Consider the following 42332-nt stretch of genomic DNA (forward strand, 5'->3'; position numbering starts at 1 on the left):
ACTTCGCTGGGGCGACGATCCTCGGGGATGGACAAGTGGCCCTCGTACTTGATCCTGGGGCTTTCTAATCGCACAAAATAACGGTTGTGACCTCTATAGTTTAGAAAAAGGGTGGATGTATTTATGGATATGGTGCGAGAAGTGGCAGAGTTGGTGAAAGTGATAGGGATCGAAGAGCAGGATTTTACGATTTTAGCCGCTCACCAAGAATTTTTCGAACGTCATGCTAGTGCAGTCAGCGATTATTTCTTTGAAAAAATGTCTCTATTACCCAATTTTTCTTTGCGCCTAAAAGGACGTATTGCAAATGAAGCGTTTAAGCAACAACAGGCGCAGTTTTTTATGGATATGGCAGGACCTAATTCTACGCAATCGCAGCAACTCGTGATTCAGATCGGGGAATTGTATCATCAGCTTGGGTTTACGCAGCAGTGGGCAATCTCTTCTCTACAAATTTTTGAAAACTATGTTTTAGAACACTTACAAGAGATTTCAGACCCGTTGTTTTATCCAGCCTTCGCTCGTCGCTTGCGCTTGCGAGAGTTACTACTTACAAGTACGTATTCAAATAAAATCCAAGAAATGGAGCGCGTAATTGCGGATAAAGTAGTCAATTCCACGGATGAGCTAAAAGGGATCTCTGATCAGTTGTCGACGACAACTGTTCGTATTGCTGAACGTTTGCAGGATATTTTAGCGGATTCCTTGCAGGTAAAAACAGATGCCGATGAGTCAGGAAAACTAGCCACTTATGTTCAAGAAATCGCAGATCAATCGAATCTGCTCGGGTTAAACGCAGCGATCGAAGCAGCACGTGCGGGCGAAGGGGGACGCGGTTTTTCTGTGGTTGCAGATGAGATGCGCAAGATGGCAGAGCAGAGTAAACAGTATGCAAAACAGATCCGGGAACAGTTAATTGGTGTCAACCATCGGATCGAGTCACTGAGCGCAGCGATTGAGGAGATCGCCGCAGTGACAGAAGAACACACGGCGAGCACGGAAGAATTTGCAGCCGCTTTTGTACAATTGAGAGAAGTGGCACATGAACTGGCACATGGTGATGGTTCAAGTAAATAATAGAAAAAGGGTGACTCTCGATGAAAGTGGTTATTTACCGCGTTGGGCAGAATCAATATGCGACACCAGTCGAAAGTATTCAATCAATCGAACGTATGCTTCCAATCCGTCCAGTCCCCGGAGCTGCTGCGCATGTTCTAGGCGTGGCAAATTTGCGAGGGAGTGTGATTGCCGTCAGCGATTTGCGTAAAGTGCTAAATGTCGAAGAACAAGCTTTTACGCCTGAGTCGCGTCTACTCATTTCAAATGGGAACGGATATGTCGTAGATGAGGCGCTTGATATAGCAGATTGTGCAGATGACGCTTGGGAACACGTGGGGGAACAAAAAGTATGGCAGCGCGGTGACCAGTTGATTGTCTGGGAGGATTTACAAGCATGAACAAGTTCCTTTCGACAGTCAGTGGGCGCATTCTTTCTATCACGATGGGCACTGCTACTGCTGTCACACTCTTTAGTATCATCGTAGGCTTTTTGGCGCATCAGGCAGGGAATGTGACCATCCAAGTGCTAGCTTTTGCTGTTGCGTTTATTATCATCTTGGGAAGTATATGGATTTATTGGTATTTGAATTATTTGTGTCGGCCACTCACTGACCTTCGTACAGATATTTTGCGTTTAGCTAAACGCGACTTCTCACAATCTGCTCGAAAGCAATCACAACACACGGATATTGCACAACTTGTGACAGACCTTTCGAACGCTCGTGGCAATGTTCGCGATACTCTCCACTCGGTGCATGAGGTGACAGGCAGTCTCGTGGAAGCTGCGCAAGCGTTGCGCGCAGCTTCTGTGACCACGGCTACGGCAGCAGAAAATAACTCTGTTTCTGTATCGACAATGGCAGAAACGACTTTGCGTCAAAAAGAGATGGCAGTTCAAGCCTCTGAAAACATGCAAGATGTACTTCGCTCTGTCGCGCAAATTACAGCAGAGACAGAAGCCATGCGCGAACTTTCTACACATATGGAGCAAAGGGCTAGACTGGGTGAAACACGCGTTCAGGATGCTCTTTCGCATATGACAGAAATCGCTTCAGTAGCTGAACAGACAGCTGTTCAAGTTGGAACGCTCGTACAAAGTACAGAGTCTGTTGCACGTAGTCTTTCTCTTATCGAAGAGATTGCTGGGCAGACAAATTTGCTTGCACTAAATGCAGCAATCGAAGCTGCGCGTGCTGGCGAACAAGGGCGTGGTTTTGCGGTAGTCGCTTCGGAAGTGCGCAAATTAGCGGAAGCTTCGCGTGCGGCGGCTACAGAAATTCGCGATGTGCTCCATACGATTTTGACCGAGGCAGGACAGACGGAGGCTCAGACAAAGACGATGAACGCCACGGTCAATGCGGGAGTACAGGCTGTTGAAGAGACGGGTCATGTATTTCTCGCGCTTACGCAAGATCTGCATGAAAGGGATCAAAGAGAGGCGCAAATTGTTGATGAGGTAAAGCAAATTGGGGGAAAGGCTGCTTTGACAGATGAGCAGGTACGTGCTGTCGTCGAGGCGAGTGCAAAGCAAACAGTTGCTGCAGAGGCTGTGGCGGCGGCGAGTGAAGAACAGCTTGCCTCTTTGCAAGAAGTATCTGCCAGTGTGGAATCGTTGACAAGTGTGGCAGAACAATTGTCAGCAAAAATCGCTTCGTTTACACTAGAATAAGTTGAATCGGCCACTTTTTAAGAGATTTTGATGCTTGGGTAGTTCACTTCACATTGACGATAGGATGGAGTGCCTTTTGTCACACAATGACGAATTCACCGTGCGTGTGCAACATGACAAATTACGAGTGCGGCAAGCGGACAAACAGTATCTGTTTGACCGCTCCGGCCGCTTTTTGTTGTATGCAACCGATGGTCAAGTCATACGCAGGGGGCTTGATCATCGCATGCTTAAAATCGATGTCCCGCGTTATGGCGGATTGCCTGCGCGTCGCTATACTGAGATGACGCGGGAGGCGAAAGCGCAGTTTCTCGAAACAGCGTATGTATTGGCAAAAACAGCCTTGCGTCAAGCGCAAGGAGCAGAGATTGAATACTTTCGAGCTATTTTTTCTACAATTTCCATCGAGCAATTGGAACAGGATGCGAAGGCGTTTTTACAGGTATATCTCCCCGTGAGCATTTTGCCGCCTGATCAGTATCATACGCTCGTTGTTCAGGTTACACATGGTTGTTCGTATAATCGTTGCTTATTTTGCGATTTTTATCGCGATCGTCCTTTTCACATAAAGTCACGGACAGAATTACAATCGCATCTAAAGCAATTACAGGAGTTTTTTGGCGAACGCATGCGAGATCGTACAGGTGTATTTTTGGGAGATGGCAATGCGCTGGTCATTCCAACAGAGCGTTTGGTTGAGATGATTCAGTTGATGAAAGAAAAATTAGGAAATCCTGTGACAGACACATTTAGTACGTTCATGGACACTTTTACTCTTGATCACAAGTCACAAGCCGAATTACAGAGGATACGTGAAATTGGGCTGGAAACGGTCTATATTGGATTTGAGACAGGGGCGGATCGCCTGCGTGCGTTTCTTGATAAACCTGGGACAGCTGATGAGGCTGTGCAAGCGGTGATCAAATTAAAAACGGCAGGGTTTCGCATAGGTCTCATTTTGCTGATCGGAGCTGGCGGGGACGAGTTTGTAAAAGAGCATCGGGAGCAGACAATCAAAGCGCTTGCGCGTATTCCCTTTACGGCAGGGGATGTTGTGTTTTTGTCGCCATTTTACATGCCTGAACACACGCCATATGAGCAAAAGATGGAACAAGCGAAGTTCCAGGCTCTCTCGGAAGTCGCTATGGAGCAGGAACTCCTTTTTTGGAAAGCGCAACTTTCTTTGTTGTACCCAGCGAAGATCACACTCTATTCGATTAAAGAGCATATTTACTAATTGTGTAAGCAACCCTCTGAAGCAGAACTTCAGAGGGTTTGAGTAAATTTGTCTCTGCTTATAGGTAAGGATTTTCATGTTTTGCTTTTAAGCGTTGCCAGCGGCGCTCTACTTCTTCTTCAAACTGATGCAAGAGTTCGTGGTTCTCTGGTTTTAGTAGATGTTTAGTTTTCCCCATTGTTGCTAGCCAATCACTTACAGGAATCCGTTTGTTCTTGTCCTCAGGATTATAAGTGATCGTCGTGATTCCATGTTCCACTTCATAGAGAGGGAAAAAGCAGCTATTAACAGCAGCACCAACAATTTCGTGTCCGGCATCGTCTGCTGCCTTCCAGTTAAGCGGGCAGGAGATGAGAATTTTACCATAGGCCATCCCTTCATGAGTTGCATACCACTGGGCTTTCGCAGCCTTTTTTATCAAATCCTGAGGATATGTTTCTACTCCAGTAAAAACATAGGGGATGTTCGTGGCTGCCATAATTTGCGGCGTGTCTTTGTGTTGAAAAGTTTTGCCGTGTTCATATTTTCCTACACCTGATGTCGAGGTCATATGACCAAGCGGTGTGGAATAGGACAATTGTGAACCCGTGTTCATATATCCTTCATTGTCATACTCAAGGATAATCATTTTATGGTCGCGCAGCGCCGTACCGATGGCAGATCCCATGCCGATATCCATTCCTCCATCGCCAGTTACCATGAGAAAAGTGACATCGTCATGAACTTTAATTTCACCTCTTCGTTTGCGCTCAAAAAACATTTCAACGATACCAGACAACGTGGCCGCACCATTTTGAAATAAGTTGTGAATGTAAGTTACGCGATGGGAAGAGAATGGATATCCAGTAGTGGTAACCATTGCACACCCTGTTTGGTATAATACGACTACATCCCCTTCTATTCCCTTAAGAAATGTATTAATACCAGGAAATATACCGCATCCAGGACATGCACCATGGCCCGGTGCCATGCGATTTGCTTTTGCGGTAAGTGCGCGTAGCGGTGGGGCTTTTACTTTTAATTGTCCACTTGCTGGATCTTTTGCAACTTCTATAAAGCCTGTCGTTTGATTTTTTGGCAATGATTGTGTGCGTTCTGCCGGGGCGAGATTGGGGTCACCTGGATTGACTCCGTAGTAGTCAAACTGGCGAACTGCTTTCCCTGCGAGTGCGTCTAAGCAAAGTTCAAAGAAATGGTCTGCATCGTCTGGATAAAAATCACGTCCGCCCAAACCATAAATGCGGGTGAGCACGGTTGCATTTGCATGAATTTCTTGTAGAGCTGATTTGATTTCATGTGTGATGTTTGCTCCGTGTCCGCCATATGCATCTGCACGTTCTCCGACGAGAACGATCTTCGCATTTTTGAGTGCTTCTTGAATCGCGCGTTTAGGGAATGGGCGTAGCAGAACAGGGGTGAGTACTCCGGCTTTGATCCCTTTTGCGCGCAAATGATCTACAGTATCTTTTGCAGTGTCGGCTGCAGAATTGAGTAGGACTACGACAACTTCTGCATCGTCCATAGAATATTTGTTTACCACATCGTAGTAACGTCCGCTCATTTGTGCAAATTCGGAAGCAATCGTTTGAAAGACGGCTTCGGCGCGATACATCGCTTCTGATTGCATGTAGCGGGTATTGATGAGGTCTGGATCATTCATATATGGGCCAATTGTGACGACATGTTCTAGATCTAACGCATCGATGGGAGGTTTTGGCATGTCACCGACAAATGCTTGTACGTCGGCGTTCTGCGTGAAATACTGTACCCGCCGTTTCTGATGTGATGTGAAAAACCCATCAGATGCAACAATTACAGGAAGCCTCACCTCTGCATGTTCAGCTAAGCGCAAGGCAATCAAGTTCAGATCATAGACAGCTTGTGGATCTTTTGCTAGTAAAATGGGCCAACCGATATTTAAACCATAATATAGATCAGAGTGATCGCCGCGAATGTCAAGGGGACCTGACACCGCACGAGTGACGAGATTTAACACCATTGGGAAACGCGTACCCGATTGAACGGGCATTTCTTCGAGCATATAGAGAAATCCTTGAGCCGATGTTGCGTTAAATACGCGTCCCCCCGCTGCTGCTGCCCCATAGCAGATGCCAGCTGAACCATGTTCTCCGTCTGCCGGGATCATCACGATGTGGTGCTCCCCGTTTGCTTTCATTTCATCAAGGTATTCTGCAATTTCTGTCGATGGAGTAATAGGAAAATAACCCATAACATGATAATCGATTTGAGCAGCAGCTTTGGCAGCCATTTCATTTCCTGAACGAAAATCGGTAGTTTGATCCACGCGTCGCTGTGCAGATCTATTTCGTGTTCGCACATCCTCTTCTTGCAGGGCCATGTTCATTCATCTCCTCGTAGTAGTGACTACAAATTAGGCGCCAATCGAGTGTTTCACTCGATTTTCATCCGCGTAACCATCTATTTCGCGCAATGCCTGGAGTGCATCTGTCGGGCAAGCGCTGATACAACGTAAACATCCTTTACAATACTGATAGTCAATTCCTTTTAAATATTGGAAAGCCCTACCACGCTCGTCTTGTCTCGATTCCCACACAAAGCACATGTCTGGACACACTTGATCGCATGCAGCACAATGAATACACGCGTCTTTCTCAAAAGCAGGTAGGAAACCAGAGCGTGAAGCACTGAGGTCACGACTGATCGAGTTGCCGGGATTGATGATTGCACCACCTAGTGGTTGTGTTTCGTAACCTAGTGTTGAGATCGGGTGTGCAAACGGCACGTGAATTTCCTTGTGTTGTGGCTCATAAGATACAGTGCGGCCTTCACGAAAGCCGCGGTCGAAAGTGCGTAGATTGGCTTCTGCTAAAGCGGGATACTTCTTTCCAAACGTTTCAGAGATGACTTTTTTGACTGCATTTTCGTCGAGAAAACTTATTGCGTGGCAGATTGCGCCAAGCATAGCAGTGTTGACACGTGTTTTTTCTTCTACTGAGATTTGCAGCGCGTCAATACATACGATCGTGCCAGACTTCATTTTGGTGATCTGGCGGATATCCTCTGGCGTTTTTGCGGTGTTGACGATCAAGGTACCATCTGGTTGTAGACCTGCGATACAGTTTTGCGTGCGCAAGAGAGATTCGTGAAAAACCGCCACGATATGAGGTTCTTCAATCGGCGAAGAAGATCGGATTTCTGTCTCTGGAGCTGCAAAGCGAATGAATGTTTTTACAGGGGTGCCTTTCTTCTCAGATCCATAAGAAGAAAAGTTAGATCCATTTAACCCCATTTGCAGTACGCCAGCTTCTGCAAGCATTTTCCCTGCCAAGTTTGCGCCGAGTCCGCCGATGGATTCCATACGGATCTCATAAAAGCCCGCTTCGTTCGTATGCGAGCGAAGATCACTCGTCATCTGTATTACCTCCTCATTCTGTCTGTTATCATTGTGACACGAGGAGGAAATTTGAGCATGTTCCTTGTGGGTAGTATTGACTAGTCAAAAGTAACTAGAAGTATATAGTAAGAATAAAACTTGAAATATTTTTAGATATGTGGTAGAGATGCATCTTTGCCAACGTATTCTGTGGAGACAATCCTATGATTTGTTGACCCTACTGCAGGCACTATATTCATACAGTATATCTACTGGTATATAACAGATGGTTTGTGTGAAAAATGCGCAGGGAACAAAAGGATCCCTGCGCATAAAATCCAATAGGGGGATGGGGTGCCCATAAATCCTAAGGAAGATTTGAGTACCCGTGTTTGGTTTTCCATAGGAAGTATTTCTCAAATAGACGTTTCCCTTCATCGTAGAGCGGATTGGGTAGAATCGCAGCAAATTCTCGCGGCTTCATCAGGTGATTGCTCACGATTATGACTTCTTTATGTCCGGCGTCCATTACACACAATCCTGGAATCTTAACAAATGGTCGGCTCTTGAGATCGATTTTATCGTTTACTAATTTGGCAATGTTTTCGCCCACTGTTTTTCCAGCCTCGTCGGCAGGGAATCCTGTTTTTGGGACGCCAATAGCGATGGGTGTAACAAATGGGGCAGGAACGTCAATTGCGATACCTGCGGCAAATATATTGCTGTATGTTTTGTGTTGGTACGTATCATGCACCGGTACATAGCCTTTTGCATTGCCGATGCCGGGTGAATTACGTATGACATCCTGTCCAAGAAAAGGTGGCATAATCATGGAAAATACGAACGGTAGGCGTCTGCCATCGGCAAGTATGATTTCATTTGGCGTCACTTCCACCAGTTCTGCATTTTCAATATAATGGATGTGTAAAGAATCCATAAACTTACGCAATAAGGAAGTTGCTCCTGCCATTCCGCCAATGCCAAAATGCCCGAGAAAAGGTTCTGGTGTTATCCACGTTAGCTCTACACGGTCGCGTACACCACGCTTGCGTAAGTTGTATTCAAAGTTAAACAAAAATTCATATGCTGCGCCTGTACACCCAGCTGCTGGCGCAGCTCCGATTACTACAGGGCCGGGATTTTCAACAAGGCGATCAAAATGCTCGCGAATGGCTAGTGCGTCATTTGGCGTGCATACGCATTGTGTATAGCCTGTTTTAGGGCCTAGACCGGGCAAGGAATAATCAAGAGCAGGACCTGTCGCGATGACGAGATAATCATAGAGAAAGTCGCCTGCTGTCGTTTCTACACGATTGTTTACTGCGTCAATTTTGGTTGCGGTTGCATGAACAAATTCAATTCCGTGAGATTCTAAAATGGGACGTAGCGGTAAGCTGATGTCTTCAATCTCCCGCTCGCGAAAAGGCACCCAGATTAAAGATGGTACAAATAAGAAATTCTCTCTGTTTGAAACGACGATCACACGATGACGATCGTCATGCAGTCTGCGCTTAATTTCAAGAGCGCTCGTCAGTCCAGCGAAGTTTCCGCCTATTACAAGAATGGTGGCCATACTCTTATCCCCTTTCACATCTACACCACGATTGTAAGATGTGAAAGGGGATAGGTAGAGTTTGGAATAGACTATTTGCCGTGGTCTATGCAGATCATTTTGTACAGTCCATTTGTAGGGGGGTATGGATTAAGAAGCGTGATTTACGAGAGTAGTTTGTTGGATAAAATCAATCAACTGCTGCGCGACAGCCTCGCCTTGCACGATGCATTCAGGGATTTCTATTCCCTCATAGCCAGCACCAGCAAGAAGGATTCCTGGAAAGCGTTCGGTTAGTAACTGGCGAATCGCGACCACGCGTTCGTGATGATCGGCTGTGTATTGGGGGATGGCATTGGGCCAACGCTTGATCAATACTCGACCGGGTGTTGCGTTGATTTGCATCAGGGTTCGCAAGTCTTCACGCACTCGATGAGTCATCTCAAAATCAGAACAGAGAGCCATCTCCTCCTGTCCGACTCCACCAAGAAAGCAGCGCAGGGCGATGGCACCGTCTTTTGTGCTGTGTGGCCATTTTGAGGACTGGAATGTGCATGCGGTGATGGCGTGAGGTTCCGTCTTTGGCACGATGAATCCGGCTCCTTTCAGGTTTGTGGTGTCAACCTGATCAGGTAAAAAGAGCAAGGTTACCGTAGCGACAGAGCTGTATAAAATGCAATTGAGTGCATGTTTGACTTCCTCGTCGGGCAGTAACTGTGCCGCAACGAATGGAGGGACTGTAAGGATCACGCCATCAGCTTCAAGAGTCGTACCGTTGGTAAGGTGAATGGTATAGGCTGAGGAGTTAGAATCAACAGAGGGATTCTCTGCGTTTTTGTTGATGCGAACGACGCGTACACCTAGGCGAATGTGTTCTTCACCAATTGCGAGCGCGAGCGCATCGATGAGTGTTTGCAACCCTTGGCGAAAGGTTAAAAATGTGCTTTTGGGCAGTGCAAAAAACGATTTTGCAGCTTCTTTTGCCTCAGGTAAAGGAGCTGAGATGAGCGTTTGTTCGAGAAAAGGGATGCCCATTAATGTTCCGGGAGGTAAAGGGAATAAGTGGTTATCTTGTGCGAGATAGGTTTGATTAGCCTCTGGTCCCATTCCGACAATGCGTTCAGAGAGTCCAAGCTTGTCACATAAACGAAGGATTGCCGCTCGATCAGCTAAGAAGGACTCAGGCCCACGTTCAACAATATTCCCATTGACCTTTGTGGATTTGATTTTACCACCGAGTCGTGGTTCGCGCTCTAGGATCGTCACTTCCAGGTTTTTTCGGTCGCTTGTCGACAGTAGGGTATAGGCAGCTGTAAGTCCAGTGATTCCACCGCCTATGACAAAAACGCGCTTTGTCCGATCTGTCATTACGTGCGCACTCCTTTACTTCGCCGTCTAGACCATCAGTGAACTGAGCGAGCCAAGCCCGTAGGAAACAATTCCAACGAGAATTCCGACAGCCATCATTTCAAAGCCACTCTGCCACCAAGGACGCATCGTGACGAGTGATTTGACTGCACCGACCACATAGTGAGCTGTGATGCTTACGACCGCAGCTGCAATAAACGCCGCTTGATGGGAGAGAAAAAACAACGGCACAAGCGGAATGAGTGCTCCGACAAGAGTAGAGAGGCCAGCAAACAGCATGGCATGCCATGGATTTTTCTTATGGTGGTCATGCACTTCTAAGTGCTCATTGAGCATCATTTGTTGGAAACGCTCGGGATTGCTTGCTAGGCGATCGACAATCCAGCGTGCCTCATCTTGCGAAAATCCATTTTCTATATACTCTTTGTGTAAAGTCCACTTATAATCCTCGAGATTTTGTGTAATTTGCTGGCGTTGATGAAGTAATTCACATTCCTTGACTTCGTTTTCGGAGCGAGCAGCAAGCCAGGCTCCGGCGCCCATAGAGAGTGTACTTGCTATTGCGCCAAACAAGCCAGAGACTAGAATCATGCGATGATTATCTGTGAACCCAGATACGCCAGCAATCATTCCAAAGATCGCAGCTAATCCATCATTGACTCCGTAAATTGCATCCCCCAACCAAAATCTTGCATTCATAGTCAATGGATACGTTGACGACGATAGGCTTGACGGGCTGATGCCCAAATATTACCCGTAACCCAAATTCCAAGCAGTAGAATTGGAATTCCATAGAGTAGATCTAGTTTTGCAGAGGTTGTAATTCCTTGATACACAACAGCAGTTCCATAGATACCGGCACTAAGTGCGAGCAACCAGATTACCCACAATTTCAATCCTTTGCCCATTGTTGTCATCTCCTCTTTGCTGTGATGTACACATTCTGTGTACATCACAGCGCTTGATTGTTTGTTACTTGCAGTGTTTTTTGACTATCCTGCCGTGCGAACGCCTCCTGCTGGTTTCGTGCTCGTTTGATCATAACAGGCTGGGATTGCGTTGGCGGTAGTCGTCACAGCGTGACCGCGAAACTCTTTTTTGCAGGATTCGGAAAGTGGGCAAGAAGCACAGGCATTTGTTTGTTCTAATCGTTTATACCAATCTCTCCAAATTGCTCGATGTACAGGAAGTGCACGTGGCAACTTGTTGAGCCCAGGGATAAAGGGCACGAGAATCAGTAATAGGAACAAGAAGGCCACCGTGTACGCGACGATTTCATCACCCGATGATGAAGTGGATCCTGGGGGTACTTGGTAGAGGAATGTGTATGGCGTCAACCACCATGGGCCAGGATACGCTTGTTCATCATGGTTAATTCCCCATTGTTCACCCTTCATATCGATCGTTTTGGCATATTGGTGAAGGGCAGCACCTTGTAAGAATAAGAGATCATTTTGGATATTCCAGCGATAGACACCGTTATTCGTTTCACGATCGAGTGCCCCTGAAAGAAGTCCGGAACGTGCTAGTGCGAGTTCGTCGTTCATCATCAGTTGCACGGGTCCGTAATTCCCTGGAGGTACGACGACTTGCCCATTTTGCACGGTGGCTTTGTTCAGAGCGTTTGAAAAGTTGTTATCCCACGCTTGTTGTTGTGTATACGAAGCGAGGTTGTAAGTTTGAAGAGCCGTTTGTAACGCTGAGTCATTGGAAGCTGTCGCGAGCATTGACAGCGGCGTAAGTACATCGTCTGTGGCAGTGTTTAAATGGTAAGGAGTACCCCACCACGTCTGTGGAGAAAATGGTCCGATCGATTGGATGTTTTGAGCAACGCCGTGCCATCCATTGTTATAAGGAGGGCCATAAGAAGCCATCTCCCCTTGTCCGTCGAGATCGCCCAAAGCAGTTTGCATGATCAAAATGGGCTTTTGATTTGCAATGTCTTGGTTGGTGATGGCGGGACGATAAGGGGCGCCAAAGATTGCCGCGACACCAACGACAAGTACACCGACAAGTCCTAGACTGACCACGCCTTCTTTGATCATATCGAAGTCTTTTTGAGGAAAGCGCAAGGTATTTCGTTCAAAGTATTTCATCACTTCACACCTTCTTTTTGCTGGACGTGCGCTGCTTGGTAAGGAGGTACGACCCCTTTTGCTCTTACAGCAATCAAGTGCCAAGCCACAAGAACGATCAAGACCAAGGGTAAAACGGCGATGTGCAGTCCATAAACTTGCCCATTGTTCAGTATGTTTAGAAATCCATCAAGACCAGCACCATTAAAAGCGTCTTTGCTCTGTACTTGATTCCATTGTGAGAAAAAGTCGCCACGCGATAAGTATCCTGTAAAAGCGGTTAAAACAGACACGCCAAATGATAGGGCGCCAATCACCCAGGTGAGTGCGCGTCCTTCGCGCCATGACCCCATGAAAAATTGACCGACAAGATGCATGGTCATAAAGAAGAAGAAGGCCTGAACACTCCAAAAGTGCACTGATCGCAGAAAGTCGCCGGCAGATGAATACTGATACCAAGTAGGTCCGTATGCTGCCATGATGACGCCGGAAAGTATGGTAAAAACAAGACTACTTAGTGTGAATACCCCAAAACTGTATACTAAGGAAGACACGTAAATAGGTTGTTCCGAAGGCAACAAGTTATCCCAAGTCAGTTTCTCGGTGACTGTCGTGCGCATGCTTTTTGTCCAGTTCATTTTTTCTCACCCTTATCATGATGCGGATATTTTGCTGCAACAAAAAGGATGAAGACGATAAGCCATAAGTAGCCGACGTAATAATTGGGCCACGCATTCGAATAATCTACCATCGTGTATCGCTCCTTTCAATTTCGATGGCTTCATGTTAATTTACATTCACTTTTAACGGCAGGGTCAAAACGACTAAAATGTCTAGTCAAAGAGGAGGGTAAAAAAAACAAAAGAAGACTAGTCATTTTGGACCATTTGATTAGTCTTTCTTTAGGTCGCGTAGATAAGTTCAGTTCGCTACGATAAAGGCGGGAAGTTGTGAGATGAGAGATGAAAAGGAAGGTCGAGAGCGATGGCGGCGATTCGTGTGGCGATTATTGCAAAACATCCGCTCGTGCGGCGTGGGATGCGGGATCTGATCAACGATCAGCCAAACATGCGCACAGTGAGCGTTGGAGAGACAGTCGAGGATGCGATTTTAATCGCCGAATTAGAATACCCGGACGTCGTCATTATCGATGGCGGTACACTCCGTGGAAAAGTAGCAGCCGCATACGTCAAATATGTCAAATCACGCTTGCCAGGTATCCGCGTATATTTTTTAGGTACGCAATCGGATAAGTCCTGTCTTGCCGCGCTTGAAAGTGCACAGATTGATGGGTACAGTGATTTTTTGGCACCTTTTTCAGACTTGTTGCAACTTATTCGTGCGCGTGTAGACGCATCGTCGCCTTTAGAAAATTTTTCTGATCGGCCCATGGATTTACTTCATGATGTCGTTTAATTTTTGCAGTGATATAAATCACAACATTTGTCCTTGTGATCGAACATAATTGGCACGAAATGTTCGACAACACAAGGGGGATCTAAATGGGAAAAATGTCGTTATATGACCGACTGGGTGGGCAAGAAGGAATCATAAAAGTAGTCGATCAATTTTATGATTATGTTTTGGCGGATGGACGTGTCAACCACTTTTTTCGCAAGACTGACATGAAACGTCAACGCTTACATCAAAGTTTGTTTATTAGTTTTGCTACGGGTGGGCCCAATCACTATACAGGGCAATCTATGCGCAAAGCACATGAAGGAATGAATTTGACAGATGAGCATTTTGATACCATTGTGGAGTTACTTGCACGAGCACTCCGCGATTTTCATGTAGCAGAGACAGAGATTGTTGAAGTGGCAAACACCATTGAACCTCTTCGTAAAGATATTGTAGGAGCATAAGGTAAGTAGAGAAAACAATGTGCAGGTGCATGCTTTTGTGCACCTGCCTTTTTGATGTGTCGGCATGAGGGAATCGCCAGCGTGCAAGTTCCAAACGGAAGTTGGCGGCATACCTCCCGTTAGCCAAGAGCTAAGTTCCAGTTTCCTGAAGTACAAAACTACGTTATAATGAATTCGATTATTTTGTAAAGTTATTCGATTCTGCATATACTATCAGAGGATGGGTAGCGGATGGGTATATTTGAATTGTTGCGGAATCCTCTTGTCATACGCAGATCAAAATGACCTCTTGAAGTGTAATGAAGTAATTCGCAAGGAACATCATCGCTTTGTATTTCTAGAAATTGATCATACTTTCTATTTTGTTAAAAGTTTTATTTTACTTGGAAAGCTGCATGATGCACGATTAGAAACGCTGCAAATTAGAGATTTGAGCAATGAGAAACCTATGGAAGCGGTTCCTATTGAAGAACTTTCAGACCGGGCAATGGATATTTTATCTGAGGAAGTGACATTAGTTCGCATAGGAAATGAATTAAGATATATCACTCGCGAAGATTTCCTTCTCTCCCTTATGTCAGATGCAGATCAAAGTAAAATGGGTTGGTTGCACAGTTTGTTCTCCTCCATTCCGAAAGGACTCATGGTCGTAAACCTAGAATATACAGTTGTAAATAGTAATGCGGAATCGATTCGGATGCTCTGTACAACCCCGCAACAGATGATTGGTCGACGCCTTGATGAACTACTTGGCTCTTCCCCCTTCCAACAAGTCCAACTCACTCAAATTCCTCTACTTAATCAATTGATTACCTTGCCAAACAATCAAGGAGCTGTTCTCGTCGATTTTGTTCCATTGATTGAAGGAGGCGTGATGACAGGGTTTGCACTTGTGCTTCAAGATCTCCCTACTGTGAATTCGATGGCGATGGAACTCGATTCGGTCAAGAACTTAAATGCGGATTTGGAGACGATTCTGTCGACGATTTATGATGAGATTATCGTTGTTGATCGAGAGGGGAGATTGCTTCGGGCAAGTGCTCACTATATTGAAACGCATTGGGAGAGAGCCCCTAAGGAATGGATTGGAGAACAGATTTTTCAAGTAAAATCAGCACGTGATTTAGTATGCCAAGTGATTCGTAAAGTACAGAAGACGGGGATAAAGGTATCCCTGATGCAAAAGGAAGGGGAAGCACCTTTACTCTCAGTTGGAAACCCTATCTTTACAAAAGATGGAAAACCGGATCGGATAGTCGTCGCTTCACGTGACTTGACGGAGATGGCGCGCTTGCAGCGTGAATTGGAGTTTACTCGCAAACAGAGTGAGAATTATCGCAAAAAGTATGAAGAACTGCAGGATCGTCTGCCGAGTGCACGGGGAGGCGGGATGGTTTTTGCTAGTCCTAGTATGTTTGAAGTCATGAAGGAAGTGGAAAGAATTTCCCAATTTTCAGCAACAGTCTTGCTCACTGGAGAATCAGGAGTTGGGAAAGAGGTTGTGGCGAACGCCATTCACAGTTTGAGTGCAAGACGTGATCATCCGTTAATCAAGATTAATTGTGCATCAATCCCTGAATCTTTACTTGAGAGTGAGTTGTTTGGCTACGTGAAAGGAGCTTTTTCGGGAGCAAGATCAGAAGGAAAATCAGGATTATTTATCAAGGCAGATAAAGGAACGCTATTTTTAGATGAGATTTCTGAACTTCCTTTGAATATTCAAAGCAAACTATTGCGGGCGATTCAAGAACGCGAAGTCTATCCTGTTGGGGCAACGACACCGGTAAAATTTGATGTTCAAATCATTTGCGCTGCGAACCGATCGTTAGAAGAACTTGTGGAAAAAGGGGAATTTCGAGCGGATTTATTTTATCGAATTAATGTTTTTCCGATCCACATCCCACCACTGCGTGAGCGTAAAGAGGATATTGCTGTTTTGGCGCATCACTTGTTACACGAATTTAACCAAATGTACAATCGCAATCTCAGATTTTCTCGCGCATCCATTGAATTGCTTGAAGCCTATGAATTTAAGAGGAAGAACTGATTTCGCGAGCTATGGCGACATACGGTTCGACCGTTAAGGCTGCAGAAGTGTTAGGAATCAGTCAATCTTCGGTGAGCCGGAAATATCAAAAATATCTCATGACAAAGTAGGGATTCATTGAATCGAAGAGAGGAGTTACTTACGAATGTTAGATTTTTCGTTGAGTCAAGAGCAACTAGAATTGCAAGCGATGGTACGCAAATTTACGAAGACAGAGATTCTTCCATTTATCCGTCAATGGGATGAAGAACATCATTTTGAGCGAAGTATTATTGACAAATTGGCGGCTCTTGGCCTTATGGGAGTGTGCATTCCTGAGCAATATGGTGGAGCGGGTATGGATTATAATGCACTTGCGATTGTTTGTGAAGAATTAGAATACGGGGATACTTCTTATCGTACGGCAGTTTCTGTTCATACCGGATTACATAGTCTTACAATTTTGCAATGGGGCACGGAAGAACAAAAGAAAAAGTTCCTTATTCCTCTTGCGCAGGGGAAAAAACTTGGTTCATTTGCTTTAACAGAACCGGAAGCGGGTTCTGATGTAGGTGCTTTGCGTACACGTGCCGTAAAAGATGGAGATTTCTACATCTTAAATGGCTCAAAAATGTGGATTTCAATGTGCAACTATGCAGACTATTTTCTTGTATTTGCAACGGTTGATCCAGAGAAAAAGCACAAAGGAATTACCGCATTTCTTGTGGATCGCACATTCCCTGGAGTGGAGACGAGACCGATTAGAGGAAAACTTGGGATTCATGCAGGGGACACGGGGGAAGTCATTTTAACTGACGTGCGTGTGCCTGTGTTTAATCGGTTGGGTGCAGAGGGAGAGGGTTTTAAAATTGCGATGGCTGCGTTAGATAATGGTCGATTTACGGTTGCCGCTGGCGCTGTGGGGCTTACACGGGCAGCCTTAGATGCATCGGTTGCGTATGCGAAAAGTCGTAAGACATTTGGTGTGTCGATTGCAAATCATCAGTTAGTCCAACAGATGATAGCTAAAATGGAAGCTGCATATCAGACTTCGCAATTACTCGTGTATCGATCTGGATGGTTGAAAAATAAAGGGTTGCGAAATACAAGAGAGACTTCACTGGCTAAGTGGATCGCGGCAGACGCGGCTTTTCAAAGCGCTGCAGATGCGATTCAAATTCACGGAGCTTATGGTTATTCTAATGAATATCCGGTAGAGCGCATGATGCGAAACGCGAAAGCGCTTGTCATCTATGAGGGAACGAGAGAAATTCATACACTTATGCAGGCAGAATACGTACTAGGTCTCAGACAGGATAAACCATTAAACCGGATGTTACCAGCTTGGGAAGGATGAGCGATGTATTGAGAGTAGTTGTTCTTGCATAATATATGCTTTATTACATAAGCAATTAAGCATACTCGGGGGTTCCGTTCCAGCTGGTTTAACGACACTTTCCATTTTCGCTCCTGCTCTTAGCAGTAATCTTTTCGCTACAACGATTGTAGGGGGGGATGTGGTTCCTTTTTATTAGTTTCGTCATTATGTTAGGGATACGCTTTACTGCGAATTCCTGATTTTATAGAAAAAGATCATCTGACGAGAGATGAACAAGAACGCATTGTGAAAGATTCAGTCGAATATTTTACAGAGTACGTAACAAAAGCAATTTTATTGAATCGGAAATCTTATTCTGAAGATTTCTCTGTTGTGGAATGGGAAGATGGAGGGGTATTTTTTCGTGATACGTTGGGTCGAGAATATATTGACTGTCTAGGTGGATATGGAGTGTATTTGCTTGGTCATCGTCACCCGAAAGTCAAGAATTCATTGTGGATGAGATCCAGACTGGAGTGGGGCGTACTGGAAAGTTATTTGCTGTGGATCACGTCGGGGTTACTCCGGATATTATGACGCTTGGCAAAGCGTTTGGCGGAGGTGTAGCACCCATTGCCACGATTGCTGCAATTCATACGACACTGGAGGAAGAGGTACCGCAAATTGTCGCAGCGAAGGGAGAGTGCTTTATAAAACATTTACTGGCAATCCAGTCTCGCCACTCTGATGTGCTTACCATGGTGCGAGGGCGGGGACGCTGAATAACTCGACTGTGATTCGGATTGAACCTCCGTATTTGATTAGTTATGAACAAATGGACCAAGTAGTAGATGCGTTAGAAAATGCGCTAAGAAAAGTAAAGCGCTAAAAGGATGCGATACATTGCTACTTGAACCGCAAAAAGAGACAATTCGTCTCTCTGCGCGAGGACGATTGTATAAATTTCTGGTTGATGCAATGCTTATCTTGATTGGCGTGAGTTGGGGCTATACGTTTCTAATCACGAAATATGTGATTATCGTATTGCCTGTCTTTTTATTTCTAGGTATGCGCTTTTTGCTCGCAGGGATGATCTTGGGCATTCCATTATGGATCAAGATGAGACGTTTATTTACAATCAATGATCTCAAGCAAGGATTTTTTGCTGGTATTTTACTTGCGTTTGCATATTCTCTTCAGACTTTCGGAATTTTGCATACGAATCCTGGGACAGCGGGGATGATTACAGAACTTACGACGGTGTTAATCCCTCTTTTGTATTTTCTACTCACGCGTCATCCGATTGGCTAGTACTTTTGTGCGATGTTGCTTATGCGAGTCATGTGTTGTTGGTAGATCGAAAGGTGAAACAAGTTCATGTTTTGTGGTTTGTTGTCATTCAATTGTTGACTACAGGGGTACTTTGTCTTGGGGCTGGTTTCGTTACAGAGTCGTTTCCCCACTCTCTGAGCCCTTTTTTATGGTTTGTGGCTATGTATTTGAGTTGATTTTCGGGACAATTCTTGCGTATCTAGTGCAAATTTTTGCTCAAAAATGGAGTAATCCAACACATGTAATGATTATTTTATCTGTCGAAGGACCTTCTGCATTTCTCTTTGCATGGCTATTTTGGGGAGGGTCGATGCAAGTTTTTAAAGTGTCTGGTGCCCTTTTCATTATCATTGCAGTGATGATTACAGAATGGTTTGGAGCATCCGAAAGAGTGGATTGAGTGAAGATCACGAAAAAGATATAGTCATGTCATATTATATAACATGACTATATCTTTTTTTTAAAAAACTCATGAAAATAGGCTTGAATTTTGAGTTAATGTGTTATATATAATAACATAACATGTGACTGGGGGAGATCGTGTGCAAACAGAGGAGGTCTTTGAACGATATGTCATATCTCGTCAGGCGTGTGAGGAGCGGACCGCATTGCTTGATCGGATTAAAGAACGAGTGGATCGAGCGGAGATTAAGATTATCGATGTACAACGTAGACACGATCATTTAATTGTCGTATGTCGCAAACGCACTTGGCGCTAATGAGGATTTACCGTGCGTGTTTTGTGAGTCCATGGTATCCTAGAAAAGATTACTTGTTTTTTAAATTCGATGGATTCCTGGAGGTCGTACGGTGGATTTAGAACTTCAAAGCAAGAAGACGGCATTGGTTATAATTGATCTGCAAAAAGGAATTGTCCAATTTCCAGGTGCCCCAAACGCAACCACTGAAGTGGTAGCCAATGCGGCAAAGCTGAGTCAGGCTTTTCGCAAACAAGGTGGATTTGTTGTTCTTGTGACGGTTGGTTCGCGCGATGGGGGAGATCTATTACATCCAATTGTAGATCAGCCGATGACTACTTCGGTGCAGCGATCTGCAGATTTTGCTGATTTGGTTCCGGAGTTGCATGTTCAACCTACAGATCATCTCGTGATAAAACACCAGTGGGGCGCTTTCTTTGGGACTGACCTTGATTTGCAGTTGCGCAGGCGCGGTATTGATACCCTCGTTTTGTGTGGAATTGCGACGAATATCGGAGTAGAGACGACAGCGCGGGAAGCATATCAGCATAACTATCAACAAATTTTTGTGTCAGATGCCATGACAGGGTTGACGGCCGCTGAACATGAGCACACCTTACAATATATTTTTCCGCGCATTGGAAGAATTCGTACAACAGAGCAAGTCTTAACTGCATTGGGCCTATAGTATTGGCGATTGCGAACATACAAACCATCGAGAAATTAGCAAATCGAGGGTGTTTGTATGTTTTTTGTTTTTAAAATCAATACGTTGACGTAAGGATTAGATATTGCTAAGATGTTTCGTGAGGTGAGAACGACGGACGAGAAAGAGTTATTTTCAGTAGAAGATGTAGCGAAAAAACTGGGCATTACAGCGAGAACATTACATTATTACGAAGAAGTGGGGCTTATTGTTCCAAGTTCCCGCACGGCAGGAGGTCATCGTTTATACGCACAGGATGTAGTAGAGAAATTGGCTTATATTTTGCGAATTAAAGACAGTTTGGGGTATTCGTTACAAGAGATTCGAAACGTACTAGCTGCACAAGAGACGCTTGATCGTTTGCGCGAGAGTTATCAGAGTGGCTCAGAAACAGAACGCCAACAGATTATCGATGAATCCATCGAATTGATGACGACGATTCTTCAGCATATTGATGAGAAATTAGAGAAGCTAAGTGAAATGAAAACAGGATTGTTAGAACGTCTAGATCGTGTGAAAAAATTGCGGCCTTAACGGTGTATGGGGAGTGTGGAGGTGTTTTTGTGCAGGAGGAAAGGAAGAAATGGTGGGTTTTATCCGTTACAAGTCTTGGCGCATTGCTGAGCGCTTTAAATTTCAGCACGTTGATTATTGCTCTGCCAGATTTGATTCGTTCTCTTCACGCCTCTCTGTTGCAGGCAATGTGGATTATGCTTTCTTATATGGTTGCACAAACAGTGATGGTGCTGATGGCGGGAAGTTTAGCGGATTTACTTGGTCGTAGGAAATTATATATTTCGGGGATGGCACTTTTTACACTGGTATCCTTTGTAGCAGGTTATGCACCTACTGCATCTTGGCTGATTGGATTGAGGATTTTGCAGGGGATTTCAGGTGCGATGGTCATGGCCAACAGTACAGCGATTGTTGCGGATGTTTTCCCAAAAGCAGAACTGGGTCGGGCGTTAGGGATCAATGTCATGGTTGTTGCAGTTGGTCAAATTATTGGTCCTGTACTGGGCGGATGGTTAACGACTGTATTTGGTTGGCCGTGGACTTTTTGGTTTAACGTTCCTTTTGGCATCGTCGCCGTTTTATGGGCGCTCTATGTGATGGGTCTGCGTGAAATAACCGAGCGCAAAGGTCGGAAAATTGACGGATGGGGTATTTTTACTTATGTATTTGCAGCGCTTGGTCTGTTGATCGCCTTGACCTGGGGGGCTATTCAGAGTTGGGACTCGGTTGTGGTCTTAATTGGGGCGATTGCTTTTGTGGTCTTTTTGCCGCTTTGGCTGTATGTGGAGAGTCGTCATCCGCAGCCGCTTTTACATTTACCATTGTTTCGCAAGCGCGCGTTTAGTATTGGGATTATCGCGGCTACGTTAAATGCAATTGCTCGCATGGCGGTGATGTTCATGCTGATTTTCTATTTTCAAGGAGCCGAAGGGTTCAATGCGTTGCAGGCGGGAATTCTTTCAATTCCGCTAGCGGCAGGGATGCTCGTAGTTTCACCGTTTTCAGGATGGTTGAGTGATCGTTTCGGAGTGACGCTGCCTACCACAGGGGGGCTATTGGTGACGTTCATTGGACTTATAGGTCTTGCGCTCGGACTGACTTTGACTACCCCTTACTGGCAATTGGCGCTTTGGATGGCCATCATTGGAGTTGGCTCAGGATTCTTCAATTCGCCTAATTCAAGCAGTATCATGAACTCTGCGGGAGCAAAGTTTCGCGGTGAAGCATCAGGCATTCGCTCTCTTACTACGAACTCAGGAATGATGTTGAGTATTGCATTTACGATTCCACTTGTTACAGCGAGTATCCCAAGGCAAGCAATGCTTGCTATTTTTTCTGGTACGGAAGTGGGATTAAAGGGTGCCGCAAGTTCGCTTCAAGGATTTATTTTGGGACTACAAATCGCGTTTTGGGCCATGGCTATTCTGATGTTGTTTGCGACGGTGATGTCTGCATTGCGTGGCAAAGAGGGAAATGCGCAATCATTTACGACAGCTCCAGACGGTTCTTCGCAGTAAAGGATATTTACAGTTGCACAGAGGGTGTGTGCGAACGCATCTGTGCAAATGCACGAATCATTTCATTGATTGCGCTTTGATACTGCGGCTTGCTCCAGTTATTATACGATGGATGTGGGATATCCAGTAACACCGTCCAATTCGGCGATGTGATATTGGCAATGCGGAAAAACTTTTGCGCAAAGCGTCCGCAGGGGATGATATAACATCTGCGATCGATGAGGTTGTATAGTTTTTCCTGTAACTTTTGTGCGATCAAATTTTGTAGTGCCTGTAATTTTGCATCTGAAAAATGATCACGCTGATTTGCTGTTCGCAGATTTTCTAGTAAGGAAAATAACTCTCTGAATTCGGCAGCCTTCGGGAATCCTTGATAAGCAGACGCTTGCATGGGAATTTGACAAACATTCATTACACCTAGCACATTGAGTGAGGGTCGATCTAATTGCTCTGTCATATTTTTCTTAACCATGATTCCAAGGGGAATGTGAGAATATTTTTCGCCAAATAAGTGTTTACTCATTGATAAACCAGAGCTACCGCTTACTGGTGCGCCATGCTTCAATTCTTGAAGATGGGGACTTTCCAACAGAAAGATAAAGCTAGCGTGTGAAGAGATGAAATCAGGGACGTAATAACTTGTAGTAAGTTCATCGAATTGGGATTGTAGCAGAAGAAGTTCATTGGTTGATCCATGGGGATGCATTTCTATGACCATCGCCTTATCCTACTAATTGAATGAGGCTATTTTAGCAAAACAAAAGCTCTCCTTCAAATTATGCCAGGAGAGCTTTTGTATTTATACGCATCACACTAGTGGGAATAAAAAAGTAGTTATATCCTTTGGCCTATGAGGCCAGTCGTTGGACTGCTAGGCTGTGCGTTATCAGATTTTTCAATGCGTCCGGCTAGATAGCCCGCCCGTCCTGCTAAAACAGCTAGTTTCATGGCATGCGCCATGTCGATCGGTTGTTTTGCACGGGCAATGGCGGTGTTGATTAATACGGCGTCAGCGCCCAGTTCCATAGCAAGCGCTGCGTCTGAAGGTGCGCCAATTCCGGCGTCGACAACTACTGGCACGCGGCCAGCCACAAGGTCAATGATGCGGCGAAGTCGATCTTGACTTAAGAGTCCACGCCCGGTTCCAATCGGCGAACCATACGGCATAATGGTTGCACAGCCGATGTCAAGTAGACGTTTTGCTACTAAATGGTCGTCTGTCGTGTACGGCAGTACGATAAATCCTTCTTCGACGAGTGTTTTAGCCGCCTCAAGTGTCTCGATAGGATCAGGAAGAAGTGTTCCGTCTGACGGGATTACTTCTAGCTTGACCCAATTTGATAGACCTGCGGCACGCGCTAAACGTGCAGTACGCACAGCTTCAGCGGCTGTTTGGCATCCTGCGGTGTTTGGGAGAATGAAGTAACGTGTGCGATCAATGTAGTTGAGCAATGACTCTTCTGTCTGATCGAGGTTGACGCGACGGACTGCTACAGTGACGATCTCTGCTTCAGAAACATCAAGAGCCGCGCGCATTTGTTCAAAGGTGTCGTATTTCCCTGTCCCAACCATAAGGCGGGAGCGAAATGTACGCCCCGCAATTGTGAGTTGATCATCTGCTGGAAGGTTCATTATAATTTCTACCTCCTCTTTTCTTTATAACTTGTCTCCGAGGTTCTGCTTTTTTTCAACCCCCACCGACGAAGCGAACAATTTCAATTACATCTTTCTCAGTCAATCTTCGTGTTGCATACGCTTCACGCGCAATAATTTCGCCATTGTGTTCTACGGCAATCAATTCATCTTGCAAATGAAACTGTTCAAGTAGTGAAAAGATCGTTGTGGTATCTGGAACGCTTTTTCTCTGCCCATTGACTAAAATATCCACTTTGTGGATGCCTCCTTTCCTAATAGAAGATCGGATTGTTTTGCTAGCGTTTTGTCTATCGTACTTGTGAGACCGGAATCTGTGGGATGAACGCTTTATGGTGAGCTAAAAGCGCTTTTCCTTCAATGAGAGAGACGATTATTTCCGCAGTTACAGGTGCCAGTAAGATGCCGTTGCGAAAGTGGCCGATGGCAACAAGCGCTTGAGAATTAGCATCGACAGGCCCGATGAATGGTTCGCGAGTGGGGAGTAAAGGGCGTATTCCTGTCCACGCGTCTACAAAGGCTGCATCACGTAATCCAGGTAAGACATCCTGTACAGCAAGTAGCAACTGCGAGAGTCCAGATACGGTGTTGATATGGGAAAGTAATTCAGGTTCTTCAGTTGCACCCACAATTATTGTGCCGTCACGTTTTGGAACAAAATAGAAATGACCATGGGAGATTGTACGTGTCAATTTGACATGGCCACTCGGTTGAATTCTCAGTAACTGACCCTTTACCGGGATCAGTGAAGGGGGCATGTGCATAGAGGGTAAGAATTGGTTTGCGAAAGCTCCATTCGCGAGGATGACTTTTTCTGCATGATATTGCTCTGTCGCTGTTCGCACGGTTACTTCAGTTGGCGAGAAGACAATGTCGTATACAGGGGAGCCTTCGATGACATCTGCAGTGAGACTAGCAGCTTTGCCAACGGCGCGCGTGACTAGAGCGGCATTTACGTTACCATCTTTGGCTAAAAATAGCCCGCCAAATGTTTCGCATACCGAAGTTTCCATGGCTGCGATTTGAGTAGATGTGAGAAACATCGCGCTACCGCCATGTAACTGTTGCCATGCCGCCGTTTCCTGCAATTGTGCAGCTTCTTCTGTGGTGCGTGCAAGGCGTAAAATGCCGTTTGGGGTGAGTTCGATCTCTATCCCTGTGAGATCAAAGAGTTCGTCAGAAAATGTAGGATATAATTCTCTACTCTCTAAGCACAACTGGAAAAAAGGTCCCGGCTCATTCATTTCCAGTTCGGCTCCTAGCATGCCTGCAGCTGCGCTTGAAGCTTCCTGACCAAGCCGTCCGCGTTCAAGGAGCAAGACTTTGCGGCTTGTCTGTGCGATACGCCAAGCGATCGTTGAGCCAATCACGCCGCCGCCTACAACTATCACATCGTAGCTCGTCTTCATGCTTTTAGCCCCCTTGTTATCCAGGAAACTTTTTCTTTTCCTGAATGTTGCTTTAACTTTTCTTTCAAGGTCTGTACTGCTGCGAGAGGTCGTTCAGATTCAAGAACAGCTCCGATAACCGCTACCCCAGTACAGCCAGTGGCAAGGACAGATGCAATGTTGGTCGCATCAATACCGCCGATCGCAATTACTGGGATTGACAATTCTTCGACAACTTGGTATAGAGCCGATAATCCTTTCGGCGGGATCCCACTGTGTGATGAACTGGCAAAAACATGGCCAAAAGTCACATAATCAGCACCTGCTTCCTGTGCTGCTTTTGCTTCTTCTAGACTGTGTACGGAGCAACCGATTTGGCCGGTCCACCCGATGCGACTACGCAGATGCACAACTTTTGCAATGGGTAGTGATTTTGCGGCAAGATGTACACCTGCAGTAGGCAAACTAAGTGCCACATCGACGCGATCATTCACAAAGACTTGTGAGTTCAACCCTTCGTTTGCACAGGCTTGCATCAAGGATTCGCATAATTGGTAGGTTTCTAGGCTCGGCGCTTTTTTTTCGCGAATTTGAATGACGTCAGCTCCTGCCCGAGCGCTTAAAAGTAGTGCATCAAACAAAGGAAGCGAATGTCGTTTGCGGTCGCTGATAACGTGAAGGACAGCACACACAATGTTTAACTCCTTTAGAATATTGAAGACATGAAATAAGCCGCACCCAAGTAAGGGATGCGGCTGAATCTCCACTCTGGATTCAACAAACGCGATCGTCAAGTCATGTCTTATTGCGTTCTTAGACTATCATTGGTTCTGCCATTGCGTCAAGGTTTTGTGTACAATGAGAAGCACAAATGAGAGAAAGGGCAGGCGATATGGGATGGATCAGGCACAACTGCAAGAACGGTACTCGCGGCAGATTTTATTTCGTCCGATCGGAGCAAAGGGGCAAGAGCGTCTGAGACAGTCGCGTGTCGCAATTGTGGGCATGGGGGCGCTTGGCACTGCAATGGCGACGCAAGTGGTGCGTGCAGGCGTAGGATTTGTGCGGTTACTCGACCGCGATATTATTGAGCCTTCCAATCTTCAACGTCAGGCTTTATACGATGAACAGGATGCGCTTGAGGCACTTCCCAAGGCAATTGCAGCGATGTATAAATTGCGCCAGGCAAACCGCGATGTGGAGATTGAGGCTAAAGTTGTCGATGTGACTGCGCAAAATGCGGAAGCGTTGCTGTCAGATGTGGATGTGATTCTAGATGGGACAGATAATTTTCAGATACGCTACCTGATCAATGACGTGGCGGTTAAGCATCACATTCCGTGGGCGTATGGTGGTGCTGTGAGTGCACACGGAACTAGCGCATTTTTCCGACCTCATGAGACACCGTGTCTCGTTTGCCTGTTTGGCACAGACCCGGGTTCTGGGCACGATACGTGCGACACAGTGGGCGTCATTGCTCCGGTTGTGTCAGTGATTGCTTCTTTTCAAGTTGCAGAAACACTAAAATATTTAACCGGAAATCTAGATGATTTGCGCAGTGGTCTCGTATATGTAGATTTATGGAATAACGAAATGCGGCAAATTGGATTTGGACAACGCAACACCGATTGTCCCTGTTGTGGGCATGGTCAGTATGCTGCGTTACAAGCTAAGCGTGATGCAATCACGGTTTCTATGTGTGGAAGACGCACGATCCAAGTCAAACCACAAGTCCCTGCTCAATTGTCCTTAGCGTCTGTTGCAAAGCGCTTGGAGGCTGTTTTTCGAGTGCGTTACAACGAACACTTATTGCGTGTGGAACTTCCGGATCATGTACAAATTACACTGTTTGCCGATGGGCGCGCACTTGTGCATGGAATCGAAGACGCTACGGCGGCGAGAGAGCTGTATGCCCGATATATTGGAATGTGAGAAGAGGAACGAGCACCAAATATTGTGAGCCTTATGTTATACTCGATAGGGGGTGGTTGAATGTTCACGTTTATTGATATGCCTTATGTGCGACCTAATATGGAAGATTTTTCGGCGCATTTTCGTGAAGAGTTACGCGCTTTTCGCAGTGCACGCGATGTGTCGGAGCAAGATGCAGCGATGGCACGTATCAATGCGGATCGCAAGACATTTGAATCGTTAAGTCAAATCGTGTACATTCGCCATTCCATCGATACGACAGATGAGTTGTATCGTGCAGAACAAGACTTTTTTGACGAAGTAGATCCGATCTATCGAGGGCTTGTAAATGAGTATTATGAGGCGTTGGTGAATTCCCCTTTTCGCGCGCAATTGGAAGAGAAATGGGGCTCTCAGTTGTTTCGTATTGCTGAACTCACTCTGCGAACATTTTCTCCCGAGGTCTTAGAAGATTTACAACAGGAAAATCGGATTGCGAGCGAGTATGTTCAACTGTTGGCATCGGCGAAGATTCCCTTTGAAGGTGCGGAGCGGACACTGTCGCAGATGACGCCTTTTTTGCAATCGACGGATCGCTCGATGCGCAAGCGCGCAGCGTTAGCTAAGTATGGATTTTTGCAAGAACATGAAGAACAATTGGACTCTTTGTATGATGAACTAGTGAAAACACGCACGCGTATCGCACGCAAGCTGGGGTTTCGCAATTTTGTGGAACTTGCGTATGCGCGCTTACATCGCACGGATTATGATGCCAAGGCCGTTGAGCAATTTCGCAAGCAAGTGCGACAATACATCGTACCTGCAGCCACGCGATTGCGCGAGCGTCAGAGGCAAAGGATCGGAGTGCGCGAATTATACTATTATGACGAAAACTTCAATTTTTTATCAGGAAATGCGACGCCTAAGGGAGATCCAGACTGGATTCTCGCAAATGGACGTACGATGTATCGTGAATTATCGCCCGAAACGGACGTGTTTTTCTCTTATTTAGTCGATCATCAGTTGATGGATCTCGCGAGTAAGCAAGGGAAAGCAGGCGGTGGATACTGTACGTATATTCCCGATTATGAGTCTCCGTTTATTTTCGCCAATTTCAACGGCACATCGGGCGACGTGGACGTATTGACACATGAGGCTGGACACGCTTTTCAAGTATACGCAAGCCGAAATTACGAAATTCCAGAGTACTTGTGGCCAACTTATGATGCGGCAGAGATTCATTCGATGAGCATGGAGTTTTTTACATGGCCATGGATGGATTTGTTTTTTAAAGAAGATACGGACAAATACAAATTTGCACATCTTAGCGGATCACTGCTGTTTATTCCTTATGGTGTGTTGGTCGATGATTTTCAGCACTTTGTTTATACCAACCCAGATGCAACTCCACAACAGCGTAAAGCAAAGTGGAGGGAACTTGAGCAGATGTACTTGCCGTCAAAAAATTACGAGGGAAATACATATTTAGAACAAGGTGGTTTTTGGCACCAACAAAATCACATCTTTACGGTGCCATTTTATTATATCGACTATACCTTGGCACAAATCTGCGCTTTTCAATTTTGGGCGCGGATGCAAGAAGATCGAGAAAGTGCATGGACGGACTATGTACACTTATGCCAAGCAGGCGGCAGTGAGTCTTTTACGAAGTTAGTCACTAAAGCGGGGCTGATTTCACCTTTTGAGGAAGGTTGCATAGAGTCTGTGATTGGTAAAATTGAACATTGGTTAGATCAAATAGACGATGCCAGTCTGTAGCATTGAGGTCTCGAATCTGTTATCTTCTAAAGAAAAAGCGAGCCCAGATTCGATGATTGATGTGTAAAGAGGAGTCAGACATCGCACAGAAGGTTTGCTTCAATGGATGTGGAGGTATTTTTTCATGGCAGTAACAATGGAACAGCTAGTATCACTGGCAAAACACCGCGGCTTTATTTTCCCTGGTTCAGAAATTTATGGTGGATTGGCGAATACTTGGGATTATGGTCCGCTAGGTGTCTTGCTAAAGAATCACGTCAAGCGAGCTTGGTGGCAAAAATTTATTCAAGAGTCCCCATACAATGTAGGGCTTGATTCAGCGATCTTGATGAATCGTGAAGTATGGGTGGCTTCAGGTCACGTAGGCAATTTTAACGATCCCATGATTGACTGTAAGGTATGTAAAGCGCGCCATCGGGCTGATAAATTGATCGAAGAAGCTCTTTTGGAGCGCGGTGAGGAAAAGGTGGTTGATGGTCTACCTTTTGGTGAAATGGAAGCGCTGATACGAGATCTTGCCATTGGATGTCCGCAGTGTGGAGCGCATGATTTTACGCCGATTCGACAATTTAATATGATGTTTAAAACGCACGCGGGGGTCACTGAAGATGCCGCCAATGAAGTTTTTTTACGTCCGGAAACGGCACAAGGCATTTTTGTGAACTTCAAAAATGTACAGCGTACCATGCGTAAGAAACTTCCTTTCGGCATCGGTCAGATAGGGAAAAGCTTCCGCAATGAAATCACCCCTGGAAATTTCACGTTTCGAACACGTGAATTTGAACAGATGGAAGTTGAATTTTTTTGTGAACCGGGCACTGATGAAGCGTGGTTCTCATATTGGCGTCAGTTCTGTGCGGATTTTGTACTGCAACTTGGCTTGCGTAAAGAAAATATTCGCTTGCGTGACCATGAACCAGAGCAACTGTCTCACTATAGCAAGGCGACGACTGACGTTGAATATCATTTTCCCTTTGGTTGGGGAGAATTGTTAGGAGTAGCAAATCGCACGGATTATGATTTGCGCCAGCATAGCCAGCATGCACATGAAGATTTTAGTGTAAAGGAAGAGGGGAAAGATCCCTTTATACCCTATTGTATTGAACCTTCAATAGGTGCAGATCGTCTGACCCTCGCTTTTTTTGTTGATGCTTTCGAGGAACAAGCATTGCCAGACGGTGATATGCGTACAGTGTTGCATTTCCATCCGGCACTTGCTCCCTATACTGCGGCCGTTTTTCCACTATCAAAGAAGCTGGCAGAGGGCGCGTTGCAGATTTATACACAACTTGCAGCGGACTTTTCGGTGGATTATGATGACAGCGGATCAATCGGTAAACGATATCGGCGTCACGATGAAATTGGAACGCCATTTTGCATTACGTACGACTTTCAATCAGAAGAAGATCACGCGGTCACAGTTCGCAATCGGGATACGATGGAGCAAGTTCGACTTCCGATTGCTGAACTCAAAAACTATTTAGCAGAGAAGATTCGCTTTTGAGTTTCTTTTTTAGCAAAAGGGTGCACAAGTATAGTGATTCTATACGGTTGTGCGCTCTTTTGCTTTGCTCACATGTTGTAAAAGCTCTGTGATGAGTTGTGTAGTTCCACTTTGCAGGGAGTGGGGAAGCACATTGTTTGAAGTCCGTTCAATTGTTGAAGCGTTTGGTGTAATACACTCGATCTGCCACCAGAGTAATGGGCGTTCTAAGTCATCTTCGGGTGCCGTTCGTAACAGACGTTCTCGTTCACGACGCAAAAGTGTAGAGATGCGTTGACGAATGCTTTGCAATTCTTCTTCGATCCGTCCGTTCGCAGTGTAGGGATGATCAGTTCGTGCAAATCTTACTGGCGTGGCAAGGCTTAACACTTCGAAATAACGCACTAGCGCATGAGTGCCATATTGATCCGCAAGGGTTTGATCGATCTCATAAATCGCGCGATGTTGGAGTATTGCTAAATGACTGTCCAATAGTTGTGCGAGTGCTTGAGGAATAAAAGAAAGCGGACGTGTGAGCATCTGAAGAAAATAAATGGTGGAGCGACTACTTGCAACATTCGCAGTAAAACGGTAGGTTTCGTGAACAGGTGGCATGGAATGGGGGATACGCGCGTTAAAAGAGGGTGTGTCGTTGCGGATAATTTCGCTTGCAAGAGTAAGTATTTTTTGCGCCCATATGGCTCCAGCGATGCTTTTGCGGCGCAAGTAACGATGTAAATGGAGCTCACGGGCGATGCCAAGTAATAAAAGTTCATCGTCTAGCAGATAGAGTAAGGGAAGACTGATTTGTACGCATTGCTGTCTGCGCAGCAGAGGTTGTATCGTGCGAATCTGCATCCCGTTTGGCATGATGTCAAGACGAGTAATGGGTGAGCGATTGAGTACTGCGGTGAGTTTGTTAAGACGGGCAAATCCTTGTGGTGCATGTTTCTGAGTCAAAGGAGTGGTGCACTCTGGAAATTTCCATAAGAATTCAAAAGGCAAGAACAATCCAAGAGCCAATAAACTGCCTAGGAGCGTTGCAATCAGCGTGTGTAGTTTAAATAACGCAAATGTGATTCCAAGATAGAAAATGAACCACGCAAAGACAAGCATTCCAACTAGGGTTATCACGAGGCGTGCACGCCATAAAAGTGGATCGTTTGCGCGTTTTGCACGAACGTTTTCATATACTTGCTGTGCACGCCGGTATTTTGCACGAAGCCTTTTGTCCTCTTCCCAATCAGTAGGCAGATCGAGCTGCCAACCACACTCACACCATGTGATATAGCCATAGTGCATAGGGACTTGTGCAGAACATTTGGGACAGGTAAGCGTCGTTTCGGTCATTTGCTTCCACTCCAGTTTTGCGGGCGCCCGCTGCTTTAAAGGTGCTACAGTACGTGTTCCGTCGCATTTAGGGAGATGGGCCAAAGTCAACGATGATCGCTGTTCCTACAGGAACGAACTTGCCTGGCTGTAAGTTTTGCGAGAGGGCATAACCAGCTCCTTGTGGAACCATTTCCAATCCTACTAGCGAGCACACATGCATCGCTTCAGTCATGAGCATGCCGGAAAGGTTGGGGACTTGCACTTTTCCAGGCGGATGATCTGATGGAGCAAATGTCCATGCATTTGTTCCGCTTGGAACTTTTGTACCAGGGGCTGGCCATTGCTCTAAGACTTTTCCGGTAGATCCAACCATGTGGGCGTTAAAACCCGCGCGCTCGAGAACGGATGTCGCCGTATGTACTGGGAGACCGACTACGTCTGGTGCCACGATATAATGGTCGCGGGGCGCAAAGTTTGCTGCAGATGGCGCAGTGTGGGGAGGAATGCCCAAATATGCGAGTGATTTTTGTAGGACATAGCGAGCCGCAGGTGTTGCTACCCAATCCCCCCACTGAGCGGTATGGTGAGCTTCACTTACAGTGACATAGATCTCAAGCGCTGGGTGATAAGCAGGAACATACCCGATAAAAGATAAATTATATAGATTTTTATAATATCCTCCCGTCGGTTTTGGAATCTCAGCTGTACCGGTTTTCCCAGCGACCGTATAGCCAGGAATCTCCCCTACATTTCCCTGTGGATCATTATTTACGACTTGAACCATAACGTTTGTGACCTGTCTCATAATCGCAGCCTGTGCCACGTGATCCACGATATGGACATGGTGGTTGTAGATCACTTTGCCGCTAGGGCTTACGATTTTTTGCACGACATACGGAGTTAAAAGATTGCCTCCGTTTGCGATGGCGCCGATCGCAGCAATTTGTTGGATAGGGGTGACAGCCAGCCCTTGACCAAATGTCATCGTTGCAAAGTCCACAGGATTCAAATGGGCTTCGGGAAAGATAATTGGATCTCCTTCACCAGGTAGATCGATCCCCGTTTTATGTGTCAATCCAAATCGATTTAAATACGTATAAAAATTTTGAACCCCTTCAGCTTGTCCAATGTGAATGAAACCGACGTTGCTTGAATAAATCATCGCTTGACGATATGTTAAACGTCCCCAGCCATACAAATTCCAATCGTGAATCGGCACTCCATCAACCACATCAACGCCAGACATATAGGTTTGGTTTAACTGAATGCTATGTGTTGCTAAAGCGCCTGTCAGCGTAACCGCCTTAAATGTGCTGCCTGGTTCAAAAGGGTCAGAGATCGCCCAATTGGTGTCAAGTGTTGAATTGTTATAGCGCCAAAAGTAGTTTGGATTATAGTCTGGAAGTGTTGCCATGGCGAGGATTGCTCCTGTATTTGGATCCGCTACAATGATGGCGGCATGTGCAGGAGAAAAACGCTGTTTGATCACAGCGAGCGCTTGTTCTGCGTAGCGCTGAATGACTGAGTTGATCGTTAAGTACACGCTATCCCCATTTTGTACGGGTTTACGCACCACAGGTTGAAAGGGGATGGGATTCCCAAACGTATCTTGTGTAAAAGTAGAGATTCCAGGTCTGCCTGCGAGATACTGATTGTATTCGAGTTCGACACCTGCTGCACCGTGTCCATGCTGATCAGTAAAACCTATGACTTCAGAAGCAAATGTCCCGTCTGGATAAATGCGCCGATAAGTCTTATACGGATTCACGTCATTTTGCATGTTTAGTTTTGCGAATAATTTGAGTACGGCTTCTTTTGTAGCTAAAGGAACATGAACGAGATAAGGATACATGCGCAACCAAATGACATTTGGCTGTTGTAATTGGGCATAAATTGTTGCTTCTTTGGCGTGTACGATTTGGGCTAAGCCTTGAGCAAGTTCTGTGATTTTCGCTGGGGTATTATGCTCAATGGCTTGAAGGTCAATGTCCATGTCATAGGCAGGGGCATCAAATGCCAGCACGCCGCCATTTGCGTCGTAAATCGTGCCGCGCATAGGCTGTATTGTTTCTTCTGCGTTCCACTCTGCTAGTGCGCGTCCTTTAAGAAAGTGATCTGCCGTTTGAATGTGCCAAATGCGAAATAGCACGACGCTCGCCAAGAAAAGAAAGCCTATTTGTAAAGATTTCGTTCGAATTTGCTCTTTCACGCTCTCTCGTCCTTGTTGTGTGTTTGTGCTAGAGTCGAAGATTGATGATGTGCATGATCAATATAAAACAACTGACTTTTGGATGCTATACAGGAAGAGTTCAGTTTACAACTTTTAACGCGCGTGCAATGATTCCCCCACCAAGACAGACCTCATCTGCGTAGAAGACAATTGATTGGCCGGGCGTCACAGCTCGTTCGGGGGCTGCAAAATGGACAAGATATTCACCTGAGGACTGCCGTTTGATTGTGACCTCATGGTCTGGTTGACGATAGCGAATCTTTGCTGTACAACTAAACACTTCCTCAGAACTCGGAAAGTGGCCTGCGATCCAGTGTACGTCTGTCGCAATAAGTCCATGTGCATACAGATGGGGATTATGAACACCTTGTTCTACATATAGAATGTTTTTTTGTAAATCTTTATCAACTACAAACCACGGTTCACCACTGCCTGAACCGCCTATTCCAAGTCCATGTCTTTGACCAATCGTGTAGTACATCAAACCGTTATGTGTCCCCTTATATTCACCTGCCATCGTTCGCATTTCACCTGGTTTTGCCGGGAAATAATTGCTAAGAAATTGGCTGAAATTTCGTTCGCCGATGAAACAAATGCCTGTGCTGTCTTTCTTTTTCGCAGTGGCTAAGCCAGCTTGTTCAGCAATTTGCCGCACTTCTTTTTTGTTGAGGTGCCCAATGGGAAATAGTGTTTTGGAAAATGCGGATTGATCGACGGTGTGCAAAAAGTAGGTTTGATCCTTTGTGCGATCTTTTGCTCGCAATAGCTGCCAGGAGCCATTTTGCTCACGAAGTTGAGCATAATGGCCAGTCGCTAGATAGTCAGCGCCGATCGCCACAGCTTTTTGTAGAAGTTCTTTAAATTTGATTTCTCGATTGCACATTACGTCTGGATTGGGGGTGCGGCCGCGTTCATACTCCGCTAAAAAATAGCGAAAAACGCGGTCCATGTATTCTTTTTCAAAATTCACGCTGTAACTTGGGATGCCAATTTGATCGCAAACGCGTTGCACATCCTCATAGTCTAAGGTAGCGGTGCAAATCCCAGACTCGTCTTTTTCATCCCAATTTTTCATAAACATCCCAATTACATGATATCCTTGTTCTTTTAACAGAAGAGCTGTCACGGAAGAATCAACTCCTCCTGACATCCCTACGACAACGCGTGTATCTTGTGGACGTTTGGTCATGAGTGTACTGAATCCTCCACTTCATTTGCGTGTTGTATCGTGTGTGTAGCGGAAAGCGCAAGCAGGGCAAAACAAATTCCAGCGAGGACTGCTGCGAATACATCCGTTCCATACATCAGGGAAGGTCCCCCACGGTGCAATAACACACCATTTGTAAAGTTCCCCACCATAACAGCAAGACCCCCACAGACCATGCCAAAAAGACTTTGTCCCGTGGCTTGAAGGTCAGGGGGAGAAAGATAGGAAACATAATCAACGGCTGCTATATAAAAGAAACCAAATGAGGCGCCATGTAGGATCTGTATGAAAACATCGAGAATAGGAATTTTTAGCCACGCCATGACGGCGAATCGTGTACAATAAGCAAGCACTGCGAGTAACAGTGTTTTTTCTTTGCCAAATTTAGCAATGAGTCGTGTTGCGAGCAGCATTGCGGGGATATTGCTGAGTGATGCGATCATAAATGCAACCCCAGTCCAATTTAGCGGCCCCCCAATCTCACGAAACGCTAAAGCAAAATACGTATCGTATGCTGTTAAGATTGCGCTTAGAAAGAAACCGCCTGTCAAAAATAATAAAAATCGGCGATTAGAAAGAAAAGGGTGCCATCCGCTTAAACCTGCTCGTTTGAATCGCACTGAAGATGTAAATCGCGGCAGGAACAAAGCGGTCAGCACAGTGAACAGTCCAATCACAGCACGAGGAAGCCACAAGATGGAAACTGTGAAGCGAGTCAAAAATTGCCCTGCCAAATAGGCGCCTGTTGCGTAGCCAAGACTGCCAAAGATACGTACGGTGCTATACGATGTGTCTGAAGCTCGCGTGATCGTTATAGCATACGCATCGGCAATTGGCGTTTGCGGATTACTAAAAAATGAAGAGGTCACAGTCACAATGAAAAGAACCCAAATCCACGTCGTATTATAAAATATCACTAGCATAGCGGGGACTAGAGCTCCTAGCCACAAAGCACTACGTGTGATTTCAAAGCGATCGACGAGTTGTCCCCACAGAGGCTGTGCGATCATTCCTACGAGAGTGGCAGTGGCAATGACAAGGCCGATCTCTGTACTTGTAAAGCCATTATGCACAAGTAGTAAAGACAAATAAGGATTGAAGATACCACCTGTCATTCCGTTAAAAAGGTAGTAACCTCGTAGCGGAATAAGGGTCTTTTTCGCACAGCTTTCCTTCATTATTGCATCCATTCGTCCGCCCAACGTTGAACTTGATCCATGACAGGTTCGAGTGCGCGGCCTTTTTCTGTTAAGGAGTACTCAATGCGGACGGGAGTTTCAGGGTATACCGTGCGGGTGATGAGACCTGCTATTTCAAGTTCTTTAAAGCGTTCTGCAAGCATACGATCACTCATATTCGGAATCATGTCAGAAATATCTTTAAAGCGTTTAGGTCCATCTAGCAGCACGCGGATGATCAGTCCTGTCCAGCGTTTGCCAAGAAGTGCGAAAGCGGATTCGAACTTTGGACATAGATGATCATTGGACATGGGGTATCCCTCCAGAATTATAGTAACACAGTCGCTTCATAAAAGTTAGTTAATTAATCATTATACGTACTACATATGGAGTCTATACGTTGTTTGGCTGCGCGCATCCTTGAAACAGAGAAAAGAATACGTGATTTATTGGTATAAGTTACTTAAAGAACGTCCGTTTGCCAAGACTCAAGATGATAGGCCATGTCCCAAAATCGCAATTCATACTCACTTGAGCGTAAAAAATGCTGACGCATCAATTTGCGCTGTTCCTCCGAGGCGTTTTGTGCGAGCACATCGAGCAAGTGAATTTGCTCAGTTACAAGTTTGCCAAACCACTCATCACCGTAAGTGGCGATCCATTGATCATAAATTGGGTGATTGGGGGTGCTGTTACGATAGCGTTCACCGATCTCGAAATATAACCAGTAGCAGGGTAAAATGGCGGCAATGATCTCGCCAAACGTCCCTTCGGCTGCTACAGCGAGTAAGTGTGTGGTATACGCATAGGTTGTAGGTGCGGGAATAAAATCTGTTGACGGGGTGATGCCTAGCAAGGAAAAGAATGTCTCATGAAGTAAATGCTCAGCTTCTACTGTACTTTGTGCGTGCACAGCGAGTCGAGCGATTGTAGGCAAGTCCGGAGCTTTTGAGGCTGCCCTAGATTGCACCTTTGCAAATATGGTTAGATAATACGAATCATTTAGCACGTAGTGGACAAATTTTTCTCGTGCGAGTGAGCCTTTTGCGAGTTCAGTCACAAAAGGGTGAGCGAAACTTTGTTGCCATAATGCATCTGCTTTTTGTCGCAGTTCGCGGGTAAACGTCATAGGTGATTTCATTCCCTACCGTAAATTTTCTTAAGTGTGGGAAGGGGCTGTGGAGATCCACTTGCACAGCCTTACCACGGTTCATCTGCAAATGGGGCATCTTCTGTCTCTTGTAGCTGCAAAAGTTCGGTTAAGAGCTCCTGGGCTGTCTCACGTTCGACCCATCTCCCATTGGCAAATGCATACGGGCGTAACAAACAATCTTCACATCGCTCAAGACAAGGGTATGTGATAACTTCCATTCCTTGAGCTTCGAGTTCTGGCATCCAAGTAGCGATCTCATTGGATATACAGATTTCTACAATCACGCAACACCCCTCACTTCTCAAATTGCAGGTTGTCAAGAAAATTCTACTTCTGATGAACTCGTGTGTCGCCGTTTTTTTTGGATGTACATCGCGGCATCTGCGGATCGGATTAAGCGCGAGAGTTCCTCCCAGGGCGCGTGAGTTACACCAATACTCACAGACAGGGGTTCACCGCGGTGATCTCCGAGTTTTAAGGCTGATTGTCGAATCTTACTAGCAATCGTATGCGCTTCAATGTTTGTCGCATTTGGAAGTAAAATGACAAATTCGTCTCCGCCGTAACGAAAGATCAATTGATGACCTGGGGTAGCATAACGCAGAATTTGTGTAAATGCCACGAGTCTTAAATCACCTTGATCGTGTCCGTGTGTATCGTTATACAGTTTAAATTCATCTAAATCAATCATGAGGACAGCGACAGTGTCGATACTCTCGATCGTATGATCGATGACAAATGAATCCATAAAGGAAATCAGGCTTTCACGATCATGGATCATGTGCAATGCCCGGCGATTAAAGACGCCAGTTAAACCATCTGTGGTCGCCTGAAGTTTTAGTTCCATCAACAACTTGGAGACATATAGGCTAGCCGATAGGTGTACAGCGACATCTTCTAGTAGAGAAATATCGTCTACAGAGAAGTGGTTGGGTTCCATAGATTTCACGGTCATAATGCCAAATGCTTCGCCAGTTTTAAACAGTGGAACGCGCACAATTGATTGAATTGATTGTTCATAAAGAAAAGGATCCTCGAGAAACTCGTGTTTTTCCCTCAAATGCTGATTGACGTGTGTACGCTGTTCGCGAAAACACCATTCGATCGCAGTGTGCTCGATGGGCATGATGTCTCCAGGCGCACTGCATATCAGACCATCTTTTGTCACGAGCTCATGTACAATACAGTATTTCCCCTTGGGTTCAGCGACTAAAAGACCAATCCGATCAAATGCGACGAGTGGCTGTATTTTGTCTCTAACAGCACTCAGAATTTCCGTGGTATTGAGGGAATCGCGCGTCGCGTGCAAAAGTTGATTGATCGCACGCAGGCGGGCGACTTCTTGTTCCAGCGACAATTTGTCTGGCAATGTCAACGCCTCTCTTTTGCGCCGATCTGTTTTCATATAACTACTAGTATATATTTTACCGCACGACATGTATAGATTTGTAGGTGCTGGAATACGAAATATGAGTGTTCGAATAAAAATTGACAAAAATCTTTGCGCTCGCGTATGATGGAATGAAACGAAAGGGCGGGATACGATGCAACCGCATAGAAGGCGGAAAGTACAACCGCATATCGGCGTTCCGGGCCGTGAGATAAGGTAGAGCTTATCTCACGGCCTTTCTTTTTGGCTTTGTTCAAGTAAAGGAGTGAAGGTTTATGTCGAAGGTGTTCTTAAATGGTAATACGCTTACTTTAGAAGAAGTTTGGGAAGTAGCCACAGCAAAAGATTTTATAGATCCCAGACATCGTGTGGAAGTACAGGTCGCAGATGAAGCGTGGCCACGTATTCACAAAAGTCGTGAATTGATTGAAGCTGTCGTACGGCAAGGGAAGCCGGTGTACGGAGTAAATACGGGATTTGGAAGGTTATCTGAGGTATCGATTCCAAAAGCGGAAACGGTGCAATTGCAAAAAAATCTGATCCGCAGTCATGCTTGCGCCGTGGGGAGGCCTCTTGCTACAGACGTCGTGCGCGCCATGATGCTGTTGCGGGCGAATGCTTTAGCAAAAGGGTATTCTGGAATTCGCAAGGAAACCTTGCAACTGCTTGTAGATTGTTTGAATGCTGGAGTTCATCCTGTGATTCCTAGTCAAGGATCACTTGGGGCAAGTGGCGACTTGGCCCCCCTCGCTCATCTTGCACTCGTTCTTATGGGGGAAGGGAAGGCGGAGTTTCGCGGTGCAGTGCTACCTGGTGCGGAAGCACTGGCACACGCAGGGCTGACACCCGTTACACTTCAGGAAAAAGAAGGGTTGGCGTTAATCAATGGCACGCAAGCGATGACAGCGATTGGTACGCTTGCGTGGATGAAAGCAAACCATTTGGTCCAATTAGCGGATGGGATTGGAGCGCTCACCATTGAAGCACTTGCCGGGATTCGCGATCCCTTTGCTCAGCAGGTGCACGCATTGCGTCCACATCCAGGACAGGAAACGGCAGCAAAAGCTTTACGTGAGTGGCTTGCCGGGAGTCAGTTGACTACAGCACAAGGAGAAAAGCGTGTACAAGACGCTTATAGTCTGCGCTGCATGCCTCAAGTGCATGGCGCCAGTCGTCAAGTAGTAGATTATGTGCAGAATGTGCTGAAGATAGAGGTCAATGCTGCGACGGATAACCCGCTTGTCTTTGCTGAAACGCAGGAGGTGATTTCAGGAGGTCACTTTCATGGGCAGCCAGTCGCACTTGCCATGGATTTTCTAAAAATTGGGATGGCTGAAATCGCAAATATTTCGGAACGTCGGGTGGAGCGTTTAGTGAATCCTAGTTTAAGTGGATTACCTGCTTTTTTGGCGCAAAATCCTGGATTATCTTCTGGACTCATGATTTTACAATATGTTGCAGCTTCTCTGGTGTCTGAAAACAAGGTGCTCGCACATCCAGCGAGTGTCGATTCGATTCCATCTTCAGCGGGTCAAGAGGATCATGTCTCCATGGGAACGACTGCAGCTCGACAGGTAGATGAGCTTGTGGGGAATGCGGCGCGTGTATTAGCGATTGAGGCGATTGTAGCAGCGCAGGCGATTGCACTACAACATGTCGAATCTCGTCTGGCAAAGCGGACGAAACAATTGTATGAGTGGATTCGTTCTTATGTGCCAAATGTCACGGTAGATCGCAGTTTGTCTGAGGAGATTGAGGCGCTTGCACAAGAAATTCTGCGTCTTGGCGGAGGAACTCCTTCTCTCGTGCACGCGTAACTATTTTACTGCAAGCATCGCACAGGAGCGGGTGTATCCAGTAATAGTCTGATGGCTGTACCCGCTTCTGTGCGGTTGTTTCAATGCGAGACTACAATGGGAGATCGGTTATGTGACGAGTTAACTTTGCTTTCATTGGAAAGTAGTACAAAATTCCTGAAACAAGCAATCCTACAACCCATGCAAAATCTGCGTTGCCTAAATATTTAGAAATTACCCCAACGTATAGAGCAGTATTCATGAAGGGGAATTCGAGTGCAATGGCAACCACGTAGCTAATGAGTGCGACCCAGTTCACGGTGCCATACGCACCTTGTTGGTGGAAAATTGCGTCTACATCATAATGTCCATGTCGAAGGAAATAGAAGTCGATGAGGTTGATGGATGTCCAAGGAACGAGAAAATACAAGAGCAGCAAGAGAAAATTCGAATAATTATTTAAGAAATTGCCTTGTCCCCAAATAGCGATCCCCGTTCCTAAAAGAGCGATGATCCCGCTGATCCAGGTGCGTGCCCGACTTGTAAAACCGATGCGACTGAGTGCGCTGATCGTTGTTGTGATGGACATGAAACCGCCGTACAAGTTGAGCACGTTGACAGCGATGATGCCTAATAAGATGACAAGATCGATCAGCCAAGAAAAATTTTGACCGAACAGCGAGGCGAGATAATTTGATGCGCTTGCATTAAAAGCATTCGCAGCTGTTGCGGCGCCAATTGCACCAATCATCATCATCCAAATGCTTCCTATTACAGATCCGGCATACGTATACCAAAAGGTTTTTGCAATGGCGGTCTCTTTTGGCAGATAGCGCGAGTAATCAGCTACATAAGGGGCATACGTGATTTGCCAAGTCGCCACAATCGAGAGGACAAGGAAAAAAGGGCCAAATGCGAATTGATGTTGAGAAAATCCTGCAGAGAAGGCGGGAGATGCAATGAGTTTTATCGTTAAAAAGAGAAATGTCACAGCAAATAGATAGGAAACGACCCGCTCATAACGATGGATCATCTCATAGCCATAAACAACTAGTAAGAAGGTTATGAAATTTGCGATGACAAGTGAGAAATCAAGGGGAATATGCAGGAAGGCACTGAGTGCTTGACCTCCTAGGACCGCACTTGACGCAAAAAAGCCGATATACATCAAAATGACGAGCACAAGTGGCAAAATGGCACCAATGACGCCGAATTGGGCTCGTGATTGGATCATTTGTGGAATCCCCAGTTTTGGTCCTTGTGCCGAGTGGAATGCCATGAAAATGCCACCGATGAGATTGCCAAGTAGGATTGCAATGATCGCAAACAGCAAATTGAGACCGAGTACAATCGCAAGGCCGCCTGTGACAATTGTAGTGACCTGCATGTTGGCGGAAAACCAAATGGCAAATAAACTTGAAGGTTTCCCGTGGCGATCGGATTCTGGAATGAATCCGATCGTACGTTGTTGTACGCCCGGCATGGGCGGAATCTTTAGGGTGTAAGTCCCGAACGGGGGTTGGCGACAAACCTACCGTT

General features: G+C 45.7%; 42 protein-coding genes. 20 read left to right on the forward strand and 22 right to left on the reverse strand.

The window, feature by feature from the left end; translation table 11 throughout:
• Positions 1-123 precede the first annotated feature (123 nt).
• The 4 genes from BM613_RS15695 (at position 124) to BM613_RS11320 (ending at position 3965) form a co-directional block, all read left to right on the forward strand.
• Positions 124-1077, forward strand: coding sequence for a methyl-accepting chemotaxis protein (locus BM613_RS15695; RefSeq protein WP_109431297.1), 954 nt, complete (start codon positions 124-126; stop codon positions 1075-1077).
• 20 nt (positions 1078-1097) lie between these two features.
• A complete protein-coding gene (locus tag BM613_RS11310; RefSeq protein WP_109431298.1) occupies positions 1098-1457 on the forward strand; it encodes a chemotaxis protein CheW in 360 nt (119 codons plus the stop codon).
• A complete protein-coding gene (locus BM613_RS11315) occupies positions 1454-2728 on the forward strand; it encodes a methyl-accepting chemotaxis protein (RefSeq protein ID WP_109431299.1) in 1275 nt (424 codons plus the stop codon). Before BM613_RS11310 ends, BM613_RS11315 begins: the two co-directional genes overlap by 4 nt.
• A 76-nt stretch (positions 2729-2804) precedes the next feature.
• Complete coding sequence (locus BM613_RS11320) at positions 2805-3965, forward strand: radical SAM protein (RefSeq protein ID WP_181363089.1); 1161 nt, start codon at positions 2805-2807, stop codon at positions 3963-3965.
• A 58-nt stretch (positions 3966-4023) separates the two neighbouring features.
• Here the strand turns inward: BM613_RS11320 and BM613_RS11325 are convergent, their stop codons facing one another.
• The 8 genes from BM613_RS11325 to BM613_RS11360 form a co-directional block, all read right to left on the reverse strand.
• Positions 4024-6324 (reverse strand): transketolase C-terminal domain-containing protein, encoded by a 2301-nt coding sequence (locus BM613_RS11325; protein ID WP_245926369.1) that lies wholly within the window; start codon positions 6322-6324, stop codon positions 4024-4026.
• Positions 6325-6357: 33 nt separating this feature from the next.
• The gene (locus BM613_RS11330; RefSeq protein WP_109431302.1) at positions 6358-7359 is read right to left on the reverse strand and encodes a 2-oxoacid:acceptor oxidoreductase family protein; all 1002 of its coding nucleotides are present in this window, start codon (positions 7357-7359) and stop codon (positions 6358-6360) included.
• A 328-nt stretch (positions 7360-7687) separates the two neighbouring features.
• Positions 7688-8893: an NAD(P)/FAD-dependent oxidoreductase gene (locus tag BM613_RS11335; protein ID WP_109431303.1), complete on the reverse strand. Its 1206-nt coding sequence runs from the start codon at positions 8891-8893 to the stop codon at positions 7688-7690.
• A gap of 129 nt (positions 8894-9022) precedes the next feature.
• A complete protein-coding gene (gene hemG, locus BM613_RS11340; RefSeq protein ID WP_109431304.1) occupies positions 9023-10240 on the reverse strand; it encodes a protoporphyrinogen oxidase in 1218 nt (405 codons plus the stop codon).
• A gap of 27 nt (positions 10241-10267) precedes the next feature.
• Complete coding sequence (locus BM613_RS11345) at positions 10268-10921, reverse strand: VIT1/CCC1 transporter family protein (RefSeq protein WP_181363090.1); 654 nt, start codon at positions 10919-10921, stop codon at positions 10268-10270.
• Positions 10922-10941: 20 nt separating this feature from the next.
• Complete coding sequence (locus BM613_RS11350; RefSeq protein WP_109431306.1) at positions 10942-11148, reverse strand: hypothetical protein; 207 nt, start codon at positions 11146-11148, stop codon at positions 10942-10944.
• 84 nt (positions 11149-11232) lie between these two features.
• Positions 11233-12336, reverse strand: coding sequence for a cytochrome B6 (locus BM613_RS11355; RefSeq protein WP_109431307.1), 1104 nt, complete (start codon positions 12334-12336; stop codon positions 11233-11235).
• Positions 12336-12953 carry a cytochrome b N-terminal domain-containing protein gene (locus BM613_RS11360; protein WP_109431308.1) on the reverse strand — a complete coding sequence of 206 codons (618 nt, stop codon included), beginning with the start codon at positions 12951-12953 and terminating at the stop codon, positions 12336-12338. The genes BM613_RS11355 and BM613_RS11360 overlap by 1 nt, the downstream gene beginning before the upstream one ends.
• A gap of 346 nt (positions 12954-13299) precedes the next feature.
• On the opposite strand from BM613_RS11360, the gene BM613_RS11365 reads away from it, so the two are divergent.
• From BM613_RS11365 to BM613_RS11415, 12 genes are all read left to right on the forward strand, one after another.
• Entirely contained in the window at positions 13300-13731 is a 432-nt protein-coding gene (locus tag BM613_RS11365; RefSeq protein ID WP_109431309.1) for a helix-turn-helix domain-containing protein, read from the forward strand.
• 86 nt (positions 13732-13817) lie between these two features.
• The gene (locus BM613_RS11370) at positions 13818-14180 is read left to right on the forward strand and encodes a group I truncated hemoglobin (RefSeq protein WP_109431310.1); all 363 of its coding nucleotides are present in this window, start codon (positions 13818-13820) and stop codon (positions 14178-14180) included.
• 289 nt (positions 14181-14469) lie between these two features.
• Positions 14470-16227, forward strand: coding sequence for a sigma 54-interacting transcriptional regulator (locus BM613_RS11375; RefSeq protein WP_181363091.1), 1758 nt, complete (start codon positions 14470-14472; stop codon positions 16225-16227).
• An 11-nt stretch (positions 16228-16238) separates the two neighbouring features.
• The gene (locus BM613_RS15820) at positions 16239-16337 is read left to right on the forward strand and encodes a helix-turn-helix domain-containing protein (RefSeq protein WP_109431312.1); all 99 of its coding nucleotides are present in this window, start codon (positions 16239-16241) and stop codon (positions 16335-16337) included.
• 35 nt (positions 16338-16372) lie between these two features.
• A complete protein-coding gene (locus BM613_RS11385) occupies positions 16373-17563 on the forward strand; it encodes an acyl-CoA dehydrogenase family protein (protein ID WP_109431313.1) in 1191 nt (396 codons plus the stop codon).
• Positions 17564-18039: 476 nt separating this feature from the next.
• Positions 18040-18306, forward strand: coding sequence for an aminotransferase class III-fold pyridoxal phosphate-dependent enzyme (locus BM613_RS15700; RefSeq protein WP_281267856.1), 267 nt, complete (start codon positions 18040-18042; stop codon positions 18304-18306).
• A gap of 121 nt (positions 18307-18427) precedes the next feature.
• Positions 18428-18835 (forward strand): EamA family transporter, encoded by a 408-nt coding sequence (locus BM613_RS11395; protein WP_109431314.1) that lies wholly within the window; start codon positions 18428-18430, stop codon positions 18833-18835.
• 169 nt (positions 18836-19004) lie between these two features.
• Positions 19005-19256 (forward strand): EamA family transporter, encoded by a 252-nt coding sequence (locus tag BM613_RS11400; protein WP_109431315.1) that lies wholly within the window; start codon positions 19005-19007, stop codon positions 19254-19256.
• Between the two features lie 142 nt (positions 19257-19398).
• Positions 19399-19575 carry a hypothetical protein gene (locus BM613_RS15125; protein ID WP_181363092.1) on the forward strand — a complete coding sequence of 59 codons (177 nt, stop codon included), beginning with the start codon at positions 19399-19401 and terminating at the stop codon, positions 19573-19575.
• Positions 19576-19666: 91 nt separating this feature from the next.
• Positions 19667-20242, forward strand: coding sequence for a hydrolase (locus tag BM613_RS11405; RefSeq protein WP_109431316.1), 576 nt, complete (start codon positions 19667-19669; stop codon positions 20240-20242).
• A 123-nt stretch (positions 20243-20365) separates the two neighbouring features.
• Positions 20366-20794, forward strand: a complete 429-nt coding sequence (locus tag BM613_RS11410; RefSeq protein ID WP_181363093.1) for a MerR family transcriptional regulator — start codon at positions 20366-20368, stop codon at positions 20792-20794.
• A 29-nt stretch (positions 20795-20823) separates the two neighbouring features.
• Positions 20824-22293: an MFS transporter gene (locus BM613_RS11415; protein ID WP_181363094.1), complete on the forward strand. Its 1470-nt coding sequence runs from the start codon at positions 20824-20826 to the stop codon at positions 22291-22293.
• A gap of 7 nt (positions 22294-22300) precedes the next feature.
• Here BM613_RS11415 and BM613_RS11420 read toward each other — a convergent pair whose 3' ends face one another.
• The 5 genes from BM613_RS11420 to BM613_RS11440 all read right to left on the reverse strand — a co-directional run bounded on the left by BM613_RS11420 (position 22301) and on the right by BM613_RS11440 (position 26026).
• Positions 22301-22858 (reverse strand): hypothetical protein, encoded by a 558-nt coding sequence (locus BM613_RS11420; RefSeq protein WP_181363095.1) that lies wholly within the window; start codon positions 22856-22858, stop codon positions 22301-22303.
• Positions 22859-23127: 269 nt separating this feature from the next.
• Positions 23128-23925, reverse strand: coding sequence for a thiazole synthase (locus BM613_RS11425; RefSeq protein WP_109431320.1), 798 nt, complete (start codon positions 23923-23925; stop codon positions 23128-23130).
• 55 nt (positions 23926-23980) lie between these two features.
• Positions 23981-24181, reverse strand: a complete 201-nt coding sequence (gene thiS / locus BM613_RS11430; RefSeq protein ID WP_181363096.1) for a sulfur carrier protein ThiS — start codon at positions 24179-24181, stop codon at positions 23981-23983.
• Between the two features lie 55 nt (positions 24182-24236).
• On the reverse strand, positions 24237-25355 hold the full coding sequence (gene thiO / locus BM613_RS11435; RefSeq protein ID WP_109431322.1) for a glycine oxidase ThiO: 1119 nt from the start codon (positions 25353-25355) through the stop codon (positions 24237-24239).
• On the reverse strand, positions 25352-26026 hold the full coding sequence (locus BM613_RS11440) for a thiamine phosphate synthase (protein WP_245926370.1): 675 nt from the start codon (positions 26024-26026) through the stop codon (positions 25352-25354). The genes thiO and BM613_RS11440 overlap by 4 nt, the downstream gene beginning before the upstream one ends.
• A gap of 205 nt (positions 26027-26231) precedes the next feature.
• Here BM613_RS11440 and BM613_RS11445 point away from each other — a divergent pair, with 205 nt between their 5' ends.
• The 3 genes from BM613_RS11445 (at position 26232) to BM613_RS11455 (ending at position 30528) form a co-directional block, all read left to right on the forward strand.
• Positions 26232-27266, forward strand: a complete 1035-nt coding sequence (locus tag BM613_RS11445) for a ThiF family adenylyltransferase (protein WP_109431323.1) — start codon at positions 26232-26234, stop codon at positions 27264-27266.
• Between the two features lie 60 nt (positions 27267-27326).
• Complete coding sequence (locus BM613_RS11450) at positions 27327-29024, forward strand: M3 family oligoendopeptidase (protein ID WP_109431324.1); 1698 nt, start codon at positions 27327-27329, stop codon at positions 29022-29024.
• Between the two features lie 124 nt (positions 29025-29148).
• Positions 29149-30528, forward strand: coding sequence for a glycine--tRNA ligase (locus tag BM613_RS11455; RefSeq protein ID WP_109431325.1), 1380 nt, complete (start codon positions 29149-29151; stop codon positions 30526-30528).
• A 39-nt stretch (positions 30529-30567) separates the two neighbouring features.
• Here BM613_RS11455 and BM613_RS11460 read toward each other — a convergent pair whose 3' ends face one another.
• The 8 genes from BM613_RS11460 to BM613_RS11495 all read right to left on the reverse strand — a co-directional run bounded on the left by BM613_RS11460 (position 30568) and on the right by BM613_RS11495 (position 39012).
• Positions 30568-31857, reverse strand: a complete 1290-nt coding sequence (locus BM613_RS11460; RefSeq protein WP_109431326.1) for a hypothetical protein — start codon at positions 31855-31857, stop codon at positions 30568-30570.
• A gap of 67 nt (positions 31858-31924) precedes the next feature.
• Positions 31925-34048, reverse strand: a complete 2124-nt coding sequence (locus BM613_RS11465) for a PASTA domain-containing penicillin-binding protein (protein ID WP_109431327.1) — start codon at positions 34046-34048, stop codon at positions 31925-31927.
• 100 nt (positions 34049-34148) lie between these two features.
• Positions 34149-35258 (reverse strand): tRNA 2-thiouridine(34) synthase MnmA, encoded by a 1110-nt coding sequence (mnmA, locus tag BM613_RS11470; RefSeq protein ID WP_109431328.1) that lies wholly within the window; start codon positions 35256-35258, stop codon positions 34149-34151.
• A complete protein-coding gene (locus BM613_RS11475) occupies positions 35255-36466 on the reverse strand; it encodes an MFS transporter (RefSeq protein WP_109431329.1) in 1212 nt (403 codons plus the stop codon). The genes mnmA and BM613_RS11475 overlap by 4 nt, the downstream gene beginning before the upstream one ends.
• Entirely contained in the window at positions 36454-36765 is a 312-nt protein-coding gene (locus BM613_RS11480) for a winged helix-turn-helix transcriptional regulator (RefSeq protein ID WP_109431330.1), read from the reverse strand. The genes BM613_RS11475 and BM613_RS11480 overlap by 13 nt, the downstream gene beginning before the upstream one ends.
• A gap of 152 nt (positions 36766-36917) precedes the next feature.
• A complete protein-coding gene (gene tenA, locus BM613_RS11485) occupies positions 36918-37583 on the reverse strand; it encodes a thiaminase II (RefSeq protein ID WP_109431331.1) in 666 nt (221 codons plus the stop codon).
• Positions 37584-37654: 71 nt separating this feature from the next.
• Positions 37655-37891, reverse strand: a complete 237-nt coding sequence (locus BM613_RS11490) for a DUF1450 domain-containing protein (protein ID WP_109431332.1) — start codon at positions 37889-37891, stop codon at positions 37655-37657.
• 32 nt (positions 37892-37923) lie between these two features.
• Complete coding sequence (locus tag BM613_RS11495) at positions 37924-39012, reverse strand: sensor domain-containing diguanylate cyclase (protein ID WP_181363098.1); 1089 nt, start codon at positions 39010-39012, stop codon at positions 37924-37926.
• A 260-nt stretch (positions 39013-39272) separates the two neighbouring features.
• On the opposite strand from BM613_RS11495, the gene hutH reads away from it, so the two are divergent.
• A complete protein-coding gene (hutH, locus tag BM613_RS11500) occupies positions 39273-40814 on the forward strand; it encodes a histidine ammonia-lyase (RefSeq protein WP_109431334.1) in 1542 nt (513 codons plus the stop codon).
• 91 nt (positions 40815-40905) lie between these two features.
• On the opposite strand, the gene BM613_RS11505 is transcribed toward hutH, so the two are convergent.
• Positions 40906-42276, reverse strand: coding sequence for a purine-cytosine permease family protein (locus BM613_RS11505; protein ID WP_109431335.1), 1371 nt, complete (start codon positions 42274-42276; stop codon positions 40906-40908).
• Positions 42277-42332 lie beyond the last annotated feature (56 nt).

Origin of the sequence: Sulfoacidibacillus thermotolerans (assembly GCF_003144315.1) — a bacterium.
Classification (GTDB): Bacteria; Bacillota; Bacilli; order Alicyclobacillales; family SLC66; genus Sulfoacidibacillus; species Sulfoacidibacillus thermotolerans.

What these genes read in the sequence shown, in the direction of transcription:
- thiO (WP_109431322.1), bottom strand. Translation starts at nt 25,355, where the DNA reads ATGAAGACGAGCTACGATGTGATAGTTGTAGGCGGCGGCGTGATTGGC.
- BM613_RS11325 (WP_245926369.1), bottom strand. Translation starts at nt 6,324, where the DNA reads ATGGCCCTGCAAGAAGAGGATGTGCGAACACGAAATAGATCTGCACAG.
- BM613_RS11350 (WP_109431306.1), bottom strand. Translation starts at nt 11,148, where the DNA reads ATGGGCAAAGGATTGAAATTGTGGGTAATCTGGTTGCTCGCACTTAGT.
- BM613_RS11385 (WP_109431313.1), top strand. Translation starts at nt 16,373, where the DNA reads ATGTTAGATTTTTCGTTGAGTCAAGAGCAACTAGAATTGCAAGCGATG.
- BM613_RS11400 (WP_109431315.1), top strand. Translation starts at nt 19,005, where the DNA reads ATGGTTTGTGGCTATGTATTTGAGTTGATTTTCGGGACAATTCTTGCG.
- BM613_RS11505 (WP_109431335.1), bottom strand. Translation starts at nt 42,276, where the DNA reads ATGCCGGGCGTACAACAACGTACGATCGGATTCATTCCAGAATCCGAT.
- hemG (WP_109431304.1), bottom strand. Translation starts at nt 10,240, where the DNA reads ATGACAGATCGGACAAAGCGCGTTTTTGTCATAGGCGGTGGAATCACT.
- BM613_RS11370 (WP_109431310.1), top strand. Translation starts at nt 13,818, where the DNA reads ATGGGAAAAATGTCGTTATATGACCGACTGGGTGGGCAAGAAGGAATC.
- BM613_RS11475 (WP_109431329.1), bottom strand. Translation starts at nt 36,466, where the DNA reads ATGGATGCAATAATGAAGGAAAGCTGTGCGAAAAAGACCCTTATTCCG.
- BM613_RS11495 (WP_181363098.1), bottom strand. Translation starts at nt 39,012, where the DNA reads ATGAAAACAGATCGGCGCAAAAGAGAGGCGTTGACATTGCCAGACAAA.
- BM613_RS15695 (WP_109431297.1), top strand. Translation starts at nt 124, where the DNA reads ATGGATATGGTGCGAGAAGTGGCAGAGTTGGTGAAAGTGATAGGGATC.
- BM613_RS11445 (WP_109431323.1), top strand. Translation starts at nt 26,232, where the DNA reads ATGGATCAGGCACAACTGCAAGAACGGTACTCGCGGCAGATTTTATTT.
- BM613_RS11365 (WP_109431309.1), top strand. Translation starts at nt 13,300, where the DNA reads ATGGCGGCGATTCGTGTGGCGATTATTGCAAAACATCCGCTCGTGCGG.
- BM613_RS11335 (WP_109431303.1), bottom strand. Translation starts at nt 8,893, where the DNA reads ATGGCCACCATTCTTGTAATAGGCGGAAACTTCGCTGGACTGACGAGC.
- BM613_RS11460 (WP_109431326.1), bottom strand. Translation starts at nt 31,857, where the DNA reads ATGACCGAAACGACGCTTACCTGTCCCAAATGTTCTGCACAAGTCCCT.
- BM613_RS11315 (WP_109431299.1), top strand. Translation starts at nt 1,454, where the DNA reads ATGAACAAGTTCCTTTCGACAGTCAGTGGGCGCATTCTTTCTATCACG.
- BM613_RS11310 (WP_109431298.1), top strand. Translation starts at nt 1,098, where the DNA reads ATGAAAGTGGTTATTTACCGCGTTGGGCAGAATCAATATGCGACACCA.
- BM613_RS11330 (WP_109431302.1), bottom strand. Translation starts at nt 7,359, where the DNA reads ATGACGAGTGATCTTCGCTCGCATACGAACGAAGCGGGCTTTTATGAG.
- BM613_RS11455 (WP_109431325.1), top strand. Translation starts at nt 29,149, where the DNA reads ATGGCAGTAACAATGGAACAGCTAGTATCACTGGCAAAACACCGCGGC.
- mnmA (WP_109431328.1), bottom strand. Translation starts at nt 35,258, where the DNA reads ATGACCAAACGTCCACAAGATACACGCGTTGTCGTAGGGATGTCAGGA.
- BM613_RS11355 (WP_109431307.1), bottom strand. Translation starts at nt 12,336, where the DNA reads ATGAAATACTTTGAACGAAATACCTTGCGCTTTCCTCAAAAAGACTTC.
- BM613_RS15820 (WP_109431312.1), top strand. Translation starts at nt 16,239, where the DNA reads ATGGCGACATACGGTTCGACCGTTAAGGCTGCAGAAGTGTTAGGAATC.
- BM613_RS11450 (WP_109431324.1), top strand. Translation starts at nt 27,327, where the DNA reads ATGTTCACGTTTATTGATATGCCTTATGTGCGACCTAATATGGAAGAT.
- tenA (WP_109431331.1), bottom strand. Translation starts at nt 37,583, where the DNA reads ATGACGTTTACCCGCGAACTGCGACAAAAAGCAGATGCATTATGGCAA.
- hutH (WP_109431334.1), top strand. Translation starts at nt 39,273, where the DNA reads ATGTCGAAGGTGTTCTTAAATGGTAATACGCTTACTTTAGAAGAAGTT.
- BM613_RS11480 (WP_109431330.1), bottom strand. Translation starts at nt 36,765, where the DNA reads ATGTCCAATGATCATCTATGTCCAAAGTTCGAATCCGCTTTCGCACTT.
- BM613_RS11360 (WP_109431308.1), bottom strand. Translation starts at nt 12,953, where the DNA reads ATGAACTGGACAAAAAGCATGCGCACGACAGTCACCGAGAAACTGACT.
- BM613_RS11425 (WP_109431320.1), bottom strand. Translation starts at nt 23,925, where the DNA reads ATGAACCTTCCAGCAGATGATCAACTCACAATTGCGGGGCGTACATTT.